The 57671-nt window shown below is 72.4% G+C and carries 50 protein-coding genes (2 of these 50 cut by a window edge); 28 read left to right on the top strand and 22 right to left on the bottom strand.

The genetic code is table 11. The features are described 5' to 3' along the window. The 4 genes from EBO15_RS05105 to EBO15_RS05090 form a co-directional block, all read left to right on the top strand. On the top strand, window positions 1-173 hold the end of the coding sequence (locus EBO15_RS05105) for a phosphocholine cytidylyltransferase family protein (RefSeq protein WP_122193125.1). 559 nt of this gene lie to the left of the window's left edge; 173 of the gene's 732 nt are visible here — the last part of the coding sequence; the start codon falls outside the window, past its left edge; it ends in the stop codon at window positions 171-173. 183 nt (window positions 174-356) lie between these two features. Continuing rightward, on the top strand, window positions 357-1430 hold the full coding sequence (locus EBO15_RS05100) for an iron-containing alcohol dehydrogenase family protein (protein ID WP_122193124.1): 1074 nt from the start codon (window positions 357-359) through the stop codon (window positions 1428-1430). Window position 1431: 1 nt separating this feature from the next. Next, window positions 1432-2325: a CDP-alcohol phosphatidyltransferase family protein gene (locus EBO15_RS05095; protein WP_378236827.1), complete on the top strand. Its 894-nt coding sequence runs from the start codon at window positions 1432-1434 to the stop codon at window positions 2323-2325. Further along, window positions 2322-3203, top strand: a complete 882-nt coding sequence (locus EBO15_RS05090; protein ID WP_122193122.1) for a glycosyltransferase family 2 protein — start codon at window positions 2322-2324, stop codon at window positions 3201-3203. The genes EBO15_RS05095 and EBO15_RS05090 overlap by 4 nt, the downstream gene beginning before the upstream one ends. Here EBO15_RS05090 and EBO15_RS05085 read toward each other — a convergent pair. After that, on the bottom strand, window positions 3200-4183 hold the full coding sequence (locus tag EBO15_RS05085) for a nucleotidyl cyclase domain-containing protein (protein ID WP_147481384.1): 984 nt from the start codon (window positions 4181-4183) through the stop codon (window positions 3200-3202). The genes EBO15_RS05090 and EBO15_RS05085 overlap by 4 nt on opposite strands. A 230-nt stretch (window positions 4184-4413) precedes the next feature. Between EBO15_RS05085 and EBO15_RS05080 the strand changes: the two genes are divergently transcribed. Next, on the top strand, window positions 4414-4677 hold the full coding sequence (locus EBO15_RS05080) for a ribbon-helix-helix domain-containing protein (RefSeq protein ID WP_199744341.1): 264 nt from the start codon (window positions 4414-4416) through the stop codon (window positions 4675-4677). Window positions 4678-4758: 81 nt separating this feature from the next. Here the strand turns inward: EBO15_RS05080 and EBO15_RS05075 are convergent, their stop codons facing one another. Continuing rightward, window positions 4759-5160, bottom strand: coding sequence for a DUF6292 family protein (locus EBO15_RS05075; protein ID WP_147481383.1), 402 nt, complete (start codon window positions 5158-5160; stop codon window positions 4759-4761). Between the two features lie 200 nt (window positions 5161-5360). Beyond that, on the bottom strand, window positions 5361-6140 hold the full coding sequence (locus EBO15_RS05070) for a GntR family transcriptional regulator (protein WP_158628133.1): 780 nt from the start codon (window positions 6138-6140) through the stop codon (window positions 5361-5363). Window positions 6141-6455: 315 nt separating this feature from the next. Between EBO15_RS05070 and EBO15_RS05065 the strand changes: the two genes are divergently transcribed. Further along, complete coding sequence (locus tag EBO15_RS05065) at window positions 6456-6761, top strand: hypothetical protein (protein ID WP_122193118.1); 306 nt, start codon at window positions 6456-6458, stop codon at window positions 6759-6761. Window positions 6762-7164: 403 nt separating this feature from the next. On the opposite strand, the gene EBO15_RS05060 is transcribed toward EBO15_RS05065, so the two are convergent. The 5 genes from EBO15_RS05060 to EBO15_RS05040 all read right to left on the bottom strand — a co-directional run bounded on the left by EBO15_RS05060 (window position 7165) and on the right by EBO15_RS05040 (window position 11991). Then, on the bottom strand, window positions 7165-9678 hold the full coding sequence (locus EBO15_RS05060; RefSeq protein WP_122193117.1) for a HelD family protein: 2514 nt from the start codon (window positions 9676-9678) through the stop codon (window positions 7165-7167). Between the two features lie 84 nt (window positions 9679-9762). After that, entirely contained in the window at window positions 9763-10053 is a 291-nt protein-coding gene (locus tag EBO15_RS05055) for a hypothetical protein (protein WP_122193116.1), read from the bottom strand. Window positions 10054-10089: 36 nt separating this feature from the next. Beyond that, entirely contained in the window at window positions 10090-10806 is a 717-nt protein-coding gene (locus tag EBO15_RS05050; protein WP_233615963.1) for an acetoacetate decarboxylase family protein, read from the bottom strand. A gap of 60 nt (window positions 10807-10866) precedes the next feature. Next, entirely contained in the window at window positions 10867-11370 is a 504-nt protein-coding gene (locus EBO15_RS05045; protein ID WP_122193176.1) for an SRPBCC family protein, read from the bottom strand. Between the two features lie 33 nt (window positions 11371-11403). After that, a complete protein-coding gene (locus EBO15_RS05040) occupies window positions 11404-11991 on the bottom strand; it encodes an HD domain-containing protein (protein WP_122193115.1) in 588 nt (195 codons plus the stop codon). Between the two features lie 131 nt (window positions 11992-12122). On the opposite strand from EBO15_RS05040, the gene EBO15_RS05035 reads away from it, so the two are divergent. Further along, window positions 12123-13955, top strand: a complete 1833-nt coding sequence (locus EBO15_RS05035) for an outer membrane protein assembly factor BamB family protein (protein WP_122193114.1) — start codon at window positions 12123-12125, stop codon at window positions 13953-13955. Window positions 13956-14029: 74 nt separating this feature from the next. Here EBO15_RS05035 and EBO15_RS05030 read toward each other — a convergent pair whose 3' ends face one another. Then, a complete protein-coding gene (locus EBO15_RS05030; RefSeq protein WP_122193113.1) occupies window positions 14030-14464 on the bottom strand; it encodes a DUF6292 family protein in 435 nt (144 codons plus the stop codon). Between the two features lie 372 nt (window positions 14465-14836). Between EBO15_RS05030 and EBO15_RS05025 the strand changes: the two genes are divergently transcribed. Beyond that, a complete protein-coding gene (locus EBO15_RS05025; RefSeq protein WP_122193112.1) occupies window positions 14837-15646 on the top strand; it encodes a GntR family transcriptional regulator in 810 nt (269 codons plus the stop codon). A gap of 184 nt (window positions 15647-15830) precedes the next feature. Continuing rightward, window positions 15831-16502 carry a GNAT family N-acetyltransferase gene (locus EBO15_RS05020; protein ID WP_122193111.1) on the top strand — a complete coding sequence of 224 codons (672 nt, stop codon included), beginning with the start codon at window positions 15831-15833 and terminating at the stop codon, window positions 16500-16502. Here the strand turns inward: EBO15_RS05020 and EBO15_RS05015 are convergent. The 3 genes from EBO15_RS05015 to EBO15_RS05005 form a co-directional block, all read right to left on the bottom strand. Next, on the bottom strand, window positions 16459-17637 hold the full coding sequence (locus EBO15_RS05015) for a glycosyltransferase family 4 protein (RefSeq protein ID WP_122193110.1): 1179 nt from the start codon (window positions 17635-17637) through the stop codon (window positions 16459-16461). The two genes, EBO15_RS05020 and EBO15_RS05015, sit on opposite strands and share 44 nt — an antisense overlap. A gap of 98 nt (window positions 17638-17735) precedes the next feature. Next, window positions 17736-18998, bottom strand: coding sequence for a nucleotide sugar dehydrogenase (locus EBO15_RS05010; RefSeq protein ID WP_122193109.1), 1263 nt, complete (start codon window positions 18996-18998; stop codon window positions 17736-17738). Between the two features lie 27 nt (window positions 18999-19025). Then, entirely contained in the window at window positions 19026-20450 is a 1425-nt protein-coding gene (locus EBO15_RS05005; RefSeq protein ID WP_233615962.1) for a glycosyltransferase family 4 protein, read from the bottom strand. 133 nt (window positions 20451-20583) lie between these two features. Here EBO15_RS05005 and wecB point away from each other — a divergent pair, with 133 nt between their 5' ends. From wecB to EBO15_RS04975, 6 genes are all read left to right on the top strand, one after another. After that, window positions 20584-21651, top strand: coding sequence for a non-hydrolyzing UDP-N-acetylglucosamine 2-epimerase (gene wecB, locus EBO15_RS05000; RefSeq protein WP_122193174.1), 1068 nt, complete (start codon window positions 20584-20586; stop codon window positions 21649-21651). Then, complete coding sequence (locus EBO15_RS04995; protein WP_147481382.1) at window positions 21644-22336, top strand: hypothetical protein; 693 nt, start codon at window positions 21644-21646, stop codon at window positions 22334-22336. Before wecB ends, EBO15_RS04995 begins: the two co-directional genes overlap by 8 nt. A gap of 68 nt (window positions 22337-22404) precedes the next feature. Continuing rightward, entirely contained in the window at window positions 22405-24531 is a 2127-nt protein-coding gene (locus EBO15_RS04990; RefSeq protein WP_233615976.1) for a glycosyltransferase, read from the top strand. A 50-nt stretch (window positions 24532-24581) separates the two neighbouring features. Next, window positions 24582-26075 (top strand): hypothetical protein, encoded by a 1494-nt coding sequence (locus EBO15_RS04985; protein ID WP_122193107.1) that lies wholly within the window; start codon window positions 24582-24584, stop codon window positions 26073-26075. 54 nt (window positions 26076-26129) lie between these two features. Continuing rightward, a complete protein-coding gene (locus EBO15_RS04980; RefSeq protein ID WP_122193106.1) occupies window positions 26130-26657 on the top strand; it encodes a hypothetical protein in 528 nt (175 codons plus the stop codon). An 11-nt stretch (window positions 26658-26668) separates the two neighbouring features. Beyond that, the gene (locus tag EBO15_RS04975; protein WP_122193105.1) at window positions 26669-27817 is read left to right on the top strand and encodes a glycosyltransferase family 4 protein; all 1149 of its coding nucleotides are present in this window, start codon (window positions 26669-26671) and stop codon (window positions 27815-27817) included. Between the two features lie 28 nt (window positions 27818-27845). Here EBO15_RS04975 and EBO15_RS04970 read toward each other — a convergent pair whose 3' ends face one another. Further along, window positions 27846-28238 carry a VOC family protein gene (locus EBO15_RS04970; protein WP_122193104.1) on the bottom strand — a complete coding sequence of 131 codons (393 nt, stop codon included), beginning with the start codon at window positions 28236-28238 and terminating at the stop codon, window positions 27846-27848. Between the two features lie 232 nt (window positions 28239-28470). Here EBO15_RS04970 and EBO15_RS04965 point away from each other — a divergent pair, with 232 nt between their 5' ends. Further along, a complete protein-coding gene (locus tag EBO15_RS04965) occupies window positions 28471-29625 on the top strand; it encodes a hypothetical protein (RefSeq protein WP_147481381.1) in 1155 nt (384 codons plus the stop codon). A gap of 118 nt (window positions 29626-29743) precedes the next feature. Continuing rightward, complete coding sequence (locus EBO15_RS04960) at window positions 29744-31504, top strand: hypothetical protein (RefSeq protein ID WP_122193102.1); 1761 nt, start codon at window positions 29744-29746, stop codon at window positions 31502-31504. 48 nt (window positions 31505-31552) lie between these two features. Here EBO15_RS04960 and EBO15_RS04955 read toward each other — a convergent pair whose 3' ends face one another. From EBO15_RS04955 to EBO15_RS04935, 5 genes are all read right to left on the bottom strand, one after another. Continuing rightward, window positions 31553-32485: a CDP-alcohol phosphatidyltransferase family protein gene (locus tag EBO15_RS04955; RefSeq protein ID WP_325051868.1), complete on the bottom strand. Its 933-nt coding sequence runs from the start codon at window positions 32483-32485 to the stop codon at window positions 31553-31555. Window positions 32486-32835: 350 nt separating this feature from the next. Continuing rightward, window positions 32836-36336, bottom strand: coding sequence for a CDP-glycerol glycerophosphotransferase family protein (locus tag EBO15_RS04950; protein WP_122193100.1), 3501 nt, complete (start codon window positions 36334-36336; stop codon window positions 32836-32838). Between the two features lie 61 nt (window positions 36337-36397). Further along, window positions 36398-37438 carry an acyltransferase family protein gene (locus tag EBO15_RS04945; RefSeq protein ID WP_233615960.1) on the bottom strand — a complete coding sequence of 347 codons (1041 nt, stop codon included), beginning with the start codon at window positions 37436-37438 and terminating at the stop codon, window positions 36398-36400. 202 nt (window positions 37439-37640) lie between these two features. Next, window positions 37641-39086, bottom strand: coding sequence for an LCP family protein (locus EBO15_RS04940; protein WP_122193098.1), 1446 nt, complete (start codon window positions 39084-39086; stop codon window positions 37641-37643). Between the two features lie 60 nt (window positions 39087-39146). After that, window positions 39147-39959, bottom strand: a complete 813-nt coding sequence (locus EBO15_RS04935) for a TIGR03089 family protein (protein WP_122193097.1) — start codon at window positions 39957-39959, stop codon at window positions 39147-39149. Between the two features lie 165 nt (window positions 39960-40124). Between EBO15_RS04935 and EBO15_RS04930 the strand changes: the two genes are divergently transcribed. The 3 genes from EBO15_RS04930 to EBO15_RS04920 all read left to right on the top strand — a co-directional run bounded on the left by EBO15_RS04930 (window position 40125) and on the right by EBO15_RS04920 (window position 44632). Beyond that, window positions 40125-42209: a hypothetical protein gene (locus EBO15_RS04930; RefSeq protein WP_122193096.1), complete on the top strand. Its 2085-nt coding sequence runs from the start codon at window positions 40125-40127 to the stop codon at window positions 42207-42209. A gap of 325 nt (window positions 42210-42534) precedes the next feature. Continuing rightward, complete coding sequence (locus EBO15_RS04925; RefSeq protein WP_199744337.1) at window positions 42535-43473, top strand: glycosyltransferase family 2 protein; 939 nt, start codon at window positions 42535-42537, stop codon at window positions 43471-43473. Window positions 43474-43477: 4 nt separating this feature from the next. Further along, entirely contained in the window at window positions 43478-44632 is a 1155-nt protein-coding gene (locus EBO15_RS04920) for a glycosyltransferase family 4 protein (protein WP_122193095.1), read from the top strand. Here EBO15_RS04920 and trxA read toward each other — a convergent pair. Both trxA and EBO15_RS04910 read right to left on the bottom strand, forming a co-directional pair. Further along, window positions 44604-44930, bottom strand: a complete 327-nt coding sequence (trxA, locus tag EBO15_RS04915) for a thioredoxin (RefSeq protein WP_122193094.1) — start codon at window positions 44928-44930, stop codon at window positions 44604-44606. The genes EBO15_RS04920 and trxA overlap by 29 nt on opposite strands. After that, window positions 44927-45925 carry a lysylphosphatidylglycerol synthase transmembrane domain-containing protein gene (locus EBO15_RS04910; RefSeq protein WP_233615958.1) on the bottom strand — a complete coding sequence of 333 codons (999 nt, stop codon included), beginning with the start codon at window positions 45923-45925 and terminating at the stop codon, window positions 44927-44929. Before EBO15_RS04910 ends, trxA begins: the two co-directional genes overlap by 4 nt. A 166-nt stretch (window positions 45926-46091) precedes the next feature. Here EBO15_RS04910 and EBO15_RS04905 point away from each other — a divergent pair, with 166 nt between their 5' ends. From EBO15_RS04905 to EBO15_RS04870, 8 genes are all read left to right on the top strand, one after another. Beyond that, window positions 46092-46799: a class I SAM-dependent methyltransferase gene (locus EBO15_RS04905; protein WP_122193172.1), complete on the top strand. Its 708-nt coding sequence runs from the start codon at window positions 46092-46094 to the stop codon at window positions 46797-46799. A 162-nt stretch (window positions 46800-46961) separates the two neighbouring features. Further along, window positions 46962-48170, top strand: coding sequence for a glycosyltransferase family 4 protein (locus tag EBO15_RS04900; RefSeq protein ID WP_233615957.1), 1209 nt, complete (start codon window positions 46962-46964; stop codon window positions 48168-48170). 116 nt (window positions 48171-48286) lie between these two features. After that, window positions 48287-49354 carry a mannose-1-phosphate guanylyltransferase gene (manB, locus tag EBO15_RS46725; protein WP_122193092.1) on the top strand — a complete coding sequence of 356 codons (1068 nt, stop codon included), beginning with the start codon at window positions 48287-48289 and terminating at the stop codon, window positions 49352-49354. 72 nt (window positions 49355-49426) lie between these two features. Then, window positions 49427-50569, top strand: coding sequence for a serine hydrolase domain-containing protein (locus tag EBO15_RS04890; RefSeq protein ID WP_122193091.1), 1143 nt, complete (start codon window positions 49427-49429; stop codon window positions 50567-50569). A 177-nt stretch (window positions 50570-50746) separates the two neighbouring features. Next, complete coding sequence (locus EBO15_RS04885) at window positions 50747-51619, top strand: DNA-3-methyladenine glycosylase family protein (RefSeq protein WP_233615956.1); 873 nt, start codon at window positions 50747-50749, stop codon at window positions 51617-51619. A 343-nt stretch (window positions 51620-51962) separates the two neighbouring features. Then, window positions 51963-52172, top strand: coding sequence for a helix-turn-helix domain-containing protein (locus tag EBO15_RS45765; RefSeq protein ID WP_233615954.1), 210 nt, complete (start codon window positions 51963-51965; stop codon window positions 52170-52172). 3 nt (window positions 52173-52175) lie between these two features. Further along, on the top strand, window positions 52176-52631 hold the full coding sequence (locus EBO15_RS45760; protein WP_325051869.1) for a LysR substrate-binding domain-containing protein: 456 nt from the start codon (window positions 52176-52178) through the stop codon (window positions 52629-52631). A gap of 120 nt (window positions 52632-52751) precedes the next feature. Further along, window positions 52752-55364 carry a bifunctional FO biosynthesis protein CofGH gene (locus EBO15_RS04870; protein ID WP_122193088.1) on the top strand — a complete coding sequence of 871 codons (2613 nt, stop codon included), beginning with the start codon at window positions 52752-52754 and terminating at the stop codon, window positions 55362-55364. A 95-nt stretch (window positions 55365-55459) separates the two neighbouring features. Here the strand turns inward: EBO15_RS04870 and EBO15_RS04865 are convergent, their stop codons facing one another. Beyond that, window positions 55460-56746 (bottom strand): coenzyme F420-0:L-glutamate ligase, encoded by a 1287-nt coding sequence (locus tag EBO15_RS04865; protein WP_122193087.1) that lies wholly within the window; start codon window positions 56744-56746, stop codon window positions 55460-55462. Continuing rightward, window positions 56743-57671 carry the 3' portion of a 2-phospho-L-lactate transferase gene (gene cofD, locus EBO15_RS04860; RefSeq protein ID WP_122193086.1) on the bottom strand. Its footprint extends 13 nt past the window's final position, so only the last 929 of its 942 coding nucleotides appear in the window; its start codon lies beyond the right edge, outside the window; the stop codon is at window positions 56743-56745. Before cofD ends, EBO15_RS04865 begins: the two co-directional genes overlap by 4 nt.

Here is a 57671-nt window from a genome sequence, read left to right as displayed (position 1 = left end):
CGCTCCAGGCCACCTGGGAGCGCGACCCCGACCTCTACTACGAGGACGGCTACCAGGAGCTCGTGAACCGCGGCGGGAAGATCGGCGTCGCGCCGATCGGCGAGGTCGCGTGGGTCGAGGTCGACAACCACGACGACCTGGCCAAGGCGCGCGAGATCGCGAAGACCTACTAGGCGTCCCGTCGCCGCCGCACGACCCGCGTCCGGGGTGCGGCGGCGACGGCGTATCGCGCGGCGGACGCGCACCTCGCGCCCGGCGGCGGTGGCCGCGACCGCACCGCACCCGCACCGAGGCCCGCCCCCGGACACCCGCCCCGACCCGGGCTCTTCGTCCCCCCGCCCGAGGAAGAAGGCTTCATGCCACTGCTGACGCGGATGCTGAACGCGCCGCTGTCCATCGACGTCCGGCGCGGCGCGGTCGCGAGCCTCGGCGACCTGCTCGCCGACGGCCGGATCGTCACCTCGGGGCGCGTCGCGATCGCGGTCGGCCCCGGCCAGGGGCAGAAGATCGCCGACCACGTGCGCACGTCCCTGGACGCCTGCGAGGTCTTCCAGGTGGACGGCGGGACGGTCGACGCGGCGGTCGACCTCGGCGGGAAGCTGCGCGCCGGGCAGTACGAGGCGGTCGTCGGGATCGGCGGCGGCAAGACCATCGACGCGACCAAGTACGCCGCGACGCTGTCGGGCATCCCGATGGTGTCGGTCGCGACGAACCTGTCCCACGACGGGATCTGCTCGCCCGTGGCGTCCCTGGAGCACGACAACGGCAAGGGCTCGTTCGGCGTCGTCATGCCGCTCGCGATGATCGTCGACCTGGACTACGTCCGGTCCGCGCCGGACCGGCTCGTCCGGGCCGGGATCGGCGACGTGGTGTCGAACTTCTCCGCCGTGGACGACTGGCTGCTGGCCGCCGAGGCGGTCGGCGAGCGCGTCGACCGGATGGCGCTCACCGTCGCCCGCACCGCCGCCGAGGCGCTGCTGCACCAGCCCAAGTCGGTCGAGTCGGACGAGTTCCTGACCGTCCTCGCCGAGGGCCTGGTGCTGTCCGGGATGGCGATGGCGTTCGCGGGCGACTCGCGGCCCGCGTCCGGCGGCGACCACGAGATCATGCACGCGATCGACCAGCTGTACCCCGGCACCGCCAACCACGGGGAGCTCGCGGGCCTCGGCGCGGCGTTCTGCTACCACCTGCGCGCGACCCATCTCGGGGTCGGCGCGGAGCGGCTCACGGAGATCCTGACCTGCCTGGACCGGCACGGACTGCCGCGCGTCCCGGGCGACGTCGGGCTGTCGGCGGAGCAGTTCGCCACGGCCGTGAAGTTCGCGCCGGAGACCCGCCCCGGCCGCTATACGATCTTGGAACACCTCGACCTCGACGCCGCCGCGACCCGCGCGGCGGTCGACGACTATGTCCGGGCCTACGGAGGCTGACGTGACCGTTCCGACCGAGGGGGGACGCCCCCCCACACCCCCCGGTCCGTCCGAGCCGGAGGCCGCGTACGCGCCGCCTCTGGACGACCGCCCGTCGCGCAAGACGGCGAAGGTCCGGGACGTCCGGCGGTACGGGCAGCCGCCCGGCCTGAAGGACCGGCGCAACGAGGAGCACTGGGCCGGCCGCTACTACATGCGGTCCCTGTCGCCCTACGTCTCCTGGGTGGCGCTGCGGCTCGGGTTCAGCCCGAACCAGCTCACCTACATGATGATGGCGTGCGGCGTCCTCGCCGGCGCGGTCGTGTCGATCCCGGCGACCGGGACGGCCGCGATCGGGCCCGCGCTCGGCGGCGCGGTCCTCATCCAGGTCTACCTGCTGCTCGACTGCATCGACGGCGAGGTCGCCCGGTACCTGCGGCGCACCTCGGTCGCGGGCGTCTTCCTCGACCGGATCGGGCACTACCTGTCCGAGGTCGCGCTCCTGACCGGCCTCGGCTTCGCCGCCCAGGGCGGCTGGCGCAACGGCGGCTACGTCGAGCTGGGCCTGCTGGCCGCGCTCGGCGCCGCGCTGATCAAGGCCGAGACCGACAACGTCGTCGTCGCGCGGGCCAAGTCGGGCCTCGCGGCCGACCCGACCGGCGGCGACCGGGCGCTCCGGCCCCGCTCCACCAAGATCGCGCTGGCCCGTCAGGCCGCGTCCCTGCTGGGCTTCCACCGGATCATCGGCGCGGTCGAGCTGTCCCTGTTCATCCTGGCCGCCGCCGTGCTGGACGCCGTGCTCAAGACCGACACCCCGGCCGCCATGCGGGTGCTGTGCGTCGCGGTCGCCGCGGTCGCCGTCGTGCAGACCCTGCTGCACCTGGTCAGCATCCTGGCCTCGCGGAGGCTCAAGTGAAACTCAGCGTCGTCGTCCTGACCATGGGCAACCGTCCGGTCGAGCTCGCCCGCGCCGTGCAGAGCGCGCTCGACCAGGAGCACGTGGACGTCGAGGTCGTCCTCGTCGGCAACGGCGTCGACCCGGTCGGCGAGCGCGCCCACGAGGCGCCGTTCAGCGACCCGCGCGTCAAGACGCTCAGCCTGCCCCGCAACCTCGGCATCCCCGGCGGCCGCAACCGCGGCGTCGAGGTGTCCAGCGGTGACCTGATCCTGTTCCTGGACGACGACGGCTGGTACCGCTCGCCCCGTCTAGGCGTCCACCTGCGCGACCGGTTCGCCGCCGACCCGACCCTCGGGATCGTCTCGTTCCGCGTCCGGGACCCCGAGGGCGGACGCGGCGAGCGCCGGCACGTGCCCCGGCTCCGCGCGGGCGACCCGGAGCGCTCGTCCGCGGTCACGACGTTCCTCGGCGGCGCCTGCGCCGTCCGCCGCGCCGCGTTCGACGCGGGCGGCGGCCTGCCCGAGGACTTCTTCTACGCCCACGAGGAGACCGACCTCGCCTGGCAGGTCCTCAACGCGGGCTACCACATCGTGTACGACGCGTCCGCGGTGATGTTCCACCCGGCCGTCCTGCCGACGCGGCACGAGATGTTCTACCGGTACAACGCCCGGAACCGCGTCTGGCTCGCGCGCCGCAACCTGCCCTGGCTGCTGGCGCTGACCTACCTCGGCGTCTGGGTCGGCATGACCGTCCTGCGCGAGCGAAAGCCGAGCGCGCTGAAGCCCTGGTTCCAGGGCTTCGCCGAGGGCTGGCGCAAGCCCGCGGGGCCGCGCCGCCCGATCTCGTGGAAGACCGCCTGGCGGATGACCCGGACGGGCCGTCCGCCGATCATCTAACCCGCCGCCCGCCCGGCCCGGATCAGCCTCCGGGCCCGGTGCGGCAGGACGGCCCGGTGGTCGAGGCCGCCGGCCCCGTCCAGGTCGGCGCCGTACAGGGCCGTCCAGCCGACGAGCCGGTGCTCCTTGACGTGGACGTCGATCCGCTCGAACGCGTCCGTCTCGGGCAGCGCCGCGTGCACGCGCGCGGAGAGGATCAGGGCGAGCAGTCGTCCGGGCTCGGTCAGCCGGTCCTTGAGGAGCGGGGCGTCCAGGAGGCGCGAGGCCGCGATGACGGTGTCGCCGAAGGCGCCCCGCTCGTCCACGGCGGCGCGTCCCGCGTCGAGCGAGACCCGCAGCCGCAGGTCCAGGCCGGGCCCGGCGGACCGGTCGTGCTGGCGGAGCCCGTCCAGCATCGCCGGGACGGCCCTGGCGACCAGCCGCTCGGCCGGCACGCCGTCCGGCAGGAGCAGCAGCGCGCCGTCGCCCCGGTCCTCGCGGTACCAGACCGACGGGCCCGCGCCGACCTCGTCGAGCGCGTCCTCGACGAGCGTGTAGGTGACGTCCCGGAGCGTCCGGCGGTCGCGCTCGCTGCGCCGCGCCGCGCCGAACCCGGCGATGTCGACGAACATGATCGTGCACTCCCGCGCCCCCCGCCAGAGCGCGGGCGCGTCCGCGACCCGCTCCCCGTCCCGGACGACCGCCAGCGGCGGCCGCGCCGGGACACGGTCGTCCACCGGGACGGACGCCACCGTCGCGGACGTCTCCTCCACGACGAACATGGCCGGCCCGGCCTTCTCATGAGAGCCGCGGCCCTCGCCGCCGGACCGGTCGTCCCGCCCTCGGTCGTCCTGACGGAGCAGCAGCCGGAGCATGGCCAGTTGCTGCGCCGTCATGAGCACCATGGTCACGGCGACCAGAATTATGGCCATGACCAGCACGATCGTCCCGGGCATCAGCCGCCCCCGATCTCGCTCCGTGACCCGCACTGTGCGGGCCATGCTCATGACAGTGGACTGAGATGTGAGTGATGTACATACGTTACACACACATCGCATGCATGGCGTGGAAGTAAGAAGAGTAGAACGGTGACAAACCGGGTAAGTCCCTCCTCACCCGCGTTGACCGGCGTACGCCCGAGGCGCATACTGGCCGCACACGGCGGCGGCCACCGGGTCCCCGACGGGCCGCGAGCGGGGCGAGGAGCCGTCCCGGTGGAGGAGATCCGCTGATGAACAAGTCCGAAGCCCCCTCGGCGGACCAGGGCCCCCACTCCGAGGGCCCCGGCGCGCGCGAACGGGTCACCGTCAACCTCACGGCCAAGGGCGCCGCCGCCCTCACCGACCTCATGCGCCTCACCGACGACACCAAGACCGACGTGATCAACCGCGCCCTCGGCGTCTACGCCTACCTGGAGAACGTCATCCAGCAGGGCGGCAAGGTCTACGTCCGCGAAGAGGACACCTCCGACCTCGAATGCGTCCGCTTCCTCTAACCCTCACGACGCCGCAGCCCGCCGAACCTCCCACGCGCGCCTCAACTGCGAGGGAGTGGCCGGCCCCGGTGTCGGAGGTGCTCAGGAGTACCTGGCGCGCACTTCGGCGTCGAGGCCCTCCGGGTCGTCCTCGTGCGAACGGTACCGGCGGTACGGCTCGGACGTGCCCGCCGCCATGCGCGCGGCCACCTCGGACGGCTCGATCAGCACGCCGCCGCCGAGGTGGCGCACGTCCTCGAGCCGGGTCCGCTCACCCGGCTCGCCGCTCACGAAGTCGCCCACGCGCCATCCGGACTCCTCGTCCCAGACGAGCGCCTTGGCGCCCATGACGATCGTCGCGTCACGGGGCCCGCACGGGTCGAGCCAGGCCTGGGTCGGCTCGGCGCCGGCCGCCTCCAGCGCGCGGACGGACTCGGCCAGGTACGGCCGGAAGACGTCGAGCTTGACGTCCTCGTGCGGCTTCACCACGACATTCTCTGCCACGGCTCTCTCCATCTGGTTCAGGCGGGCTCTGATGGTCCGGCCATAAGTTGCGAGGGAGTGTTCGTGATCCGGTGGGGCTTCGGTCGCTCCTGGTGCGGCGGACAGCGGTGCCCTGAAGGTCACTGTGTCATCAGTTCGTCGCGATTGCAGCGCTCCTGCTCTGGTTTCTGGGGAGAAGTGCCCCAGAAGTGTCGAAAACGTCAGGTGGGAGGCTCGGACTCGATCATGAACTCGTTGCGGTCGGTGGGGTAGACCGTGAGGGTGTACCGGCACGGATTTCCCTCGGTATCGGTCACCACGCGGCGGTGTACGAAGACCGGAACGGTTCCTTCGGGAGGCATGTCGAAGAAGCGGATCTCGACCTCGTTCGGGGTGCGCACCCAGATCCGGTCGCGATAGCTCGCCTGCCGGATTCCGAGGGTCTCCTCCAGGTAGGCGACCGTCCCCTCGGCGATGTCCTCGGGGCGCTGCAGGCGCGTGGCGCCGCGGTCGAGCAGGGCGATCGGGTAGAAGGACGTCTGGAGTGACCAGGGCACGTCGCTGCCGTTGTTGGTGATGAAGCGCTGCTGGTGCCGCACGACCAGCATGTCCCCGATCTCGATGTCCAGCTCGCGGGCCTGCGGCTCGTCGGCCTGCTTGATCTCCACCGTCGGCACGGAGGTCTTGGCCTGGCGTTGCTGCTTGGCGACCTCGTCGACCCACGCTCTGCCCTCGCCGCCGCTGAAGCCGGTGTCCTCGGACGGGGTGAGCGTGATCGGGAACTTCACCGGCGGCTCGACCACGAAGGTGCCGAGGCCCGGCCGGGACTCCACCAGGCGGAGGGCCTTCAGGCGGGCGACGGCGTCCCGAACGGTGTTGCGGGCGGCGTCGTACTCCTCGGCGAGCTGCTTCTCGGTCTTGAGCCGCTCGCCGGGCTTGAGCTCTCCGTCGCGGATCCTCCGCCGCAGGTCAGCGGCGATCTCCTCATATCGGGCAGGCATTCGATGCCTCCAAACATCCCAACGACTGGATGAGGTCCACAACCAGTGCATCACCTCATTCGGAATGAAGCATGATCGTATGTTTGGCATCACCTGCGGAGGGCAATCCTATAGTTGTAAGTGGTTGGGATGACTGGACGAGCCACACGAATGGGTGAGCTTGACGGTCGGTAGACCCGGCCAACAGGACGCACTGAGTGCTCGGATAGTACCTACCAGTTCCGGGCCTTACCGGATCGCGGAGATCCCCTCCCCGGGTCGACGCGGTCACGCGCAACAGAGAGGGACGATACCCAGGATCAAGGAGGTCCCGAGGTGATCGACGTCGTGATGGTCTATCTGCTGGTGGCGCTGGCTTTGGTCGGGCTGATCGCCAGCCTGGTCTATCTCATGCGGTTCTCCGTCATGAGTCGGCGGGCGCAGTTCTGGCGTCCGGACATGGACGGCTCCGGCCGGTCCAGCTACAGGTCGCCCTTCGTGTGGGCGCGCCGTTCGGCCGACGAGCGCACTCCGGGCGCGCGTCCCCCGGGCACGCGGATCCCGGAGGCGCGCGTCCCCGGCGCGCATGTACCGGAGGAGGCGGCCACCGACCCCGCCCTGGTCGGGGCCGACGTCGGCTGACCGGGCGGGACGCACAGAAAGAAGCCACCTGTGAGGCCCGATGTGAACCACACCGACCTCAGCTCGCAGGAGCCCTCCGGACGAGCTGACCCTGTGATCGTCAAGGAGCCCGGTCCGCCGGGCTCGCCCCGCGGCGGAACCGATCTCGCGGCGCCGCCCGGAGACGACCGCTCCCAGGGCGGACGCCCCGGCCGCTGAACGGTCACCCGCCCCTCCGAGCTCGGCGCCGACGGCGTCGCCGAAATCCACCCCAGATGAACCGGTCGACGAGGGCCCCAGCGCTCGCTGACCGCACGTGAAGGCCGGACGGCCCACCTCCTCACCGTCCCGGCCGGAGCGGTTTCGCCTTTTCGTGGTCCGGACCGGTCGCGGTCCGGACGTTGTGCGTTCGGGGCGAAACCCCTCAGACGCCCAGGAGCAGGTCTCGCCAGCCGGGGTCGGCGGTGAGGACCGTGAGGCGCTGGGTGGCCCGGGAGACCGCGACGTACAGGACGCGCAGGCCGCGCGGGGACTGGGACGCGACCGTCTCCGGGGCGACGATCACGGCGGCGTCGAACTCCAGGCCCTTGGCCTCCAGGACGTCCAGGACCTGGACGCGTTCGGGCAGCGCGTCCGTCAGGGCGTCGCGGTCGGCGGCGGACCAGGCGTCGCCGGACGGCATCGGGACGATCAGGCCGATCGTGCCGTCCACCTGGGCGAGCAGTTCCTCGGCGGCCTCGCGGGCGGACGTGAGGTGGTCCTCCGCCCGGACGACCCGGACGACCGGGTCGAGGCCCGACGCGCGGACGGCGCGGGCCGGGCGGGCCTCGGGCAGGGCGCGCGCGAGGACGCGGGCCGACACCGCGGCGATCTCGATGGAGTTGCGGTAGTTCGTGGTGAGTTCGTACTCGTGCCGGACGGTCCGGGCCGAGCGCGGGGCGGGACGGCCCCGGCCCCCGCGTCCGCGGCGGTTGCGGGACGGCTGCTCGCCGCCGAGGGCGGCGTCCATGGCGGCGCGGGCGGCGGGGAGGTCCTCCCAGGCGCTCTGGGCCGGGTCCTCGACGACGGTCCAGCTGGCCTGGCGGCCGCGGCGGCCGAGCATGCGCCACTGCATGGGGGAGAGGTCCTGCGCCTCGTCGACGACGATGTGCGCGTACTCGGGGCGCTCCTCGACGACGCCGTCGTCGACGCGGCGGGCGCGCTCCAGGCGCTCGATCGAGGTGGTCAGCTCGTCCATGCCGGGCTCCCAGTCGTCGTCGGGGACGGCCTCGCCGGTCAGGACGTTCACGCCGTCCACGACGAAGGGGTCGCCGTCGGCGGGGGCGCGGCGGCGCGGCGGACGCGGCGGGGTGCCGAGCTGGGCGTCGAGCTCGTCCAGCAGCGCGACGTCCTGGTAGGTGACGACGCCGGACGCCCAGGACGCCGCGAGGGCGTCGAGCGCCGAGCGGTCCAGGTCGCGGCCGGCGGCGCGGCGCAGCCGGGACGGGTCGGACAGCGCGGACAGGACGTCCAGCGGGGTGCGGATCGGCCACCACGCCTGGAGGAAGTCGGTGAACGCGCGCTGCTCGCGGATCCGGGTGCCGAACTCCTCGCGGCTGCCGCGGCGCGCCGCGGGACGGCCGCCCGTGTCGAGCTCGCCGAGGCCGTCGGCGGCGAGGATCGAGTTCCAGAGGGCGAGTTCGCCCTGGCCGGAGTCCTCCTCGAGGGCCTGCGCGCCGCCGACGCGGCCGAACGCCTCCCACAGGGCGTCCAGCAGGACGTCGGCGGCGCGGCCGCGCGCGGAGTTGACCGAGCCGCGGGCACGGCGGTGGACCTCGGCGCGGGCCTTGTCGAGGCGTCCGCGGTCGAGGCGGAGGACGACGCCGTGGTAGACGACGCGCAGGTCGTCCGGCGCCTCGGGGGCGTGGTCGGTGACGGCGCGGCGCAGGACGTGGACCATCGCGTCCGCGCCCTTGAGCCGGGCCAGGTCCGGGGTGTCGTGCGCGGTCGCGGTCACGCCCGGCACCAGGTCGCCCAGCGAGCGCAGCGTCGCCGAGCCCTCGCCCAGGGACGGCAGGACGCGCTCGATGTAGGACGTGAAACGCGCGTTCGGCCCGACGACCAGCACACCGCGCGAACCGAACCGGCGGCGGTGGCGGAAGAGCAGGTACGCGACGCGGTGCAGGGCGACGGCCGTCTTGCCCGTGCCGGGGGCCCCGCGCACGAGGACGGTGCCGTCGGCGGGGGCGCGGATGACCTCGTCCTGCTCGCGCTGGATGGTGGCGACGATGTCGCGCATCGTCCCTTCGCGCGTGCGCGCGAGGGAGGCCAGGAACGCGCCGTCGCCGACCACGGACAGGCCGTCGGAGGCGTCCGGGTCGAGCAGGTCGTCCTCGATGTCGACGACCTTGTGCCCACGCGAGTGCAGGACGCGGCGGCGGATCACGCCGCGCGGCTCCTCGGGGGTCGCGCGGTAGAAGTCCTCGGCGGCGGGCGCGCGCCAGTCGATCACCAGGGAGTCGTGCTCGCGCGTCCGGACGCCGATGCGGCCCACGTAGCGGACCTCGCGGCCGTCCACGATCCGCCCGGACGGCTGGGTCTCGGCCTGCCCGGACGGGCGCGCCTCGTCGGCGTACTCGCGCGGGGTCAGGTCGAGGCGGCCGAACACCAGGCCGTCGTCGGCGATGTCGAGGGCGTGCGCGCGCTGCGCCGCCTGGTGGACCATCGCGTCGCGGTCGACCAGGGAGCCCTTGGTGCCGGCCAGGGACTGCCGGAAGCCCTCGCGGAGCATGGCCCGCGCGTCCTCGCGCATCTCGCCGAGCCGCACGTACGCCTGGTCCACGAAACGCTGCTCGGCGGCGAGTTCGCGGTCCTTCAGCGGGGGCGTCCCCTGCGTCCCGGCGTCGGCGCCGTCGCCCGTCTCGCTGCCGGGCGGACGGTCGGTGACCTCGGACGACATCGGTGCTGCTCCTCGCTGCGTCGGGCGGCGTCCCGGGCCCGTCCCGGAAACGCGAAAGAGACAGCTTACGCGCTCCGGGTCCACTCAGCGTGACGCGGTGATCCGTCCCACAGGGCGCGCGGTGGGGCCGGGGAGCCAGCGCCGCGCGCGGGCCACGGCCCTGGTCAGCGGGTCGGGGAAGACGTACAGGTCGCGGGCGGGACGGCGGGCGAGGGAGCGGTCCACGGCGTCCAGGACGCGACCCGGCGGGACGCCCCGCATACGGCCGGTAGCGGACGGACCGGCGGCCGCGGCGGCCCGGAATCCGGGCGTATCGACCTGGCGGGGGCAGACGCAGCGGATCACGACGCCGCCGGTGACCAGGACGGTCGTCATGGCCGGGTCTCTGACGTCATGGCCGTACCTCCGCCGTCATGGGCGTATCTCCACCGCCTCCTGGAAGGTCATCCGCAGCCGGTCCACGGTGGCGGCGGACAGCGCGCGGGCGTGTTCGAGGCCGAGCGCGCGCAGTTCGTGCGCCACCGGATGATCGCCCAGCCTGAGGGACGCGCCCCCGCCGAGCCGCATCCGGACGCCGCTGGGGGCGACCGTCCAGGGCGTCCGGCGGGTCACGCCGTTCATACAGGTGTAGGCGTCCACACTTGGGGCGCCCCTCCCGGACGGGACCGGAAGGCCGGGCCGGACGTGCATCTCTATGGCGGTCCTCCCGTCCACGCGCACGAGGCAGCGCTTGGTGCGGGTGGCGAGATCCATGCGGATGTCGGCCATCTCCTTGGGGAAGCCCCAGATCGTCCGTCCCGCCTCCAGCGTGAACGCCTGGTTCACCGGCAGCCAGTGGACGAACGCGCCGACCCGGTCCGTCCCTCTGACCAGGAACGTGACCGCGAACTCGTGGTACGGGCCGAGATCGCCGTCGGTGTACCGGACGAACGCCAGCGAGCAGACCGCCCGTCCCGCGAGGGGCCGCGCGACCTCCAGGCCGGAGTAGGCGATCACGGCCTGCGCGGCGGCGGCCGGGACGGGGAACATCGCGGACGCGACGGCGGCGTCCCGGATCCGGACCGGGAGGGTGACGCGGTCGCCCTGGATCAGGTGCGCGGACGGGGCGGGCGCGGCTTCGGGGGGCACGCCACAAGTAGAACAGGTTCCTGTTTTGCCCTCAAGGCGGCCGCTCCGCGCCCGGTGCGGTCAGGACTCCAGGGAGGCGCGGACGCGGTCCAGGGTCGCGCGCATGCCGCGCCGGTTCAGCTCCGCGCGGTCCTCGGCGCGGACGCCGGTGAAGACCCGCCCGAGCAGGGACGCGATCCCGGCCGTGCGGGAGTCGCGGCGCAGGTCCTGCCAGTACTCGGCGAGGCGGGACGCGCCGGCGTCCTCGCCCGTGCCCTCGCCGATGCCCTCGACGCGGTAGCCCCACAGCGCCACCGGCATGCCGAACGTCGTCACCCGGAACGCCAGTGCCCGGCCAGGGATCGCGGCCGTGACCTCGCAGGTCGTGAACCAGATCCGCCAGCCGAGCCGGTTGAACCCGACGAACCGGGTGCCCTCCCCGACCTCGCCGCCGTCCCGGACCCACACCCGGAACAGTTCGGGACTCCATTCGGGCATCCGGCGCAGATCGGCCACCGCCGCGTACACCTCGTCCGGGGACGCCGCGACGCGCACCGACTCCTCGACCGTCCACTCCCGTTCCATGCAGGCCATTACAGCAGGGGCGGGGCGGGCGCCTCAGAGCAGGTGGGCGTAGGCCCGGCGCCACTCCTCGAACCACGCGGCGAACCACGGCGAGCGCGCGGCCAGCGGCAGGATGTAGGTGACCGTCTCGGCGTAGTAGCGGCGCTGGAAGTCCGGCGGCATGTTCTCCAGCGTCTGCACGTTGCTCGCCCGGTCGGCCAGCTTCACCAGGACGGCCCGATCCGGCGCGTCACCCAGTCTGCGCAGGTAGGCGGCCTTCGCGGCGCGCTTCTCCTTGCGTCCGAGACCGCCGGCCGGGGGCTTGGTCACCCAGTCGACCAGTTCGGCGACCTCGTCCCCGAACTCGGCCTCGACGTCGGCGACCGTGGCGGGGGTGTCCTCGACGGCGTCGTGGAGCAGGACCGCCGCGAGGGTGGCAGGATCGGAGACGTCGGCCCCCCGCACGAGGACCTCGAGCGCCTCCAGCAGGTGCTCGGCGTAGGGTGCCCCGGTGGGCCGGGTCTGGTCGCCGTGCCAGCGGAGCGCGGCCTCCGCGGCGCGCGTGAGAACGGGCAGCGCCGGGTGGCCGGCCAGGTCCGCCCGGGCGGCGTCCCAGGTCCGCCAGCTGGTGAAGGTCCGCAAGCGTCGGGTCCTTTCCCGCCGGGCGCGGCAGGACCGCGCGGTGAGGATCGCGCGGCGACGCCGCGCGGCCGTGGAGGGCGCGGTGGGTCCGCGCGTGAGTCGTGACGTCCAACCTAGGGGAGTGACCGGCGGTGGCACGCATCCGGCGGCGCGGGATCCGCGTCCCTCGGCGCGCCGTCGCCGCCGTCGCGGCGGTCGCGCTGGCCCTCGGCGGAGCGGTCGGCGTCCGGTTCCTGCTGACGGACGGCTGGGTCCGGCACACCGTCACCGCCGACCCCGTCGACGCGCAGCCCGCCCTCGGCCCGCCGCCCGGCCCGCTCACCACCAGCTGGACCCGGACGGTTCCGCTGCGCCGCGCCGCCGTCGCCGGGCACGACACCGTCGCCCACGAGGTCGCGGACGGCCAGGTCGTCACGGCCGCCGGCGCCGGCCTGTCGGTCCGCGACGCCCGCACCGGCGCGCGCCGCTGGGAGTACCGCCGCTCCGGCTGGAGCCTGCTCGGCTGGACCGCCACCGGCGGCCGCCTCGTCGCGTTCTTCCAGCGGGACGGCCGGCCGGGCGAGCACGAGTTCGTCGGCTTCGACGCCCTGTCCGGCGGGCTGCTCTGGCGCGGCTCGGACGGACGTCCCGCGGCCGTCGCGCGCGCCACACTGCACTGGCCGTCCGGCTCGGACATCGTCCTCACCGCCTCGACCGACCGGCGCGAACTCTACGGACGCTCCACGGTGAACGGCGTCCAGCGCTGGCGGGTGCGCCTGCCCGAGGGCTGCCGCCTGTACGAGGACGCGCCCACGCCGTCCGGCGCCTCGGACGACCTGGCCGCGCTCGCGCTCGACTGCGTGGGCCGCAGCCACCTGTACGCCGTCGAGCCCGCCACCGGCCACTTCCTCTGGGACCGCGTGCTCGGCTCGGACGACGCGCCCGAGATCGCCGTCCGCGGACGCGCCGTCCTCGCCGCCGACGGCGTGGCCCTGCGCGTCTTCGACGGATCGGGCGACCAGATCGCCCTCTGGAACGACCCGGACGCCTGCGGCGCGGGCATGTGCCCGAGCGCCCTGTCCGGCGACCTGCTCGTCGTCGTCCGCTCCGCCGACCCGGACGACACCGCGCGCATGAGCGCGGTCGACCTGAAACGGGGCCGCGTCGCCTGGGACCACCAGGCGCCCGCCTACGCCGCCCTCACCGAGGCCGGCGGACGCCTCTACGGCCTGCGTCCCCGCCTCACCGACGGCCTGCTCCCCGCCGGCGTCGACGTCATCACCCCGGCGAACGGCGCCGCCGTCACCGCGCCCGTCCCGTTCGCCGTCGACCCGGACCTCGTCGGTGTCCACCCGTGGATGGCGGCGGCGGGCGGCCTGCTCTACGTCTCGGTGCCCGAGGCCGCGCCCCGGCCGTCCGGCGCGGCCCACCTGATAGCCCTGCGGGGCGGCCCGTCCGGTCGCGGACCGGCCGAGCTGGACGGCGTCCCCGTGACGTCCTGGCCGGACGCCTGCACCCTGCTGAAGCCCGCCGACCTGGCCGCGGCCCGCCTCCGGCCCCGTCCGGGCGCCCCGGTCCGCGCCCGGATCGCCGGCGTCCGCCTGCCGAAGCCGGTCGCCTGCCGGTACGACCTCCAGGACTCCCTCGCCCCGCAGCCCCCGCCGTCCACCCCGCCGTCCACCCCGCCGCCCGGCGTCGCCGGCCTCATGCGTCCCGCCCCGGACGGCGCGACCGTCTCCGTCCGCTGGGTCGCCCCCACCCCGTCCGCCGCCGAGGACCTCCTGACGTCCCTCCAGTCCACCCAGGCCCAGGCCCGCCGCCGCACCGACCTCGCCGCCGACGACGCCTACGAACTCGGCCCGTCCGCCGGCACCATCGCCCTCCGCGTCAAGCGCTACATCGTCGTCGTGGACGCCACCCGCCCCCCGGGCGCCGCCGCCCACCTGGCCCGCTCCACAGCCCAAAACCTCCGCACCCTCCCGTAGGGGAGGGCATACGAATACCGCCTCCCACGGCGGGGCCGGGGAGGCGGTGAGCTTGAGGGGAGCCGGTGTTCGCGTCAGGCGGCAACGGCGGAGGGGGAGCGCGAGGCGAGGCGAGCGGCGAAGCCGTCGGTGAGGTCAGCGTGGGAGCGGAAAGCGCGGCGTTCTTCGGAGACACCGCTCAGGAATCGGTCGAGAACCGCGTCGCCGTCCAGGAGGACGTCACCGCCGAGATAGGAGATGTCGGCCAAGGAGGTGCGCTCGCCTTGGCGGCCGCTCACGAAGAGCCCTACACGCCAGCCGGTCTCCTCATCCCAGACGAGGGCACGGTCGGCGGACGCCGAGCGGGTCACGATGGTGGCGTCGCGGGGGCCTGCGGGGTCGAGCCAGCACTTCTCGACACGGACGCCCGCGCGGCCGAGGGTCTCCACGACATGGGTCACATATCCGTGGATCTGGTCTACCCAGGGGTCCGGGTGGTGCGCGAGAACGGGGGATCGCCGTTCGGACATATGCGTGTCTCCTCTCCGTCATTCGGATTTTGACCCGAATTGGACGCTTTGTCCATGCCTGCACGCTCTTGCGGCAGAGGGAGAGGTGTTAGTGGCTTTTTGTCCCGATATGGGCGGTAGTGATCAACTCCTTGGCGAGGACGCTGATGGGAACGCTCGTCGTGTGAGGCGAGAGACCTTGTCTCTGTGGCTGATCAGGATGGTTGGTTCGACCGCTTCCCACCTGAGATGTAGCTCTTGAGAGTGTTCCGCTCAGCGGTTCAAGGCCTTAGGTGAATTATTCATTCGTTCCTATCTTTCTGCAAGCCCTATGAGTAGGATGGCCGTAGCACGCACGCATGGTGGGAACGCGAAGATCGAAGGAGTGGGCAAATGGCCGGGGCCAGGTACCGGGACATCGCCGATGACCTGGCGCGCCGCATCGAGGAGGGCGAGTTCGCCGCGGGCGAGCGGCTGCCCACCGAAGAGCAGCTGATGGTCGACTACGACAACGCCTCGCGCAACACCATCCGTGAGGCGGTGAAGCTCCTCAAGACCCGCGGGCTGGTCGAGACCACGCAGGGGCGTGGCACCTTCGTCCTGGAAGGCACCGTTCCGTTCGCGGTCACGGTGGCGGGCATTCTGGAGCTGCCCAGCGGTGGTCCCGGTGGCGAGGGCGCGGCTTACCGGTTCGACGCACAGCTCCAGGGCCGCGAGTTCGAGAACAAGGACCCGAAGGTCGAGATCCAGCGGTCCAACCCCGAGGTGGCCAGGGCGCTCGCTCTCAAGGAGGGGACCCGGGTCGTGCTGCGGCACCAGGAGCGGTTCATCGAGGGCCGGCCCTGGTCGCTCCAGACCACCTACTACCCGATGGACTACGTGAGCCAGGGCGCCGACCGGCTCCTGGACGACGAGGACATCGAGCAGGGCGTGGTCGCCTACCTCAACGAGGTCCTCAGCGTCGAGCAGGTCGCTTACCGCGACCGCATCACCGCGCGAACCCCGGACACCAACGAGACCAACTTCTTCACGCTCCGGGACGCCGGCAGTGTCGTGATCGTCCATGACCGGATCGGTTACGACCGGGAAAAGAAGCCCATCCGCTTCACCCGAACCGTGTACCCGGCCGACCGTAACCAGCTCGATCTCGTCATCGGAGCGGTTCCGCCGTCGCCGTGGGCCTTCAGTAAGGAAGTCGGCTAAGAGAGGGGCGGCGTTCTGAACGTTTCCGTCCTTCCAAACGCGGGGCACCGGCCGGACGCGCTGTAGACGAACGCGCCCTGGAGGCCGGGAGAAGGGGCGAGGCCGTCCTTCTTCGCGTCCCGTGGTAGTCGGTCCATCTCATCGCGCCGGCGTGCGGGGATGCCGGCGGACCCTTCACGGAGCCATGAACAGCGCAGCCCTCACTCTTCGCCCTGCCCGCGACGAGGACGTCCCGGACATCATCCGCCTGATCGACGACGCGGCGCTGTGGCTGCGGGGTCAGGGAACGAGCCAATGGGCCCGGCCCTGGCCGAACGAGGCGGAGCGAAGGCGACGGATCGAACGGGGAATCGAGCTCTCCAAGGAGACGGACGAGGACGGGCCCAAGGCGGTCACCTGGCTCGTCATCGATGACGAGGGCCGGCCGGTCGCGACCACCTACATCACCCGTGTTCCCGACCGGCTGCTCTGGACCGACGAGGAGCTGAAGGTCAAGACCGTCTACCTGCACCGTCTCGTCATCGATCGCGACCATGCGGGCGCGCAGCTCGGTGAGCGGCTGATCCAGTGGGTCGGGGAATGGGGCCGGGTCAACTGGGGAGCCGAGGTCATCCGCATCGACGTCTGGGCCGACAACGTGCGGCTGCACGAGTACTACCTCAAGCGCGACTTCGCCTACATGGACGAGGTGCTGTTGCAGGCCGACGGCACCGAGCGCCCCGACCCGCGGCTTCCCATGCACGTGTACCCGTCGGGCGTCGTGCTCCACCGCCCGCTGAAGGCGGTCGAGCACTGGCCGTGGGTTCTCGGGCTCAGGCCGGACGTCGGCTTGGTTCTGGGGATACCTGGGGGGTAGCTCCTTCCAGTGGGGAGGGGGTTTGGGTGCCTGGTTCCGTGGCGGGGGTGGTGCCGGTGGCCCAGGTCTCCAGTTGGCGGACGAAGGGGACGGCCTGGGTGGGCCAGTGGAAGCGGGCGCGGGCGGTGGAGTGGCCGCGCTCGGCCATGGCCGTGCGGTGGGCGGTGTCGGTGCGGAGGCGGCGGATCGCGGCGGCGGCGGCCCGGGGGTCGCCGAAGGGGACGACCTCGCCGCAGCCGGACGGCTCGACGATGGCGACCGCGGGCGGGTTCGGGGTGGTGATGACCGGGATGCCGCGGGCCATGTACTCGACGACCTTGGTCGGCATGGAGTGCCGGTAGTTGGGCTCGTCGTGCAGGAGGGCGAGGCCGGCCATCGCGCCCTCGGCGATGCGCAGCGCGCGGTCGTTCGGGACGAAGCCGTACCAGCGCAGGACGCCCTCGAGCTGGGCCTCGCGGAGCGCCGGGCGGATGTCGGGGTCGGCGGAGCCGATCAGCTCGACCTGGACGCCCTCGGGGGCGACCAGCCGGGCCGTCTCGATCATGTCGAGGGCGCCGCGGGCGGCGGACAGGTGGCCGATGTAGACGACGCGGCGGTCGCCCGGGGCGGCCGGGGGACGCTCGTCGACGTAGGTCGTGTTCGGGACGACCGGGTGCTGCCGGCGGAAGCGGTCCCGGTAGCCGTCCTCGGCGAGCAGCAGGTGGTGGCGGCGCTCGGCGCGGAGTTCGAGGCGGCGGACGAGCGGCCGCAGCAGCGGGGCGAGCGGGCCCGGGAGCCAGCCCTTGGCGGCCAGGGCCGCGGCGGTGTCCTCGTGGACGTCCCAGACGACCGTCGCGCGGCGGACCGCGCGGGGCAGGCCGACCAGTAGCTCCGGGTCGTGCAGGAGGACCAGGTCGGCGTAGGCGGCGTGCTCCTCCAGCGCGCGGTGCGCGGCGCGCAGGGCGCGCAGCCGGCGGCGGCCGGTGGCGCGCGGCACGTCGACCGGCGACACCTCCCGCCACGGCGTCGAGTTGGTCGCCCGGAATGGGGCGATATAGGTGACCTCGTGCCCGGCATCCAGAAGGGCGCGGATCTGCCGGTGCAGAATCCGCGCGTCCTCCGGATGGTGCACGACCGTGCAGACGCAGATCCGCATTCCACTCACTCCGGATGGGAGACGGTTTTCCTCCGGGGATTCTGCGCTTGCCATGGAAATTGCCGATGAATTCCGGGCGGCGGGCAGGTGGAGTTCGCTCATAGAAGCTCGGCGCCCGCTCCGGCGAAGGCGCGGGTGCGGCCCCGGGTGTCGAACAGCAGCCGGGCGTTCCGGGTCAGGAGCCCGGGGTCGTAGGCGGCGTGGTCGGCGAGGACGATCGTCAGGTCGGCGTCCGCGAGCGCGGCGGCCAGGTCGTCCCCGGCGGACCGGACGTCGGCGCCGTCCACCTGCCAGGACGTGACGTAGGGGTCGTGGAAGGCGAGGTCGGCGCCGAGCCGGGCCAGGCGGCGGGCGACCGGCCGGGCCGGGGATTCGCGCTGGTCGGCGATGTCGGCCTTGTAGGTGACGCCGAGGAGCAGGACGCGGGCGTCCTTCAGTGCGCGGCCCTCGCGGTTGAGCAGCTGCTGCGCGCGCTCGGCGACGTACCGGGGCATCCGGTCGTTGATCTCCTGCGCCAGCTCGACGAACCGGAACGGGTAGCCCAGCGACCTGACCTTGTACGACAGGTAGTTCGGGTCGATCGGGATGCAGTGCCCGCCGACGCCGGGGCCGGGACGGAACGCCTGGAAGCCGAACGGCTTGGTGGCCGCGCAGTCGATCGCGTCCCAGAGGTCGATGCCGAGCTCGTGGCAGAACACCGCCATCTCGTTCACCAGCGCGATGTTCACGTGCCGGTAGGTGTTCTCCAGGAGCTTGGCCATCTCGGCCTCGCGGGTCCCCTTGGCCTGGACGACCCGCTCGACGAACTTGCCGTAGAACGCGGCGGCGGCGGTCGCGCAGGCCGGGGTCAGCCCCCCGACGATCTTCGGGGTGTTGCGGACGCCGTAGACCGGGTTGCCCGGGTCGATCCGCTCCGGGGAGAACGCCAGGTGGAAGTCCACCCCCGCGACCAGCCCGGACTCCTCCAGGATCGGCCGGACGACCTCGTCGGTCGTGCCCGGGTAGGTGGTGGACTCCAGCACCACCAGCGTCTCCCCGGACAGGTGCGCCGCGATCGTCGCCGCCGCGCCGCGCACGGCGGTGAGGTCCGGCCCGCCCTCGTCGGAGAGCGGGGTCGGGACGCAGATCACCACCGCGCCCGCGCCGTCCAGCACCTCGTCCGACAGGGACGGCGTGAACCCGGCCGCGAGCATCTCCGCGACCTCGGCGTCGGACACGTCGTCCACATGTGATGTTCCGGCTGAAAGGCCCGAGATGACACGTTCATCCCGGTCGTATCCGCCGACCCGGAGGCCGGCCCGGCACGCCTCGCGCACCAGCGGAAGCCCGACGTAGCCGAGCCCGATGACCACCAGATCCACGCCGGTGGCTCCCTTCGCTTCAGGAGTTCAGGGGCGGTGGGCGGCCCGGTAGCGCGCGGTCACCGCGCGCCATGTGCGTTCGTCGCGCACCCATTCTCGGGCGGCCTGCCCCAATTTCTTTCTCAGTTCCGGACTGTAAATGAGCTCCCCCAGGGAATTGGCCCACGCCTCCGCGTCTTCCGGAAGAGTTAACGTGCCGGTCACGCCCGGTTCCACGATTTCGCGCAGGGCGCTGACATCACTTGCTATTACTGGGATTCCCCCCGCCATCGCCTCCAGAGGTTTCAGGGGCGTGACCAATTGGCAGACCCGGTCCGCCCGGCGGGGGACCGCGAACACATCGAGGAGCGCGTGGAAACGACGGACGTCCGACGGCGGGACCCGGCCGGGGAACACGGCGCGCACGCCGCGTTCGGCGGCGCGGCGTTCCAGCGCCGCGCGCTCCGGGCCGTCCCCGACGAGCAGGAGCGTGACGTCGTCGCCTCCGTCGCGCAGCAGCGCGGCGGCGTCGATGAGCGTGTCGATGCCCTCGTAGCCGTAGAACGACGAGGTCAGGCCCACGACCGGGACGCCGTCCGGCAGGCCGAGCGCGGCGCGCAGGTCGGCGGCGTCCGGCAGCGGTTCGAGGAAGCCCTCGTCCACGGCGTTCGGCACGACGGTGATCTTGGCCGGGTCGACGCCGCGTCCGGCGATCTCGGCGCGCATCGTCTCGCCCAGCGTGACCACGGCGTCCGCCTCGTGCATGCGGCGCGTCTCCAGCTCGCGGGTCAGCCGGTAGAAGTCGTCGGACGGCCGGTGCGACGGGGACCGCGACAGCCACGAGTCCTCCAGGAAGCCGCGCACCTCGTAGGTGACGGGCAGCCCGTACCGCTTCCCGAGTTCCAGCGCGACGGCCGCGTTCCGGTGGTCGCTGACCGCGTGCAGGACGTCCGGGCGCACCTCCTTGACGAGGCGTCCGGCCAGGTCGGCGGCCTTCTCCACGGCCCCCAGAGGACCGGACGGCGGGCCCCAGGGCAGCAGCCGGTGGTAGGGGACGCCGTCGACGTCCACGCGCGCCCGCGCGTCGCCGACGCCCTGCGCGAGCGGGTGCCCGAGCCGGGTCACCACGTGCGTGTCCCAGCCGAGCGCCTCGCGCTGGGCGACCGCGATCCGGTGCGTCCGGACGGTGTAGCCCGCGTTGGTGACCGGCAGCGAGTTGGTGACGAGCATCAGGACGGCCCGCACGTCCCCGGTGGCCGCCGGCCGTGCCGGATAGGGCGGAGCGGCCAGGAGTTCGCGCAGGTCAGCGGCCTCGCGCTGGGGTGCGCGGGGCTTCGGCTTGGCCAGGCTCGTCCGGCCCAGGCCCGGAGCGGCGCGGGCCGCCAGGCGGACGGCGAGACGGCTGGCCCGGGACGGCTCGTCCCGCAGCTGCCGGACGGCGAGCGCCGACATGTACACGGAGCGTTTCAACACGGCGGGCGAGCGTAGGCGCGTCCGATGAACGGAAGGGAAAGCGCAGGTGGGCGAACAGGTGAGGGAAACGGTGGGTGAACTCCCGGGGGAGCCGTCGGGCGGGGCCGTGGACGCCGCGGACGCGGGGGAGCTGGTGCACGTCCTCGGGGCGCGGCCGAACTTCGTGAAGGCGGCGCCGGTCATCGCCGCGCTCGCGGCACGCGGTGCCCGGCAGGCGGTCGTGCACACCGGCCAGCACTACGACCGGCGGATGTCGGAGGTGTTCTTCGACGAGCTGGGCCTGCCCGAGCCGGACGTCAACCTCGGCGTCGGGTCGGGCTCGCATGCCGCGCAGACGGCGGCGCTGATGGTCGGGCTGGAGGAGGAGTTCATCCGGCGTTCACCGGCCCTGGTCATCGTGTACGGCGACGTGAACTCGACGATCGCCGCCGCTCTCGTCGCGGCCAAGCTCGGCGTCCCGGTCGCCCATGTGGAGGCCGGGCTGCGCAGCTTCGACATGACCATGCCCGAGGAGGTCAACCGGCGGCTCACCGACCAGCTGTCCGACCTGTGCCTGGTCACGAGCCCGGAGGCGGTCGGGCACCTGGCCGCCGAGGGGATCCCGGTGGGCCGGGCGCACCTGGTCGGCAACCCGATGATCGACACGCTGCTCGGCAACCTGGAGCGGTTCGACACCGCCCGGGTGCGCCGCGAGCACGCGCTGCCGGAGCGGTACGTCCTCGCGACGATGCACCGGCCCGCGAACGTGGACGACCCGGCGAAGGCGACCGCACTGGTCAAGCGGCTGCACGGCGTCGCGGACCTGGCCGACCTGGTCATCCCCGTGCACCCGCGCGGGCGCGTGAACCTCATGGCCGCCGGGCTGGACGACCACCCGCGCGTCCGCGTCCTGGACCCGCTCGGCTACGTCGACTTCGTCGCGGCCGTGCGCGGCGCGGCGGCCGTCGTCACCGACTCGGGCGGCATCCAGGAGGAGACGACCGTCCTCGGGGTGCCGTGCCTGACCGTCCGGCCGAACACCGAGCGGCCGATCACCCTCACCCACGGCACCAACCGGCTGGTGTCGCTGGAGGAGCTCGTCCCGGCGGCGCGCAAGGTCCTGGAGGGCGAACGGCCGCCCGCGGACCGGGTGCCTCCGCTGTGGGACGGGCACGCCGGACCCCGCATCGCCGACGTCATCCTGGAGTTCCTCCGTGCCTGAACGACCCGTGCCCGAACGAGCCGCGCCCGGCCGATCCGCGCGCGACCGGTCCACGCGGGACCGGTCCGCCCGGCTGCGCGCCGCCCTGCGCGAGAGCGACGCCCGCGTCGAGGAGCTGGAGCGGCGGCTGGCCGCGCTGGAGACCTCGACGACCGTCCAGTTCGGGCGGCTCGTCGCCGGGGCCGCGCGCAACCCGCGCCGCCGCGCCGCGCGCCTGCCCCGCGAGCTGTACAAATTGTGGAAGAAGCGCGACCGGCCGATGGAGTCGGCGACGCTGCGGGAGAGCGCGTCCCGGCGGCTCGACCGGTTCGACCGGCCGGAGGACCGGCTGCTCGTGCAGCGCCCGTCGGACCGTCCGGTCGTCGCGGGGATCCTCGGCCGGGACGCGGCGGCGGAGCTCGCGCACCGCTACGAGGTCGTGGCGATCCACCCGCACGACGTCCGGACGGTCCTGGAGACCGCCGACGTGGACGCCCTCGTCGTCGACGCGTGCGCGGGCGAGCCGGGCGGGGCGTGGGCGTATCTCGGCGTCCCCGGCATGTTCGACCGCGATCGGGACCTGGACGAGGCCCGTGGCATCGCGCGCGTACGAGACATCCCCGTCGTTCTCTGGGGAGACAACCCGCCGCCGACCCTGGCCGTTCTGGACTGGGATCCCGTGGCCACGCTGAAGGAGCTTCGTTGACCCGCGCCCTCGTCTACGGAGACGTGGACCTGAATCTGATCGACGGCTCGGCCATCTGGGCTCAGGGCATGGTGCAGACGCTCGCGCGCGCGGGCTGCGACGTCACGCTCGTCCTGAAGGCGCCCGTCCGGACGGGACGGCTCGTCGACCCTCTGCGCGCGCTCCCGCGCGTGACCGTCCTCTCCCCGCATGAGGAGGGGCTGACGGGCGAGGGCCCGATGCGTCCCGCGGAGGCCGCGGCCGTCATCGGGCGGATCGACGCGCAGCGGCCGTTCGACCTGGCCGTCGTGCGCGGGCGCGCGCTGGCGGGACAACTGGCCGCCGGTCCGCTCAAGGGCCGCCTCTGGACGTACCTGACCGACGTCCCGCAGTCGGCGGCCGAGTTCGACGGCAAGTCGAAGGGGGACCTGCGGCGCATCGCGGACGCGTCGCGCATGCTCCTCTGCCAGACCGAGGAGTTGCGCGGCTTCCTGGAGGCGGCGGTTCCGGCGACGGCGGGGAAGAGCGTGCTGTTCCCACCCGTGGTCGTCCTGCCGGACGGTCTGGAGCCGCGTGCGGCGGGCGCGCCCTCTGGGAAGCTGCGTCTCGTCTACACGGGCAAGTTCGCCCCCCGCTGGAACACGCTCGAGATGACCCGCCTGCCCGCCCTCCTGCGCGCGCGGGGCGTGGACGCCGAGCTGCACATGGTCGGCGACAAGATCCATCAGGAAGCGGGATTCGCCGCTCCGATGAAGACCGCCCTGGAGAACGGGGACGGCGTCGTATGGCATGGCGGCCACCCGCGCGCCGAGGCCATGCGCCTCACGGCGAGCGGCGATGTGGCCCTGTCGTGGCGCGACCTGACGATGGACACCAGCCTGGAGCTCTCCACCAAGGTGCTGGAGAGCGGTTCCCTGGGCGTCCCGGTCGTGCTGAACCGCAACCCCATGCACGAGCGTCTGTTCGGCGAGGATTACCCGCTTTTCGCCTCGTCCGAGAGCGATGTCGTCGACGCGCTCACGCTCATTGGCAAGAACCCCGAGCTTTACGAGCAGGCCGCGGAACGCTGCCGCGCCGCTGCCGCCGACTACAGCCTGGACGCCGCCGTCCGCCGTATGCGCGGCTATCTGGAGGCGACGTTCCCCGAGCCTCGCCGCGAAGGGAAGCTGAAGGTCGTCGTCGCCGGGCACGACCTCAAGTTCTTCACCAAGCTGCTGGACCACCTGCGCGACCGTCCGGACATGGAGGTCCGCCTCGACAAGTGGCCCGCGCTGAAGACGCACGACCCGGAACGCAGCCTCGAACTCGTCCAGTGGGCGGACGTCGTGATCTGCGAGTGGTGCGGGCCGAACGCCCTCTGGTACGCCCGCAACAAGCAGCCGGGGCAGAAACTGCTCGTCCGCCTACACCGGTTCGAGCTCTACTCGGGCTGGCCCATGAAGCTCGACATCGACGCCGTCGACAAGGTCGTCTGCGTCAGCCCCCACTACGCCGACCTCACGTTGCAGATGACCGGGTGGCCCGCGCACAAGGTCCAGGTCATCCCCAACTGGGTGGACGACGAGCAGTTCGACCGCGTCAAGCTCCCCGGGGCCAAGCACCACCTCGGCATCATCGGGATCGCGCCGTCCCGCAAGCGTTTCGACCTCGCGTTGGACGTCCTGGAGGAACTCCGCAGGGAGGACCCCCGCTACACGCTCTTCGTGAAGTCCAAACTCCCCTGGGAGTACTGGTGGATCTGGGAGCGTCCCGAGGAGCGCGAGCACTACGAGGAGGTGTTCCGGCGCGTCCGGCGCTCCAGGGCCCTCGCGGGCGGTGTCGTCTTCGACGCCTACGGACGCGACGTCCCCGCGTGGCTGCGCCGGATCGGGTTCGTCCTGTCCACCAGTGACGACGAGAGCTTCCACCTCGCGCCCGCCGAGGGCATGGCGTCCGGCGCGATCCCGGCCCTGCTGCCGTGGCCGGGTGCGGACACCGTCTACGACACCCGCTGGATCCACCGCACGCCCCGGGACATGGCCGAGGCCATCGCCGCGACCGTCTCCGGAGGCCGCTGGGAGGACGAACGCGAGTTCGCCCGCGCCCAGGTCCGCACGTCCTACGGGCTCCGGGTCGTCGAGGACGCCTGGGTGGATCTTGTTTTCGGGATTCATTCAGCAAACATGGAACTATCACCTGGAGGCGCTCGTATCTCCGGGGGGAAGGCTGATCACTAGGCGCGGTGGCACGGTCGAGCCGCCGCCGCACGACGGAGACGGAGCGAGGCGTGGTGACCACGGCCGGTGCGGGGTGGCGCACGCGCGTGCGCGCCGCGCGGCCGCACGCCCGCGCCCTCCTCGGCCCGCACCTGGCGTTCACGGCCGCCCTCGCGGCGGCCGTGCTGCTGCGCGCCGTCGCGGTGCTCGGCTACCCGACCGTGTTCTGGTTCGGTGACTCCGGCACCTACCTGAAGAGCGCCCTGCACTTCACCCCGTCGCCGCTGCGGCCGTCCGCCTACTCCCTGATGCTGTGGTTCCTGCACCCGTTCCACGACTTCCGGCTGATCGTGGTCGTCCAGCATCTGCTGGGGCTCGGCACGGCCGTCCTGGTGTACGCGGTCGCCTGGCGCTGGACGCGGGGCCGGTGGCGGGACAGACCATGGCTTCCCGGGCTGGTCGGCACGGTCGCCGCCGCGCCCGTCCTGTTCGACGCGTACCAGATCCAGCTCGAGCACATGCTCATGTCGGACGTCCTGTTCGAGTTCCTCGCCGTGGCCGCCGTCGCGACGCTCCTGTGGCGGCGGCGCCTGACCTGGCGCCTCGGCCTGCTGGCGGGCGCCCTGCTCGCCGGGGCCGCCCTGACCCGCACCGTCGGGCTCCCGCTCCTGCTCGTCGCCGTCCTCTGCGGGGCGGCCCGCCTGGCCGCCGCGCCCGGCGGGGAGTCCGAGCCGGGTGGCGGGTGGGCGGCGCGGTGGCGGCCGCTGGCCGCGATGGTGGCGATCTTCGCCGTCGGCCTCGGCGGGTACGCGGGCTGGTACAAGTCCGTCCACGGACGGTTCGAGCTGTCCGCCACCGACGGCTTCTTCCTCTACGGCCGGACGGCCGCGTTCGCCGACTGCGCCAAGATCAAGCCGCCGCCCGATCTGGCCGGTCTGTGCCACGACTGGAAGCACGACACCCCCGGCGTCGCCCCCGGCTACGCCGCCCTGTGGGGCGCGAGATCACCGTTCCGCGCCATGCCCGGCGGCGTCGCCGACCAGCAGGGCAACCTCCGCGCCGCCCGCTTCGCCCAGCGGGCGATCCTGGCCCAGCCCCGCGACTACCTGCGCCGGGCGTTCCGCGACACCGGGCGGTCCTTCTCCTGGAGCCGCTCCGACTACCCGACGCCCTGGACGGTCGCCGAGTACCGCTTCCCCGTCAAGCCCTGGCAGCCGAAGTCCGCGGTCAAGCCCGCCCTCGCCTACGGCCACGCCACCGCCGTGCCGAAGATCGTCGCGCCCTTCGCCGGCTGGATGCGCTCCTACCAGCGGGTCGTGTACCTGCCCGGCGCGCTCCTGGGCGTCCTGCTGCTCGTCGGGATGGCGGGCGTCGCCCGGCACGCGCGCGACTGGGGAGGGCCCGCGCTGCTGCCCTGGCTGACCGCCTTCACCCTGCTCGTCGTGCCCCCGTTCACGGCCGATTTCGACTACCGCTACCTGCTTCCGGTGGTCCCGTTCGCGGCCCTCGCGGCGGCCCTCGGCTGGTTCACCGAAGCGGTTTCGAGCACTTCCAGCGATCTGTGATACTTCGAGTCCATACCGGCGACCGAAAGGGTGAGGATGGTTGCGGAGACCAGCGTGGGGGCCGGCTCCCACGCCGAGATCGGCCAGGTCTGGCCGCGGGACGGCCACATCCGCATCCTCGGAACGATCGTTTCCGGCGGTTCGCCGGACGGGGCACCCGTGGACGAGCCGTGGATGCTCCGGCTCACCTCCCGCGAGCGCCGCAAGGCCCCCGTCCCCTCGGTGACCGAGCGGATCGTCAACCGGCTCAAGCGCAGCATGACCCGCACCGCCGAGCGCACCCCCTCCCGGCTGTACTTCCCGGTCGCCACCGACGGCCCGCACTTCGAGGCGGTCGTGCCCGTCCGCGACCTGGCCGTCCGCGACGCCCTGCCCCGCGAGCACTGGGACCTGCACCTGGTCTCGGCGCGCGGCGGCCGCAGGCTCGCGCTCCGGGTCGGCCGGCACCATGACGACATGCCCGGCAAGAAGAAGATCGTCTTCTTCCCCGAGCAGACCGAGGCCGGCGTCGCCGTCCTGCCGTACTACACCGACGGCGACCACCTGTCGGTCCGCAGCGCGCGGCGCGCCACCGGCGAGTGAAGAGGCCACTCATGAAGCTGACCTACGTGCTGTTCAACGCGTTCGGGATCGGCGGCACCGTCCGCACCGTCATCAACCAGGCGAACGGCATGGTGGCGCGGGGCCACGACGTCGAGATCATCTCCCTGATGCGGTACTGGGAGGCCCCGCCGTTCCCGGTGGACGAGCGCGTCCGGATCACCCCCATGGTCGACAGCACGTCCGGGGCCCACGTCGACTGGGACGGGTTCGACGGCGAGGAGGACACCTCCTGGCATCAATCCTTCCCCGCCGGGGTGTCGGCGGAGGAGGAGCACCGCCGCCGGCTCAACGCCCTGATCCGCCACCTGCCCACCATCGAGGACCGGATCGTCGTCACGACCAAGCCGTCCATCGACCTGTTCGTGGAGCGGTACACCGATCCCTCGCTGGTCCGGATCGTCCAGGAGCACACCAACTTCGACTACCACAACGCGGAGTGGCGCAAGGCCTACCACGGCGTCCTGACCCAGATGGACGCCCTGGTCACGCTCACCGAGAGCGACCGGGTCGCCTACTCGGCGGAGTTCCCGAACCTCAGGGTCGAGCGCATCCCGAACGCCCTGCACTCCCTCGACGTCCCGCACAGCGACCTCTCCCGCCCCCAGGTCGTCAGCGCCGGGCGGCTCGACGGCAACAAGGGCTTCGACAAGCTGATCAGGGCGTTCGGCAAGGTCGTCGAGACGCACCCGGACTGGACGCTCCGGATCCACGGCGACGGCCCGGAGGAGGAGCGGCTGCGCCGCCTGGTCCGCACCGAGCACCTGTACAACCACGTCTTCCTGATGGGCGCCACGACCAGCCTCGACGAGGAGCTCGCCAAGGGCTCGGTCTTCGCGATGAGCTCGAAGACCGAGGGCTTCGGCATGGTCCTGCTGGAGGCCATGAACTGCGCCGTTCCGGTCGTCAGCTTCGCCTGCCCGGTCGGTCCCCGTGAGCTCGTCAGCGACGGCGTCGACGGCTTCCTCGTCCCCGAGGGCGACGTCGAGGCCCTCGCCGCGGGCATCGTCCGCCTCATCGAGGACGAGTCGCTCCGCCGCGACTTCTCCGAGGCCGCCCTCAAGAAGGCCTCGGACTACGGCCCCGACCCGATCGCCGACTCCTGGGAGCGGCTCTTCAGGTCCGTGAGCGGCACCGAGTAGACCTCCGCCCAGACCCGGCCCCGCCCTGCTACCGGTTCGGCGGGGTGGGGTGGCGTGGTTCGTACAGGCCCAGCTGCGCGCCGCTGGGCAGGCGCAGGCGGGTGAGCAGTCCCCAGCCCGCGTCGGTGATGGCCTCGGGGAACTCGACGCCCTTCTCGGTGAGGTCGTCGACGGTCGCGGTCACGTCGTCGCACATGAGGTAGAGCTCGTGGGCGGACGGTCCGTCCGAAGGGTGGGTGGCGTGCTCCGTGGGGTGGGCGCCGGGCTCCGTGGGGTGGGCGGCGAGCTCGGCGGGCGGCAGGCGGAAGATGAGCCAGCCGCCGCCGACGTCCACGTGCGGGAAGCCGAGGACGTCGCGGAGGAAGGCGCGGTCGGCGTCGGCGTCCTCGCTGTAGACGACGACATGCGCTCCATTGATCATGGCCGTGACGATACGGGGACGGCCGTCCGCATCGGTCCATCTGCGTCCCATGCGATCGCCATGCGTCCCCCGCCCCCGGGCGGACCTGCGAGAACGTGAGGGGCGCCGTGCCTCGGCGCCGTGAGCGGCCCCGGCCGGCGGCAGGCCGGTCCCCGGGACGGGGTGTTCACCGGGGCGGCGCGGGGTAGCGCTGCTGGGGGAGGACGTCCGGGCTGGGAAGGGGCATGTCGACGTGGATCGTCGTGCGGTTCTCGGGCTCGTGACGGTGGTGGGCATCGGCGGGATCGTGGCGTGCGGGAGCATGGGCAGGGCCCACGGGGCGTCCGCGCTCGACTTCGATGAGGGCGGATACCGCGTCGAAAGCGCGACGGTGAAGGTCGGACGCACTCGGAAGACGGTCAAGTACCGGCTGTATTCAGGGGTGCCTTATGCGGCGGATCCGGTCGACCCGGCCCGCGAGAAACTGAGCGTCCGCGTTCCGGTCGAGGTGGACGGAATGGCCATCGACCCCGGCCGGGCGCCGATCATCATGAACACCGCGAGTGGCGATGTGGAGCCGGTCGCCGAGAACAGGATCGCGCTGGCCTCGGGCCTCGTCGTGGTGACCTCGCGGGTGCGGGACACCGCCTGGAACGGGATCGTGGACCTCAAGGCCGCCGTCCGGTACGTCCATCACAACAAGGGGAGACTACCCGGGGACGTCGGCCGGATCGTCGCGTCCGGGAGCGGGAAGGCGGGCGGGCTGGCGGCGCTGGCCGGGGCGTCCGCCGGGCGCGGACAGTACGACGACGACCTGAGGAGAATCGGCGCCGCCAGGTCGTCCGACCGGATTTACGCCGTCGCCGCGAATATGCCTGTCACCGAGATCGGAAAGGCCGATCTCGCCTACGACCGGAATCTTCTCCTCGCGAAATACCTGGAGCCGGCCGGGGCGCGCTACCTGAAGAGGTTGCCGGAAGACGACCGGTCCCTCTACCTCAAGCGGAATTCCTGGATCGACTGGATGCACGGCCGGATCTCGTTCGCCTACGACGACCTGCTCGACCTGCTCGACCAGGTCGGGAACCGGAGGGCGAAGGGCCTGGCGGCGTCCGCGAAGCCGGCGCCCGTGCTGCGGAGCGCGATGGACTTCGTCCGGCAGCGGAACCCGCAGCGGGCCCGCCACTGGTGGCTGCGGACGGGAACGGACGGCACCGACGTCCCCCTCACCGTCATCGGAAGCCTCACCACCGGCCTGCGGAGCCTCGGCGACGACGTGGACGTGGACTGGGACGCCACCGTGAACCGAGGCGACACCGTGAACCGCGACGACTCGGCCGACATGGGCACGGCCGTCGCGTCCCAGGCCGTCGCGTGGATCGACGGGACCGTCGCGCGCCGTTCCTGATGATCTCCGGACGGACGGCACTATCCTCGACGTGGCGGCCGATTCCCCCCGTCGGTTCCCCCCCTTCGGCGTGGGGCCGCCCTACCCCGCTGATCCCGCCTAGCCAATCGGAGCAGGTTTGTCCGACGGGACCCCCCCTGATGTCCTCCCACCGTCCCGGCTGAGAAGGGCCGGGCTCGATCGCGTCCTGCCGGGCCGGTCCCGGCCGTGGGCGGTCCCGCCCCCGCTCCGGGCGGTCGGCCGGTTCCTCGCGGCCCACACGGTCTTCCTGGCCGTGGTGGGCGGGGCGATCGCGCTGCGCGTCGTCGCGATGCTCGGCTTCCCGTCCGTGCTGTGGTTCGGCGATTCCCGGACGTACGTGACCGGCGCCCTCGACATGCGGCCGTCGACGCTGCGGCCGTCCGGGTACTCGCTGATCCTGGCGGCGATCCGGCCGTTCCACGGGTTCACCGGCGTGCTGGTCGTGCAGCACGCGATGGGCGTCCTCGCGGGCGTGATGGTCTACGCGCTGCTGCAGCGGGCGCTGCGCCGCGGCTGGCCCCGGCTGTGGATCTGGGTCCCGGGCGTGATCGCGTCCGTGCTGACCCTGCCGGTGCTCTACGACGCCTACGAGATCCAGCTCGAGCACATGCTCATGGCGGACGTGCCGTTCACGTTCATGCTCATCGCCGGGATCACCCTCGCCATGTGGTGGCGGAAGACGCCGCTGTGGGCCGGCGCGGTCGCGGGCCTGGTCATCGGTGCCGCCGCGGACGTCCGCTCGGTCGGGCTGCCGATGCTGATCGTCCTGGCGTTCTGCCTGGCCGTGCGCCGGGCGGGCTGGCGGACGGTCACGGCGACCGTCGTCGCGGGCGTCGCCCCGCTGGTCGGCTACATGATCTGGTTCCACTCCTACAACGGGCAGTGGGCGTTCACCTCGACCGACAAGGTCTGGCTCTACGGGCGTGTCGCGGACTTCGCCGACTGCACCAAGATCAAGCCCAAGCCGGAGCTGCAGCTCTTCTGCCAGGACAAGGTGATCCGCGATCCCGAGGTCGCGGCGGCGTTCCAGGCCATGTGGACGTCCGACTCGCCGTTCGACCAGATGCCCTGGGAGATGGACGACCCCCGGACGAACAAGCTCGCGGGCGAGTTCGCCATGCAGGCCATCGAGAAGCAGCCCGGCGACTACGCCTACGTCGTCTGGCGCGACACCTGGCGCGCGTTCGACTGGAAGCGCGTCGACTACCCGAACCCCGGCACCGTCGAGGAGTACCGGTTCCCGGAGGGCGGCGCGCTCCGGACCTGGAACGCCATGGCCGCCTACGACTACGGCGGCCGGACGGCCGAGTCCCGCGTCGTGGAGCCCTACGGCGACTTCATGCGCGACTACCAGAGCCACTACTTCATGCCGGGCACGTTCCTCGGGATCCTGCTGGGCGCCGGTCTGGTCGGCGTCGTGCTCCGGATCCGCCGGTTCGGCGGGCCGGTCCTGCTGCCGTTCGGGGTCGGCCTCGCGCTGCTGGTCGTCCCGGCCGCGACCGCCGACTTCGACTACCGCTACGTCCTGCCGACGGCGCCGTTCGCCGTTCTGGCGGCCGGCCTCGCGCTCACCCGCGAGCCGCGCCGCGAGACCGCCCCCGCCCCGGCCGTCCCGTCCGGCGAACCCGGCTCCGAGACCCCGGAACCGAAGCAGCCGGACAAGCCGGAGGAGCCGGAGGAGCCGGAGAAGCCCGAAGCCGATCGGAAGCCCCGGCCCGAGACGGACGAGCAGGCCGAGGAGGAACCCTCCGAGGGCGAAGGACCTGAAGCGGACGAGGGCGCCGACGAGGAGACGGAGCAGGCTCCGGAGCAGGCCCCCGAGAAGGCTCAGGAAAAGGCGGACGCCCCCGGCCGGTGATCGGCCGGGGGCGTCCGGAGAACGGAACCGTTCGGGGAACCGAACGGATCAGGCGAGCGGGAGGCGCTCCAGCTCCTCCTGCGGGAGCTGGGCGCGCGCCTCGGCGACGCGCCGCTCGAGCTTGCCGAGCGTCTTGGTGTAGGTCCGGCTGGAGAGCCAGAACTTGTAGATGATCACCAGCTCGAAGGTCATCATGCCGATGCCGGACAGAATGGTCACCGGGATGATCGCGCCGGGGATCACCGCGGCGACCAGCGGGGCGACGATGAACACGCCCATCTGGAACTCGATGCCGGAGATCAGGTGCGGACGGATCCGGCCGCGCAGCAGGGCGTCCCGGATCCGGGTGTACCAGGGGAACTTCTTGTTGAACTCGGCCTGGAGCGCGATGTTCGGGTTGTCGCCGACGACCCGGTCCTCCATGTCGGCCTCGGGGTCGTTGCCGAGCGCCCGCTCGGCGGACGACAGCTCGGCGTCCATGACGGACGGGACCTCGCCGCGCGCGGCGCGGGCGGCCGCCTCCAGCGTGCTGGCCTGGGAGCCCAGGTCGCGCAGCTTCGTGCGCATCTGGGAGCGGACCTTGTAGATCTCCAGGGCGTCCATGTAGCGGAGCATGTCCAGGAACACCACGGCGACCGCGGTCCACACGTAGGCGACGTTGCCGGTGCGCGCGTACGCCCCGCCCATCAGGGCGATCGCGCAGGCCAGCACGCGGACGCGGTCGAAGATGTAGTCCAGCCAGGCGCCGAAGATCGAGCCGGTGCCCTTCAGGCGCGCGATCTTGCCGTCCATGCAGTCGAGCGTGAACGACAGGTGGTAGAGCAGCGCGCCGATCAGCAGCATCGGCCAGGTGCCCACGGCGAACAGGCCGCCCGCGCCCAGCCCGAGGATCAGCGCGCCGACGGTGAGCTGGTTGGGAGTGATGTTGGTCTTGTTGGCAGTGAACTTGACCAGTCGCGAGGCGAGCGGATCGACCAGCAAGACCGTCCACCATGCGTCACGCGCTTTGTACGTCCGTTGCCGAACGTCATCGAGCGTGAAGTTCGCCATGGAGAGCTGTCCTTTCGAGAAAATGGATCGAGGCCGGTCCCCGTGCCTCGGAAAAGCGTCGCACCCCGCGCCACCAGATGCTACCGGCCCACCACCCGGGAGACTCCGCTAAGACGCCCAGTCGTCACCGGGAAGTGATCATTCGGGCGTCCGGGGCGAACACCCCGAAGTCCGGTCGACACGACACACGGCACACGACGCACAGCACACGGCGCACGGCCCACGACGGCCCATGACCGGCCGCCCGGCGATCGGGTGATCGCCGGGCCACCGGTCAATGATCACTCAGGACGCAGGGACAGCAGGTGGTCCACCACGCGGGTGGAGGCGTGCCCGTCGTCCATGGCGCAGTACTTCTGCCGGAACGCCGTGTAGGCGGCACTGTACCGGCGGCTGGTCGCGTCGATGTCGCGCAGCGCCTCGATCACCTCACCGGGTTCGCGCAGCAGCGGGCCGGGCGCCTCGGCGGTCAGGTCGAAGTAGGTGCCGCGCAGCTCGTCCTGGTAGAAGTCCAGGTCGGGGACGTAGAACAGGATCGGCCTGCCGGTCGCGGCGAAGTCGAACATGACCGACGAGTAGTCGGTGATCACGACGTCCGCGATCAGGTAGAGCTCGGAGATGTCGGGGTAGCGGGTGACGTCCACCACACCCTCGCCGATCCCGACCGTCCGGTCCGCGACCATGTGGTGCTGCCGGACGAGCACCGACCACGAGTCGCCTAGCGAGGCGGCGATCTGGTCGGCGGGCAGCACGAGCTCGGCCGTCCGGCCGCCGGTCAGCCAGATGTCCTCGCGCCAGGTCGGCACGTACAGCGCCACCGGACGGTCGTAGGGGATCCCCAGCCGGTCGCGGACCTGCCGCTCGCGCGCGTCGCGGTCGTGCGCGAAGAGCATGTCGTTGCGCGGGTACCCGACCTCCAGCACCTCGCCCTGGTACCGGAAGGCGTCCCGCAGCATGCCGGTGACGTGCGGGCTCGGGGAGATCAGCCGGTCCCAGAGCGGCACGTCCTCCTCGTACCGGCTGAGCTTGGTGGTGTTGCTGGCGATCCTGCCGTTGCGCACCAGGTCGTAGGCGATGTGCTTGTACGGGGTGCCGTGCCAGGTCTGGAGGTACACCTGGCCGGGGCGCTTGGCGTAGCCGGTCGGCTTGAGGCAGTTGTCGATCACGAACCGGGCCGACGCGACGAGCTCGTGGTAGTCCCGCGAGCCGCGCATCACCGTGCGGGCGTCGCCGACCGGGATCGTGAACTGGCCGTCGTTGCTGCCCCAGACGAACTCGAAGGGCAGGTCGCGGCGGACCATCTCCTCGTAGATCGCCTGCGGGTTGTCGGAGTACTGCTTGCCGAAGTAGCTCTCGAACACGACCACGTCGCGGATCGGCGCGGTGTTCCCCGCCCCGTACAGGGCGCGCTGCATGCGGCGCTGCGCGTAGGGGCCGCGCTCGTCGTCGGTGAGGGCGCGCCGCACGAACAGGTGGAGCAGGTCGCCCCGGTGGGCCTTGAGCGCCAGCTCGTGCATCCCGACGAAGTGGGGCTCGGGCAGGGAGCCGCGCGCGGCCCGGTCGATGCCGACCGTGAGGTCGCCGCGCTCGCCGGGCGCGTAGAGGTCCCAGCGTCCGCTGGACAGGGGGAGGCCGTCGCTGCGGCCGTTGAGCAGCGCGGTGAAGCGCTGGCCCTCCCAGGCCAGCGGCACCTCGTGCGCCAGGGTGGACCGGCGCATGCGCATGATCAACCGGTCGGGACGGGTGTTCTCGTCGCCGCTGGAGCCGGTGAGCTCGATCGTGGTGCCGTCCAGCCAGCGGACGCCGGTCACGACCAGGCGCGGCGCGCGTTCGACCAGGGTGAGGTTGCCGTACTTGGTGGCGATGACGTCGTACTCGCGTCCGCCGACGCCGACGCGCAGGTCCACCAGGTCGGCCTCGACGCCGAGGCGCACCTTGGTGCCCTTGGTGCGCAGGGACACGTCCCAGTCGATGCTGTCGTTGCCGGTCTCGGCGACGTCGCCCGCCTCGGTCTGCGAGGCGAGCTGGGCGATGTCGATCTCGGCGGTGAACTTCACGTGGCCGCCCTCGCCCGTCCCGGTCTTGCGGACGGGCTGCTTGACCTTGACCATGCCCTGGCGGAGCGCGACCTCCAGGTGGCCGTTGGTGACGACCGCCTGGTCCTCGCGGCGGACCCAGCCGGTGAGCAGCAGCCGCTGCCCCTCCGCGGTGATGGAGGTGGCCTTCGCCCGGACGGACTGGACGCCGATGAGCAGCTCGTTGGCCTGGCTGTACTTGGGCTTGATCAGCTTGCCCGGCGAGGTCTCGTGCTGCGGCGGCCACAGGCCCGCGCCCTTGGGGCCGGTGAGGCGGCCGTGGCGGCTGACGCCGTTGGTGGTGACGGTGACGTAGACGTGCCAGGTGCCCTCGCCGGAGCCGAGCTGCTCTGGGGTCACCTCGAAGGCGAAGCCGGAGCCGGACAGGTCGGCGGTGGCCTGCTTGCTCTCGGCGGTGACGTCCGGGCGGCGCACGCGCTCGACGTCCGGACGCAGGGTCTTGGACATGAGCAGCAGGCGCCGGCGGCGGAGCTCGATCTCGATGGTCGAGTCGGACGCCTCCGGGACGTGCATCCGGTCGATGTAGGCGTGGCCCTCGATGCGCAGCCGCCCGTCCCGCCAGAGGATGTCGTCGATCCCGGTCTTGAGGTCCAGCTCGTCGCGGAGCTCGTAGAGGTCGACCGGGAAGCGGGGGTCGCCGAGGTAGGGGTAGTCGCCGAACCACTTGCCGGGGTGCTCGGGGAGCTGGATGGCGCTGGCGCGGTCGGGGTGGCTCTTGCCGAAGGAGACGATCTCCACGAGCTCGGGCATCAGCCGCTGCCGGACGGCGTGGAACTTCAGCCGGTCGATGGCGGGCAGCTCCTCGGAGACCCGCGGGTCCATCCGGTCGAGGACGCCGTTGACCAGGTCGGGGAAGGTCTCGCGGTACTGCTCGTCGCCCTGGTCGACGACGTTGACGAAGATCCGGATGTCGTCGGCGAGGGCGAAGTGGTCGTAGCGGTCCTTCAGGTCCGCCGCGTTCTTCTCCAGGAAGGTCGAGGCGGAGGTGACCGAGCGCATCCGGTCGGAGAGGTTGCCGGGCTCGGTGCGGCGCTGGGTGATCGAGCGGGCGCCCGACTCCCGGACGCGCCAGTGGTACACGGGCTCGTGCAGCACGTCGACCTTGGACGCCAGGACGTGCGCCGGGATGGTGACCGGGATGTCCTCGTAGAGGCCGGCGGGGAAGGCGAAGGCGTGCTTGTCCCAGAAGGCGCGCCGGAAGACCTTGTTCCAGGCCGTCCGGTCGTTCAGCAGCTCGGGGAACTCGCGGACGTGGGTGGCCTTCCGGTCGACCTGGAAGATCTTCCGGTGCATGGGCGACTGGGTCAGCCCGTTCACGCCGAACCGGCGGACGCCGCCGCAGGCCAGGTCGGATCCGGTCTCCTCCAGGGACGCCACCATCAGCTCGTAGGCGTACCGGGGGATGATGTCGTCGCTGTCGGCGAACGCCAGGTACCTGCCGGCCGAGTGCGGCACGCCCGCGTTCCGGGCCGGGCCGAGGCCCTGGTTCTGCTGCTGGACGAGCCGGAACCGGCCGTCCTTCTCGGCGAAGTTCTTGGCGATCGTGGCGCTGGAGTCGGTCGACCCGTCGTCCACCATGATCACTTCGAGGTCGCTCAGCGTCTGCCGGGCCAGCGATTCAAGGCAGGGCTCCAGGTACGCCTCGACGTTGTAGAACGGCACGACGACGCTCAACAGCGGTGACACGACACTCCAACGGATGGTCTAGAGGTGGTCGAATCCGGATCAGGATTCGGCTTGGTGCAGGCTATCCGACGGGTGTTCTGCGGAAAGCCCAGTCGAGTCTCGGCTCCATCGCCCACCGGAAGCAGGTCACGACGGGCTTGGAGCAGAGGAGGGTCCCCACGGCGCAGGCGCCCGCCAGAACGACGAGGACCCCGGGGACGGTGTGCAGGAACGACATGTCCCACCAGCCCATGTACCCGATGAACCGGGTCAGCAAGCCGTGGAGCAGGTAGGCGTAGAGGGTGGTCGCGCCGAGCTTGGTGAACCAGGTCTGTCGCCGCGGCACCAGGGTGAGGAAGGCGCCGATCAGGACGAACGCGCAGGCCATCATCCCGAGCCGCATCGCCGAGCCGGTGATGTTGTCGACCGCGAAGTCGCTGTGCGGGTCCTTCCAGTACAGCCAGTTGAGGTCCATGCGGGTCCGGGCGAACCAGGCGACGCCGACCGCGCCGATCAGGAGCGCCGCGCCGACGGGCCGCAGGATCGGCTTCTTCAGGTACTCGAAGTGCTGCGGCTTCAGGCAGAGGCCGAGCACGTAGAACGGCAGCAGGCCGATCACCCGGTGCAGGTCGAGCGTGCTGCCGAGGTCGCTCATGTAGGACAGCAGCGAGAACCCGACGGCGACGGCGACCGGCCAGCGGATCTGCTGCCAGACCGGGGTGGACAGCCGCCAGAGGAACAGCGCGCACAGGAACCAGGTGAGGAAGTACGGGTCGAGCAGGCTGATCTCGAGCTTGTTCCGCCCGACCGCCCAGTCGAAGACCGTGTAGGCGAACTGGAAGACCACGTAGGGCACGCCCACGGCCGTGATCAGCTTGCGGGTGCGGCCCGCCGAGAACGTCCAGTTCCGGGAGAAGTAGCCGGTGATCACGATGAACAGCGGCATGTGGAACATGTAGATCGCCAGGTACAGCGTCCTGGCCAGCGGGACGTTGCCCAGCTGCGCCAGGCAGTGGCCCATGACGACGAGCAGGATCGCCATGAACTTGGCGTTGTCGAAGAACGGGTCGCGCTGCTTGCGCGGCCTGTTGCCCGGAGTGAGTGGAGCGTTCCCGTCCGTCACCGGCGGCGGGGTCGGCGCCTCTCCCGGGGGACTCACCCGGATCGGTGGGTGTGCGATGCGCGGGGGTGCGGGAGGGGTGCCGGTGTACGTCATGGGTCCTTGCCGGTGTGGGGACTTCGGCGGACGCGGAGGCCGGGGCCCGGCCTGGGAGGGCCGGGGGCCGGTCGGGGGGACGCCCCCCGGCCTCCGCGGGGTGCTCGGGCTAGTTGCCGTCGCAGATGTTGTCGTCGGCCTTGATCTCGCCCTGCTGCTTGGGGATGGCGCCGCCGGACTTTCCGGTCTTGAGGTTCGTCCAGTCGGTGCCGATGATCAGGTCGACCGTGCCGGCCCGGCCCGGCGCGGCGGCCGAGGGGGCCGGGGCGTCGGGGACCAGCGCGGCCAGCGTCTTGGCCTGCTGGTCGGCGCCGGGACCGAACTGGACCTTGGTGGTGGTCGTGGCGTGGTTGCCCGCGACCTCGACCTGGAAGCCCTGCGAGCGGAGCGCGGCTCCGACCCGTCCGGCCTGGCCGGCGATGCCGCTGGCGTTGAAGACGCGCACCTTGACCTGGCTCGCCGGGATCTTCGGCGCGGCGGCGCCGCCGCCCGCGGGCTTCTTCTTCTCGTCCGGCACCGAGCGGTCGTTGCGCAGCGCGGAGAAGAAGGCGTCGGCGGCGGCCTGGTTCAGCACGACCCGGTTGCGGTCGGCCGGGTCCGCGCCCCACGGGACGGTGATGAAGCGGAGCTTGCCGGACGTCATGCCCTGCATGCCCGTGCCGATCTTCAGCATCGTGGTCGCGGTGAGCTCGCTGTCGGTCCGCAGCGACTTGGTGCCCGCGTTGATCAGCTTCAGCAGCTTGTCCGGGTTGCTGAGGACGCCCGCGCTCATCGCCTTGTTGGCGAGCGCGCCCATGAACTTCTGCTGGCGCTTGATGCGGCTGAGGTCGGAGCCGTCGCCGAGGCCGTGCCGGACGCGCACGTAGGACAGCGCCTCGTCACCCTTGATCACGTGCTTGCCCCGGGTCAGGTGCAGCTTGGACTTGGGGTCGTTGACGTCCTTGGGCAGGCAGATCGGGACGCCGCCGACGGCGTCGGTGATCGACTTGAACCCGACGAAGTTGACCTCCATGAAGTGGTCGATCCGCAGGTTCGTGAGGCTCTCGATGGTCTTGACCGTGCAGGACGGCCCGGCGAGCGTGAACGCCGAGTTGATCATCGCCTTGGGCTGGGCGGGGGTGGTGCCGCTGCCGTCGGGCTTCTTGCAGGACGGGATCGGCACCATGAGGTCGCGGGGGAAGCTGACGCCGAACGCCCCGCCGCCGCCCGGCGACAGGTGCAGCAGGATGATCGTGTCGGACCGCGGCGGGTCGTTCTTCATGCTGCGGCCGTAGGCGGCGTTCGCGCCCGCCCGGCTGTCGGACCCGAGCATCAGAATGTTCATCGCGCTGTTCAGCTTCTTCGGCCGGTTGGGGCCGACGAGGGCGTTGGTGTCCTCGTGCGCGATGTTGCCGAACATCTTCCGGTAGACGCCGTACATCGTGAGGGAGCCGGCGACCATCACGGCCGAGAGGCCGATGCACACCCAGCCGAGGATGCGCCAGCCACGTCGGCGCGTCGGCTCCGGTGAGTCGGCGTCGTCGACGTACTCCATGTACATGGGGTTGTCGTTCATCGGCTCCGTGATGGGGGTCGGGCCCGCCCTTGGGGGTCGCGGAATCAGTCAGAGATTAGGTCAGCCGAGCCGTCGAACGGGTCCGGATCCGGCATTCGCTGCGGCGGTTCCGGCCGGTTCTCCGGCCACTGCGGTCACATGCTCCAGGGTCAAACGCCGATCTAGCGACGCTTTGTCAAAGTTTCGTTGGATTATGACGGAAGATCCTGAGGCTAGCGGTGCGAGCACAGTGATCAGAACCCCCTGGCGGGTGGCGAGAGGCACGTGAACCAACAGGCGGTCACGCGCGTCCAAGGCCCACTCCGTGGCGGACTTCCGTGCCTCGGTGACCAGATCCGCCCCGGTGTATGTGGTCTTTGTCACAGTCAGCAGCGGGTCGTCGGCAAAGGACCGTTCGGGCCGGAACCGGTCGCCGTGCGCCCGAACCTCCACCGCGTAGTCGGTCACGCCGGGCGGGACGTCCGCCATCGGCCCGCCCAGCGCGTGCAGGGAGAGGCCGACGACCTCGTCCGCCCCGGAGTCGTCGATCCCGGGCAGATCCTCCTCGGCCACCGCCAGGAGATACGGCCCCTCGACCTCCTCCGGCCCGTCCAGATGGACGTGCAGTCCGGCGGACCACGACGCCATCAGCCACACCAGCGTCTGCCAGTGCCCCGGCAGCGCCAGGACGACCTTGTCGCCCGCCTGGGCCCCGAGCCCGTCCACCAGGAAGTTGGCGGTCTTGGCCACCCAGTTGTCGAAGACGCGGGCCGACAGCTCGATCCGCTCGTTCCGCGCGTCGTCGTAGAAAGTGACAAAGGGCCGGGACGGATCCGAATCCACACGGGCCCGCAACAGGCCGGCGGGATCGGTCGCGATCTTGGGAGCCGTCATGGACGGAGCGTACGCCCCGGCCGCCGATCCCGCTGACCTCGGGCGCGCCCGGCGCCGACCCCGGCGGCCCCGGTGCTGACCTCGGGCGCACCCGGTGTCGCGCGGCCTCGCGGGCGGGGGGATGCCGATACGCTCCGCTTCGATGGACGTCCGGGGGAACCACCGATGAGCGCGGGGCGGCTGCTCGCCCGCATCACCGTCGCACCCGCCCTTCTGCTGGTGGCGTGGCTGACGGTGTCCGCGCCGTTGCTGCTGGGCGGCGTCCTCGACCTGGGACCCACGTTCGCCCTGTTCGTGCCGGTCGCGGCCGTCGTGCTGTGGCTCGGCCTGAGGGACGCCCCGCGCGCCGCGGACGAGCCGCGCCCCGGGCCGATCGGGCCGGTGCCGCGCTGGTCGGCCGTCGGCGTCCTGCTGGTGGCGGCCGTCTTCCTGGTCGTCCAGGTCGCGATGTGCTCCGAGCAGATCATCGTGCGCCGCGACCCGGCGTCCTACGTGCAGTTCGCGCTCTGGCTGAACGACCACGGCTCGCTGCCGATCGCCCAGGACCGCGCCGCGTTCGGCGGCGGCGACCCGGCGCTCGGCTTCGGCTCGCTCGCCTTCTACCAGGTCGGGAACGACATCGAGCCGCAGTTCATGGCCGGGCTGCCGCTGGTCCTGACCTTCGGCGGCTGGCTCGGCGGCGTCCGCGCGATGCTGCTGATGGCGCCGCTGCTCGGCGCGGCGGCCGTCCTGGCGTTCGGCGGCCTGGTCGCCCGGCTCGTCGGGCCCCGCTGGGCCCCCGCCGGGGCGCTGCTGCTCGCCCTGACGCTCCCGATGATCTGGGTGTCCCGGTCCACCTACAGCGAGCTGCCCGCGATGGTCCTGCTGTTCGGCGGGCTCGCGATGCTCTACGACGTGCGCGCCCAGGCCGTGGACGAGCCGCGCCGCACCGGCCGGTACTGGCGGCTCATGCCGTCCTCGGCGCGGGCCAAGGCGTTCCTCGCCGGCGGCATGCTCGGGCTGATCGTCCTCGTCCGGATCGACGGGCTCCGCGACGTCCTGCCCGTCGTGGTGTTCGCCGGGCTGCTGGTCGCGCGCCGCCGCCGCACCGGCGTGCCGCTCGCGCTCGGCCTCACCGCCGGGGTCGCGCTGGGCCTCACCGAGGGATTCCTGCTGTCCCGCCCCTACCTGGTCTACCTGCGCGCCTCGCTGGTGCCGTTGCTCGCGCTGACCGTCGTGCTGGTCGCGCTCACCGCCGTCATGGTCGTCCTGCTGCGGTGGGAGCGCACCGGGCCGCGGCTGCGCGCCCTGGCCGCCCTGGCCGCCCGCGGCCGGATCCCGGACCTGGCCGCCTGGCTCACCCTCGCCGTCGTCGCCCTCCTGGTCGCGCGGCCCTGGCTGCAGACCGTCCGGCGCGTCCCGGCGAACGCCGACGACACGCAGAACGCCCACTTCATCGAGGAGGTCCAGCGGATCAACCGGCTGCCGCTGGACGGCACCCGCCAGTACTCCGAGCTGTCCATGCACTGGGTGATCTGGTACATCGGGGTGCCCGCGCTGCTCGCCGCCACGTTCGGCGCGGCGCTGCTGGTCAGGCGGCTGCTGCGGCGCCGCACCCCGGAGTGGCTGCTCCCGTACGGGGTGATCGTCTGGACGACCGTCCTGGTGCTCTACCGGCCCGGGATCACCCCCGACCACCCGTGGGCGTCCCGGCGGCTCATCGCGGTCGTCATCCCCGGGCTGCTGCTGCTCGCGGTGTGGGCGGCGGCGTGGCTCGTCCGGCGCGTCCGGCGCACCGGGTACGGACGGCGCCCGACCGCCGTGGTCGCGGTCTCCTCGTGCGCGGTCCTCGGCATCCCGATCGGGCTGTCGTCGGCGCCGTTCATGGCCGCCCGGACGCACCAGCACGAGGTCGCCGCCGTCCGCGACCTGTGCGCCCGGATCGGGCCGGGCCGGTCGGTCGTCATCCTCGACCAGAGCTACGCCGACCAGTTCCTCCAGGTCATCCGCAGCATGTGCGGCGAGCCGTCCGCGCGGCTGTCCCCGGAGGCCACGCCCGCGGACGTCTGGCGGGTCACCGGCAAGATCTACGACGCGGGGCGCGTGCCCGTCCTCATGGGCGCCACCGCGGGCGAGGTGGCCCCCTACGGGCAGCCGGTCCACGCGATGACGCTGCGCACCCGGCAGGACGAGCGGACCCTGGTCAAGCCCCCCAAGGGGACCTGGACGCTGAACCTCGACGTGTGGATCACCGAGCCCCCGCGGCCGTGACCGGCTATCCTCGCCCTGCGTGAGTACCCAGCCCGCCGCCTCGACCACCACGCACGCCCCGGAGCAGGCTCCGGAAGCGGCCCCGGCGACCGACGCGGCCCCCGAGACCACCACCGAGGCCGGGCCCGCGGCCGAACCCGCGCACGACGCCCTCTCCGACGTCGCTCCCGATGTCACACCGGGCGTCGCGCCGGATCTTGCGCCGGACGTCGAGCCGGATCTTGCGCCGGACGTCGAGGACGGCGCCTTGCAGGACACCGTGACGGCGCCCGTGACCGGGCCCGCGGCCGGAACAGGCACCGGGACTGAGACAGGCACGCGGACGCTGTTCGAGGCCGGGCCCGAGGCCGCCTTCCGGGCCGCTCCCGAGGACGACCGGCCCGTCCACGTGACGATCGTCCTGCCCTGCTACAACGAGCAGGACCACGTGCTCGACGAGGTCGAGCGGATCACCAAGGCCATGGACAACAGCGGCATGGCCTACGAACTGCTCGCCGTGGACGACTGCTCCACCGACGACACGCTGGCCCGGCTGCGCGAGGCCGCGCCGCGGTTCCCGAGCATGAAGGTCGTCGCGTTCCGGCACAACAGCGGGTCCGGGACCGTCCGGCGGCTCGGCACCCAGCAGGCGCGCGGCGACATCGTCGTGTGGACCGACGCCGACATGACCTACCCGAACGAGCGGATCCCCGAGCTGGTCGCCATGCTCGACCAGGACGCCTCGATCGACCAGGTCGTGGGCGCGCGGACGTCCGAGGAGGGCACCCACAAGCTGCTGCGCGTCCCGGCCAAGTGGTTCATCCGCAAGGTCGCCGAGCGGCTCACCAACACCCGGATCCCGGACCTGAACTCCGGGCTGCGCGCGTTCCGCCGCCAGGTGTCGCTGCCCTACCTGCGGCTGCTGCCGCCCGGGTTCTCCTGCGTCACGACGATCACCATCGCGTTCCTGTCGAACCAGCACCACGTCGCGTACGTGCCGATCGACTACGCCAAGCGCGCGGGCACCTCGAAGTTCCACTTCGTCAAGGACGCCTACCGGTACATCCTCCAGGTGCTGCGCATGGTGATGTACTTCAACCCGCTCAAGGTGCTGATGCCCCTGGCGCTGTGGCTGATCGTCGTCGGCCTCGCCAAGGGCGTGTTCGATATGGTCTGGCACTTCGGGTACTTCGCCAGCAACACCATCCTGATCTTCGTCACCGGGCTGATCATCGGGTCGATGGCCCTGCTCGCGGACCTGATCGTGCGGTCACGGGGGGACTAGCCGAATGCGGATCGCGGTCGTCGGGCCGGCCTTCCCCTACAAGGGCGGCGGCGCGCATCACACCACCGAGCTGGCGCACCGGCTCGCCGCCGCCGGCCACGAGGTGGTCGTCGAGTCCTGGCGGGCCCAGTACCCCGGGTTCCTGTACCCGGGGCAGCAGACGATCACCGAGCCGGAGGGCGAGCCGTTCCCGGACACGCTCCGGCGGCTCGACTGGCGGCGTCCGGACGGCTGGTGGCGCGCCGGCCGGTCGCTGCGCGGCTGCGACCTGGTCGTGCTGGCCGTCCTGAGCCCGATCCAGGTGCCCGCCTACCTGGGCATCCTCGCGGGGATCGGACGGCGGACGCCGGTGGTCGCGCTGTGCCACAACGTCCTGCCGCACGAGCGGAGGCAGTACGACCGTCCGCTGATGAAGGCGCTGCTGACCCGGGTGTCCGGAGTGCTGGTGCACTCGGAGCAGCAGGCGAAGCTGGCACGGACGCTGACGGCGCGTCCGGTGCGGGTGGCGGAGATGCCCGCGCACCTGCCGACCCCGTCGGGTGAGGTCGAGCGCGGGGACGGCGTCCGCGGGCGGCTGCTGTTCTTCGGGATCGTCCGCCCGTACAAGGGGCTGGACGTGCTGCTGCGGGCGCTCGCCGAGGGCCCGCCGGACGTGTCGCTCACCGTCGCGGGCGAGTTCTGGGGCGGTCTGGAGGAGACCGGGGAGCTGGTCGCGGCGCTGGGGCTGAAGGGCCGGGTCGAGCTGCGGCCCGGGTACGTCCCGGCGTCGGAGGTGCCGGGGCTGTTCGCGGCGGCGGACGCGCTCGTCCTGCCGTACCGGGCGGCGACGGCCTCGCAGAACGTGTGGATGGCGTTCGAGCACGGCGTCCCGGTGGTCGCGACCCGGGTCGGCGGGTTCCCCGACCAGGTCCGCGACGGGGAGGACGGCCTGCTCGCCGACCCCGACGACGTCGCCTCGCTCGCCGCCGCGCTCACGCGGTTCTACGAGCCGGGGGAGCCGGAACGGCTGCGGGCCGCGGTCGAGGCTCCCGACCACGGCCCGCTGTGGGACGTCTATCTCGCCGCGCTCACCGGCGCGGCCGGTTCCGGCGCCGCCACGGACGCCGCCACGGACGCCGCCGACGGCGCGGCTACGCCAGGTGCGGCTCCAGGACCTTGAGCAGCGCGCGCTTCGGCTTGGCGCCCACGATCTGCTCGGCCACCTCGCCGCCCTTGAACAGCAGCAGGGTCGGCAGGCCGAGCACGCCGAACCTGTTCGGGGTCTGCGGGTTCTGGTCGTAGTCCATCTTCGCGATGACGATCTTGCCGTCCTGCTCGGCCGCGATGGCGTCCAGCACCGGAGCGATCATCTTGCAGGGGCCGCACCAGTCCGCCCAGAAGTCCACCAGGACCGGGGTCTCGCTCTTGAGGACGAGCTCGTCGAACGTCGCGTCGGTGACCGTGATGGGGGCGCTCATGCTTGCTCCTTGGTGGGCCGGGGACCCGTCGTCTGCGTACTCGGGGAAAGCTCGGTGCGGGGCGGTTCATTCCCGTCCGGCAGATCTTTTCGCGCGTGGCGGCGGAGCGCGAACGCCGTTCCCGCGCCGATGAGGTCGGCGGCGGTCAGCAGCACGCGGGACGCGAGCGCGACGACGATCGGCGCGCCGGCGGGCAGCACCGGCGACAGGACCAGCACCATCACGGCCTCGCGCGCTCCGAGCCCGCCGGGGGCGAGGAAGACCAGGAGCCCGGCGACGAAGGCGAGCGCGTAGGCGCCGGTCGCGAGGAACGGCAGCCCCGCCCCGGACCCGCCCGCCGCCGCGGACAGCAGCCACAGGTGGCCGCCGAACAGCAGCCAGCCCGCGACCGTCCACAGGACGGCGCGGAGCGTGGACGCCACGCTCACCGGGTGCTCCAGCGGCGGCCTGCGGACGATCCTGAGGGCCAGGTTCAGGCCCCAGGTGACGATCTTCGGGTGCAGGCCCGCGAGCAGGACCGGGGCCAGCAGGAACAGCCACCAGTAGCGGTCCCGCGCCTCGGGGGACGTCAGCGGCAGCGTGATCGCCGCGACCGCCAGCCCGGACGCCGTGGACGTGGCGATCGCCAGCACCGTCGCGGAGAAGCTCCGCGTCCTCGGCACCTTGTACTCGTGCGCCATCTCGACCTGTGAGACGAGCACCCAGACCATGCCGGGGACGTACTTGCCGAGCCCGGAGACGAAGGCGATCCGGTAGGCGGCGACGATGGGCAGCCTCGACCCGAGGCCGATCAGGAACTCCCGCCAGCCGAGCATCCACGCGACCAGTCCGCCGAAGCCGAGCGCGAACGCCCCGAGCAGCGTGTACCAGGACATCTGCTCGAACGCGCGGACGGTGTCGTCCCACTGGGAGGCCAGCGACCACACGCAGAACACGAGCGCGAGCAGCAGCAACACGACGCGCAGCACGCGCATGGCGAGGGCCTTGGGAATCACGTCCCCAGCGTAGGGGACCCTCGCGACCACCCGCGGAAGCCCGACCGGCCCGGCCCTCCGGACGCGTGGAAACGCGTCGGGGAGGACGCGCGGACGCGCCGTGTATGCCGGGTATGTGGCGTACGGGGGACCCTACGGGCCGGGCTTCGTCTATAGGCTGGGGCCGATGAAGATCTCGGATGTGGTGGCCTTCGTGGGGCACCAGGTGCACGTGTGCCGGTACCGCGAGGCGGGGACGCTCCTCGGCTGGATGGGCGACGACCTGCGCGGCCGGAAGGTGCTCGACGTCGCGGGCGGCGACGGGTACTGGGCCGGGCAGACCCGCAGGCGCGGGGCGTACGCGGTCTCGATCGACCTGGCGCGCGGGAAGATGGAGTACGGCAAGTCGCTGGCGAACCCGCCCGCGCTGATCGAGTGCGACGCGCTGAAGCTGCCGTTCCACGACGGCTCGTTCGACGCGATCCTGTCGGTCTGCGCGATCGAGCACTTCGACGACGGCGGCACCTCGCTGGACGAGATGTCCCGGGTGCTGAAGCCCGGCGGGCAGATCTTCATGTCCGCCGACGTGCTCAGCCGCGCGGACGCCTGGCCGAAGCTGCGCGACGCGCACAAGGCCAAGTACCACGTCCAGCACACCTACACGCACGAGTCGCTGGCCGCGCTGATGGACGAGCGGGGGCTCGACCTCGTCCGGCACTCCTACCAGTTCCGGACGGCGGCGGCCGAGCGGCTCTACCTGTCGCTGTCGACGTACGGCGGCAAGGTCGGCTTCAACGCGGCGGCGCCGCTCGCGCCGCTGGTGGCCGCGACGGACGCCAAGGCCCCGAACGAGCGCGGCAGCATCGTGCTCGTCCAGGCCCGCAAGCGCGGCTGACCGGCACGTCTCGATCAACATCACGATGCTCGCGCGGGGGCGCGGGCGTCGCCGGGAACGACCGGTCCCATCGGCGTGCAAACGCGGATGAAACCCTCCGGGCGGGTCCGATCGGCGTAGGCTCGAATCGTCAAGAGTGATCTACGTCACGGGGGTGGGATCATGGTGATGGACGAGGTGTCCCGCGAGAACGTCCCACGCGGGAACGTTCCGCGCGAGGACCGGCCGCCACGGATCCTCGTGGACGCCACCGCCGTCCCCGCCGACCGCGGCGCGCTGGGCCGCTACGCCGAGGGGCTGCTGCGCGCGCTGCACGGGCTCGGGGCCGACCTGGCGATCGCGTGCCAGCGGGTGGAACGGGAGCGGTACGCGGCGCTCGCGCCGGGGGCGCGCGTCGTGTCCGGCCCGGCGGCGCTGGCGCATCGCGCGGCCCGGCTCGCCTGGGAGCAGAACGGCCTGCCGCGCGTCGCGCGCGAGGTCGGCGCGGACGTCCTGCACCTGCCGACCTACACGATCCCGGTGCACGCGGGCCTGCCGACGGTCGTGACGATCCACGACGTGACGCAGTTCGCCGAGCCCGAACGGCACGATCCGCTCCGCGCGTCCTACATCAGGTCGGCGACCCGGACGGCGGCGCGGCTCGCGACCCGGATGATCGTGCCGTCCCGGGCCGTCCGGGACGACCTGGTCCGGCTGCTGCACGCCGAGCCCGGACACATCGACGTGGCCTACCACGGCGTCGACCACGAGGTCTTCCGGCGGCCGTCGCCCGAGGAGGTCAAGAAGGTCTCGGACCGGCTCGGCCTGCACGGCCACCCGTACGTGGCGTACCTGGGCGCGCTGGAGCCCCGCAAGAACGTGCCTAACCTGATCCGCGGCTGGGTGCGCGCGTGCGCGGGCCGCGCGGACCCGCCCGCGCTGGTCCTGGCGGGCTCCGGCGGCTGGGACGACGAGCTCGACGCGGCGCTCGCGGTCGTCCCGACGCACCTGCGGGTCGTCCGGTCGGGGTATCTGCCCTGGTCACTGCTGCCGGGGTTCCTCGGGGGCGCGCTGGTCGTGGCGCTGCCGAGCCGCGGCGAGGGCTTCGGGCTCCCGGTCCTGGAGACGATGGCCTGCGGCGGGACGGTCCTGACCACGCGGCGCGGACCGCTGCCGGAGGTCGGCGGCGAGGCGGTCGCCTACACCGAGCCCGATCCGCCCGCGATCGCCTCGGCGCTGTCGTCCCTGCTGGACGCGCCGGACCGGCGGCTCGAGCTCGCCGAGGCCGCTTCGGCCCGCGCCGAGGGCTTCACCTGGGAGGGATCGGCCCGCGATCATCTGGACTCCTACGCGCGCGCCGTCGCGCAGTACGCGGCGTCGCACCCGTCCTGAGCCTGCACCCGTCCTGAGCTGTGCTTATGCCGGGCCCTTCACGGTGTGGAACGAGTCGTCGCGGAACGCGTTAGGCTCGCCCGACGATTGGTTTCGGACAGCGTTGAAGGAGCCCAGTGGAAGCGATCCTGCTGGTCGGGGGACAGGGAACCCGGCTGCGCCCGTTGACGATCTCGACGCCGAAGCCGCTGCTGCCCACGGCCGGGGTCGCGTTCCTGGCGCACCAGCTCGCGCGCGCACACGAGGCGGGTGTCACCCGGATCATCTTCGCTACGTCCTACCGGGCCGAGATGTTCGAGGCGGCGTTCGGGCGCAAGGCGCAGGGCGTCGAGCTGGCGTACGTCAGCGAGAGGCAGCCGCTCGGCACGGGCGGGGCGATCCGGAACGCGGCGGCGTCCCTGACCTCCGCCCCGGACGACCCGGTGCTGATCCTGAACGGCGACATCCTGTCCGGGCACGACGTCCGGGCGCAGGTGGAGCTGCACGACCGGACGGACGCGGCCGCGACCCTGCACCTGACGACCGTGGACGACCCGTCCCGGTTCGGCGTCGTCCCGACCGACGGGAGCGGCCGGGTGACGGCGTTCCTGGAGAAGGCGGCGCGTCCGGTCACCAACCAGATCAACGCGGGCTGCTACGTGTTCCGGCGGTCGGAGATCGACGCGATCCCGGAGGGCGAGGTGGTGTCGGTCGAGCGCGAGACGTTCCCGACGATGATCGCGTCCGGGGCGGTCGTGACGGGCTACGTCGAGTCCGCGTACTGGCTGGACGTGGGCACCCCCGAGGCGTTCGTGCGCGGCTCCTGCGACCTGGTCCTCGGCCGGATCGCCTCGCCCGCGATGCCCGGCGAGCCGGGCGACCGGCTGATCCTGCCGGGCGCGGTGGTGTCGGGCGGCGCGGTCGTCCGGGAGGGCACGACGGTCGGCCGCGGCGCGGAGATCGAGGCGGGCGCGACCGTGCTCGGCAGCGTCCTGCAGGACGGCGCGTTCGTCGCCGAGGGCGCGACCGTCCGCGACTCGGTCCTCGGCCGCGGCGCGCGGGTCGGGCCGGGCGCCGTCCTGGACGGCGTGATCCTGGGCGACGGCGCGAGCGTCGGGCCGGGCAACGAGCTGCGCGACGGGCTGCGGCTGTGGCCGGGCATCTCGCTGCCCCCGACGGCCGTCCGCTTCTCCAGCGACGCCTGATCCCGAATTCCCGGTGGCAGGATCATCCGCGAGGATGATCCTGCGTGATCAAGATCATCGGAATCTGGAGGGATGCGGAACATCCCTCTGGCCGGCGCCGCGGCGGCGCTGACCGTTCTCGCCGCACAGGGGCGCGCCACCGCGCGTCCCGGTGCCCCCTGCCAGGTGCCCCCACTCGACCCCGTCGCGCTGGAGGCCGCCGTCGCCGGGCCTCCGGATTCCGAGGTGACCGGCGCGATCCTCAAGGTGACCGGCCCGGCGGGGAACTGGCAGGGCGTCTCCGGGGCCGGTGACCTCGCGGCGAACGCCCCGCCGGCGCTCGCCGGACGGTTCCGGATCGGGGCTGTGACCAGGCTTTTCACCGCTGCGGTGGTCCTCCGGCTGGCCGCCCGGGGACTGGTCGTGCTGGACGAGCCGGTCCAGCGGTACCTGCCCGGTGTGCTGCCGGGGGCGTATCCGGAGATCACCGTCCGGCGGCTCCTCGACCACACCAGCGGGCTGCCGGACCCTGGTGCGCCGGGCGACGGCGACGCCGCGTGGTTCGTGGCGCACCGGCTCGACTCCTGGACGATGCGGGAGCTGGTCGCGAACGCCGTGCGCGGCCCGATGGCCGCCGGTCCCGGGACCGTCCAGCGGGAGAACCCGCTCGGCTACTGGCTCGCCGGGATGCTGATCGAGCAGGTCACGGGGCACGCGTACACGATCGAGGCGACGCGGCGGATCCTGCGTCCGCTGCGGCTGGCGGCCACGGTCGCGCCGGGCCGCCACGATCCCGACCTGCCCGTCCCGCACGCCACCGCTCATCTCGCCGTGCGCGAGGACGGGCGGACCGTCCTGCACGACGTGACCCGGCAGAGCCCGTGGCGCGCCGCCGACGGCGGGCTGATCTCCAACGCGCCCGACCTGACCCGGTTCGTGATGGCCCTGTTCCGCGGACGCGTCGTCCCGCCCCCGCACCTGGACGAGATGTTCCGCGTCCCGGACGTCCCGGACGTCCCGATGGGCGGCGGCCCCCGCTTCGGTCTCGGGCTGATGCGGATCACCGGCGCGAACGGCGTGGTGGCGTGGGGCCACACGGGCTCGCTCCCCGGGTACGCGACGGGGCTCCTGGCGACCCGTGATCTGAGCCGCGTCGTCGTGTACGCGCTGAACTCCCCGTCCGCCGACTCCGCCGAGCATGCCACCGGGATCATCGCCGCTACCTTCGGCGGCTGAAGAAACGGCTGGTCAGGGCCTTGACTGGCCGCTTCTGTCAGGGGCGTCGCATAGCGTGGAACGTGCTCGTCAGGGGAGGTTGGCATTCTGACGCGGGAGTGGCGGCCACCGTGGGCCGTCGACATCGGCCTGGTCCTCGGGCCGCACCGGCGCGGCACCGGTGATCCGGCGTTCGCCATGGACGCGGGCGGAGGGTACTGGCGCGCCGTCCGGACGCCCGACGGCCCCGGCACGGTCCGGCTGCGCCGGAGTTCCGACGTGGTCGAGGCCGCCGCGTGGGGTCCGGGCGCGGGGTGGCTGCTCGACACCGTGCCGGAGATGCTGGGCGCGGCCGACGACCCGTCCGGCTTCGAGCCGCGGCACGACGTGCTGCGCGACGCGGTCCGCCGCTGGCCCGGCCTGCGGATCTGCCGCACGAACCGGGTGTTCGAGGCGCTCGTCCCGGCCGTCCTGGAGCAGAAGGTGCTGAGCACGGAGGCGTGGCGGGCCTGGCGCTACCTGCTGCGCCGGTTCGGTGAGCCCGCGCCGATGCCGCGGGGCGGGGTCACCGACCGGGGCCGCGCGCTGGACCTGCGCGTCCCGCCTCCACCGGAGGTGTGGGCGCGGATCCCGTCCTGGGAGTGGCACCGGTCCGGCATCGAGGCCGTCCGGGCGCGGACGATCATCGGGGCGGCGCGGGTCGCGTCCCGCCTGGAACCGCTCCCCGGCAACCCGGGCGGCGGCACGGATGGCGGCACGGATGGAGGGACGTCCGACAACGCCGCCGAGTCCCGGCTCCGCTCACTCCCCGGGATCGGGGTGTGGACGGCGGCCGAGACCCGGCAGCGCGCGGTCGGCGACCCGGACGCGGTCTCGGTGGGCGACTACCACCTGCCCGGCCTGGTGGGCTGGGCGCTCACCGGGAGCAGGACCGACGACGACGGGATGCTCGAACTGCTGGAGCCGTACCGGGGGCACCGGCACAGGGTCACGCGCCTGCTGGGACTGAGCGGCGCGCGTCCGCCGAGGCGTGGCCCGAGGCTCCCGGTGCGGGACTATCGGAGCTTCTGACCGGGGTGGCCTGGGCGTTCGAGGTGTCCGAGGTGTCCGAGGTGTTCGGCGCGGTGCGCCGCGGCAGCCAGAAGGTGTCGCGGGCCCAGTCGAGGCCGTCGCGGGTGTCGCGTCCGAAGAGCGGGCCGAGGACGGCGAGGGCGGCGAGGGCGAGGATGACGTACATGAGAAGTCCTTTCGCATCCGAGGTGCTCGTGAGCCCTGGCCTGGGCTCGGACTTCCCGCGCGGGCGCGGAGCGGGGGGACGCCTTGCCGTCCCCCCGACCGCACTCACAGTTTGACCCCGTCCACTATTCAGGTCCAGCGACAGTTTCTTCAGCGTTCGTGTAAGAATCCCTTCACCATGTTGGATCTGGGCAGGTTGCGGGTGCTTCGCGAACTCCAGCGGCGCGGCACGGCGGGCGCGGTCGCGGAGGCGCTCGGGTACAGCCCGTCCGCGGTCTCGCAGCAGCTGGCGCAGCTCCAGCGCGAGGTCGGGGTGCGGCTGGTGGAGAAGGCCGGGCGGCGGCTGCGGCTGACCCCGGCGGGCGAGGCGCTGGCCGCCCGCGCGTAGAGCCTGCTGGACGAGGCGCGCGGGGCGGAGGAGGCGGCGCTCGCCGCGTCCGGGGGGCCGGTGCCGCTCGCGGCGCTGTCGGGAGAGCGGTGGGTTACCAGCCACCTCGGCACCAACTGCGCCGACCTGCTCGAGCGCGCGTGCGTGGACCTGGTCGGCTTCCATCCGGACGTCCGTTACCGCACCAACGACATCATGGTGATGTTCGCGATGGTCGCCCACGGCGGCGCGGTCAGCGTCATGCCCGACCTGGCGTTCGCGGAGCAGCAGCCCGGCATCGTCACCCGGCCGCTCGACGGCGAGCCGCTGCGCCGACGTATGGTGCTGTGGACGCGTGCGGGCGCCGACGGCCGGCCGTCCGTCCGGGCCCTGCTGGACGCGCTGCGCGTGTCGGCGGGCGACCTGGCCGGACGCCGTCCCGGCCTGGCCCGCGGGCCCCGCGTCCCGGCCGGTTCCTGAGGGCCCGGCGCGCGCGGGCCCGAGTCCTCGTCGGCCCCCGGAGGGACCGGCGACATTCCAAGATCCAAAACGTGGCCCCCGAACGCTCCGAGAATATGACGCTTGGCATAGAGTGCGCTCATGGACGTTGATCCCACGCGTGCCTCCGCCCCATCAGAAGCCGCCCTCCGCAGGGCGCTCGCGCGGGCGCGCGACGGCAAGACGCTCGACCCGACCGAGGCCACGATCCTGCTGCACGCCCGGGGCGCGCAGCTCGACGACCTGCTGGACCACGCCGGCCGCACCCGCGACGCGGGCCTCGCGGCCGCCGGACGCCCCGGCGTGATCACCTACAGCCGCAAGGTCTTCATCCCACTCACCCGCCTCTGCCGCGACCGCTGCGGCTACTGCACGTTCGCGACCGTCCCGCACCGGCTGGACGCTCCCTACCTCGGCCCGGACGAGGTGCTGGAGATCGCCCGGCAGGGCGCGGCGCTGGGCTGCAAAGAGGCGCTGTTCACCCTCGGCGACCGTCCCGAGGACCGTTGGAAACCGGCCCGCGAGTGGCTGGACGCCCACGGCTACGACGACACGCTCTCGTACGTGCGCGCGATGGCCGTCCGCGTCCTGGAGGAGACCGGCCTCCTGCCGCACCTCAATCCCGGGGTGATGACCTGGCGGGACTTCCAGCGGCTCAAGCCGGTCGCGCCGTCCATGGGGATGATGCTGGAGACGACCGCGACGCGCCTGTTCAGCGAGCGCGGCGGACCGCACTTCGGCTCGCCCGACAAGGACCCCGCCGTCCGGCTGCGCGTGCTGGAGGACGCGGGGCGCAGCAACGTCCCGTTCACCACCGGCATCCTGATCGGCATCGGCGAGACGTTCGAGGAGCGCGCCGACGCGATCTTCGCGATCCGGCGGACGATGCGGGAGTACGGCGCGGTGCAGGAGGTCATCGTCCAGAACTTCCGCGCCAAACCGGACACCAAGATGCGCGACACCCCGGACGCCGAACTCGAGGAGCTCGCCGCGACGGTCGCGGTCGCACGGCTCGTCCTCGGCCCGAAGGCGCGCATCCAGGCCCCGCCGAACCTCGTGGACGAGCAGTACCGGCTGCTGCTGCGCGCCGGGATCGACGACTGGGGCGGCGTCTCGCCGCTCACCCCGGACCACGTGAACCCGGAACGGCCCTGGCCGCACGTCGACGAGCTCGCCGCGCGCACCGCCGACGCGGGCTTCACCCTGCGCGAACGCCTGACGATCTACCCCGAGTACGTCCGGCGCGGCGAGCCGTGGCTCGATCCCCGGCTGGCCGGGCACGTCGCCGCGCTCGCCGACCCGGAGACCGGCCTCGCCCGCGAGGACGCCGTTCCCGAGGGCCGCCCGTGGCAGGAGCCGGACGGCGGATTCACCTCGTCCGGACGCACCGACCTGCACGTCTCCATCGACACCGAGGGGCGCGCGTCCGACCGGCGCGAGGACTTCGACTCCGTCTACGGCGACTGGGACGCGGCGCGCGAGCGCATCGCGTCCGCTCCGCAGCGCTTCGACACCGACATCAAGGCGGCGCTGGCCGCCGCCGAACGCGACCCCGGCGGCCTCTCCGACGACGAGGCGCTCGCCCTGCTCCACGCGGACGGCCCCGAGCTCGACGCGCTCACCCGCCTCGCCGACGACCTGCGCCGCGAGGCGGTCGGCGACGACGTTACCTACGTCGTCACACGGAACATCAATTTCACTAACGTCTGCTACACAGGCTGCCGGTTCTGCGCGTTCGCGCAGCGCCGCACGGACGCCGACGCCTACACGCTCTCCCTGGAGCAGGTCGGCGACCGCGTGGACGAGGCGTGGGCCGCGGGCGCCACCGAGGTCTGCATGCAGGGCGGCATCCACCCCGACCTGCCCGGAACCGCCTACTTCGACCTCGCGCGCGAGGTGAAGCGGCGCGCACCGGAGATCCACCTGCACTCCTACAGCCCGATGGAGGTCGTCAACGGCGCCGCGCGCACGGACCTGTCGATCCGCGAGTGGCTGACGGCGGCGCGGGAGGCGGGCGTGGACTCGCTGCCCGGGACCGCCGCCGAGATCCTCGACGACGACGTCCGCTGGGTGCTGACCAAGGGCAAGCTGCCCGCCGACCAGTGGGTCGAGGTCGTCACGACCGCGCACGAGCTGGGCATCCGCACGACGTCCACGATGATGTACGGCCACGTCGACACGCCCGCGCACTGGGTCGCGCACCTTCGGCTGCTGCGTTCGATCCAGGAGCGGACGGGCGGCTTCAGCGAGTTCGTCCTGCTGCCGTTCGTGCACCACAACTCGCCGATCTACCTGGCGGGACTCGCCCGTCCGGGGCCGACCGTCCGGGAGAACGTCGCCGTCCACGCGCTCGCGCGCGTCCTGCTGCACGGCGCGATCGCCAACATCCAGACGTCCTGGGTGAAGCTCGGTGACGAGCTGTGCGCGCGCGTGCTGCGAGGCGGGGTCAACGACCTGGGTGGGACGCTCATGGAGGAGACCATCAGCCGCATGGCGGGTTCGGAGAACGGTTCCTTCAAGGCCATCAGCGAACTGGAGGCCATCGCGGCGCGCGCGGGCCGCCCGGCGAGACAGCGCACGACGCTCTACGGCGTCCCGACGGCCGAACGGAGGGAAGCGGCCCGTCGGACCGACGGCATCGGTCATTTCGGGCAGGCGACGGTCCGGGGTGCGAGCGGTCATCAGCCGCGCACACTTCCGATTGTCACTAAATGAGCACTGGGGCGGTGCGGAGGATGACAATCGTCCTCCGCACCGCCCCAGGACTAACCACCTACTACCGCCCGACTAACAGGCCGTCCCGCGAGGTTCTAGCGGACCTCGATGAACGCCTCCGGGGAACGCGGCGGACGCTGCCGCGGCGGGGCCGCCGCGTGGCCGACGCCCACGGCGCCCATCGGGTCCCAGTCGGCCGGGATGCCGAGGGCGTCGCGCACGACGTCCCGGCAGAACATCGTGGACGACACCCAGCACGAGCCGAGGCCCTGCACGGCCAGCTGGACCAGCAGGTTCTGCACGCCCGCGCCCGTCGCGACCACGAACATCTCGCGCTCGGCCGTCGACCGGCGCTCGTCCGGGTAGTCGTGCGAGCCGTCCATCACCAGGCACGGCACGACCAGGTACGGCGCCCGCCGCAGCACGTCGCCGCGCTTGAGCCGCTTGGCGATCGACTCCTCGGACTTGCCGTCCCGGCGCAGGTCGGCCTCCCACGCGTCGCGCATCGCGTCCAGCAGGCGGGTGCGCGACTCGGCCGACTCCAGCAGGACGAACCGCCACGGCGTCGTGTGGTGCGGCGCCGGCGCGGTGATCGCGGCGGCGACCGCGTCACGGACGGCCCGCGGGTCGACGGGCTCGTCCGTGAACTCGCGGATCGTGCGCCGCGCGTACAGGACGTCCCTCGAACCGAACCGGAACATGTCCTCCTCCGGGGACCGCACCAGGGAACGCGCGCCCGGACCGTCGTCGTCCGTCACCAGGTCGCTGAGGCCGCGCACGACCGCGACCGGGACGCCCGAGACCTTTCCCTTGGCCAGCTCTCCTGCCGAGGCCAGCTGGTCGATGACGGCCGTGATGGTGGCCTGGAGGGGGTTTCCGTAGTTGTCGGTGCGTCCGCGGAAGTCGTCCAAGGGGGAGATGCCGGCAGCGCCGATGGCGTTGTCGATCAGGCCCTCCCGCCAAGGGCGGCCCATGGTGTCGGACACGATGACCGCCACGTTCGCACCGGTCAGCTCACGCACGCGCGCACGTATGCGCCGGGCGGACGCGTCCGGGTCGACGGGCAGCAGAAGGACGGTGCCGGGCTCGGTGTTCGACGCGTCCACGCCGGCGGCGGCCATCACGAGCCCCTGCCGCGTCTCGACGATGCGCGTCTCGCCGCGCTCGTGCGTGCGCCGGGCGACGACGCGGACGGTCTCCGCGTCGATCGCCTTCTCGCGGTCGTCCGCGACGAGCACCCGGCCCTCCGCCTTACTGACGATCTTGGACGTGACGACCAGGACGTCGCCGTCCTCGACCAGGTCCGCGGGGATCAGCGCGGCGATGTCGGAGCCCTCGCCGATCTCGGGCATCCCGGGCACGCCGAACACCTGGAAGCTCATCGGGCCAGCTCCAGGGCCAGGTCCAGCGCCGCCTGCGCGATCGCGCGGGTCGCCTCGGGGTCGCTCATCAGCAGCGGCCGCGAGCGGACCTCCATGCCCTCGACCGTGACGTCCTTGTCGGCCTCGTCCACGAGCCAGCCGTCGACCAGGTCCGGTCCGTAGTGCTCGGCGACCGCCCGCGCGGACGTCTCGACGCCGATCGCGGTCAGGCACGCGTCCGCCATGCCGCGCACGGGCGCGCCGCCGATGATGGGCGACACGCCGACGACGGTCTTCGCCGCGACGGCGTCCCGAATGCCCGGGATGGACAGAATCGTCCCGATGCTCACGACCGGGTTGGACGGCGGGAACAGCACCACGTCCGCCGCCTCGATCGCCTTCAGCACGCCCGGCGCGGGCTTCGCCTCGTCCGCGCCGACCGGCGCGATCGACACGGCCGGCAGCGACGCCCGCAGCCGCACCCACCACTCCTGGAAGTGGATCGCGCGGCGGCCCTGCTCCGGATCGTCCACCACGACGTGCGTCTCGACCTGGTCGTCGGTCATCGGGACCAGCCGCACGCCCGGCTTCCAGCGGTCGCACAGCGCCTCGGTCACCGCCGAAAGGCGGTACCCGGCCGCGAGCATCTGCGTCCGGACGATATGTGTCGCGAAGTCACGGTCGCCCAGTCCGAACCAGGACGGGCCGACGCCGTATTCGAGCAGTTCTTCCTTAACGGTGAAACTTTCGTCTCGCCGTCCCCAACCTTGTTCCTCGTTGATTCCGCCGCCGAGGGTGTACATCACGGTGTCCAGGTCCGGGCAGACCCGCAGCCCGAACAGGGAGATGTCGTCCCCGGTGTTGCCGATCACGGTGATGTCGGCCTCGGGGGCGGCCGCACGCAGTCCGCGCAGGAAGCGGGCCCCACCGATACCGCCCGCCAGCG

Origin of the sequence: Actinomadura harenae (assembly GCF_003696215.1) — a bacterium.
Classification (GTDB): Bacteria; Actinomycetota; Actinomycetes; order Streptosporangiales; family Streptosporangiaceae; genus Spirillospora; species Spirillospora harenae.
This window is presented reverse-complemented; position numbering and strand designations above follow the sequence as displayed.

What these genes read in the sequence shown, in the direction of transcription:
- EBO15_RS05100 (WP_122193124.1), top strand. Translation starts at nt 357, where the DNA reads ATGCCACTGCTGACGCGGATGCTGAACGCGCCGCTGTCCATCGACGTC.
- EBO15_RS05085 (WP_147481384.1), bottom strand. Translation starts at nt 4,183, where the DNA reads ATGGCCCGCACAGTGCGGGTCACGGAGCGAGATCGGGGGCGGCTGATG.
- EBO15_RS05080 (WP_199744341.1), top strand. Translation starts at nt 4,414, where the DNA reads ATGAACAAGTCCGAAGCCCCCTCGGCGGACCAGGGCCCCCACTCCGAG.
- EBO15_RS05070 (WP_158628133.1), bottom strand. Translation starts at nt 6,140, where the DNA reads ATGCCTGCCCGATATGAGGAGATCGCCGCTGACCTGCGGCGGAGGATC.
- EBO15_RS05060 (WP_122193117.1), bottom strand. Translation starts at nt 9,678, where the DNA reads ATGTCGTCCGAGGTCACCGACCGTCCGCCCGGCAGCGAGACGGGCGAC.
- EBO15_RS05055 (WP_122193116.1), bottom strand. Translation starts at nt 10,053, where the DNA reads ATGACGACCGTCCTGGTCACCGGCGGCGTCGTGATCCGCTGCGTCTGC.
- EBO15_RS05045 (WP_122193176.1), bottom strand. Translation starts at nt 11,370, where the DNA reads ATGGAACGGGAGTGGACGGTCGAGGAGTCGGTGCGCGTCGCGGCGTCC.
- EBO15_RS05030 (WP_122193113.1), bottom strand. Translation starts at nt 14,464, where the DNA reads ATGTCCGAACGGCGATCCCCCGTTCTCGCGCACCACCCGGACCCCTGG.
- EBO15_RS05025 (WP_122193112.1), top strand. Translation starts at nt 14,837, where the DNA reads ATGGCCGGGGCCAGGTACCGGGACATCGCCGATGACCTGGCGCGCCGC.
- EBO15_RS05020 (WP_122193111.1), top strand. Translation starts at nt 15,831, where the DNA reads ATGAACAGCGCAGCCCTCACTCTTCGCCCTGCCCGCGACGAGGACGTC.
- EBO15_RS05015 (WP_122193110.1), bottom strand. Translation starts at nt 17,637, where the DNA reads ATGCGGATCTGCGTCTGCACGGTCGTGCACCATCCGGAGGACGCGCGG.
- EBO15_RS04990 (WP_233615976.1), top strand. Translation starts at nt 22,405, where the DNA reads ATGGTGCAGACGCTCGCGCGCGCGGGCTGCGACGTCACGCTCGTCCTG.
- EBO15_RS04975 (WP_122193105.1), top strand. Translation starts at nt 26,669, where the DNA reads ATGAAGCTGACCTACGTGCTGTTCAACGCGTTCGGGATCGGCGGCACC.
- EBO15_RS04970 (WP_122193104.1), bottom strand. Translation starts at nt 28,238, where the DNA reads ATGATCAATGGAGCGCATGTCGTCGTCTACAGCGAGGACGCCGACGCC.
- EBO15_RS04940 (WP_122193098.1), bottom strand. Translation starts at nt 39,086, where the DNA reads ATGAACGACAACCCCATGTACATGGAGTACGTCGACGACGCCGACTCA.
- EBO15_RS04935 (WP_122193097.1), bottom strand. Translation starts at nt 39,959, where the DNA reads ATGACGGCTCCCAAGATCGCGACCGATCCCGCCGGCCTGTTGCGGGCC.
- EBO15_RS04930 (WP_122193096.1), top strand. Translation starts at nt 40,125, where the DNA reads ATGAGCGCGGGGCGGCTGCTCGCCCGCATCACCGTCGCACCCGCCCTT.
- EBO15_RS04920 (WP_122193095.1), top strand. Translation starts at nt 43,478, where the DNA reads ATGCGGATCGCGGTCGTCGGGCCGGCCTTCCCCTACAAGGGCGGCGGC.
- trxA (WP_122193094.1), bottom strand. Translation starts at nt 44,930, where the DNA reads ATGAGCGCCCCCATCACGGTCACCGACGCGACGTTCGACGAGCTCGTC.
- EBO15_RS04905 (WP_122193172.1), top strand. Translation starts at nt 46,092, where the DNA reads ATGAAGATCTCGGATGTGGTGGCCTTCGTGGGGCACCAGGTGCACGTG.
- EBO15_RS04900 (WP_233615957.1), top strand. Translation starts at nt 46,962, where the DNA reads ATGGTGATGGACGAGGTGTCCCGCGAGAACGTCCCACGCGGGAACGTT.
- EBO15_RS04890 (WP_122193091.1), top strand. Translation starts at nt 49,427, where the DNA reads ATGCGGAACATCCCTCTGGCCGGCGCCGCGGCGGCGCTGACCGTTCTC.
- EBO15_RS04885 (WP_233615956.1), top strand. Translation starts at nt 50,747, where the DNA reads ATGGACGCGGGCGGAGGGTACTGGCGCGCCGTCCGGACGCCCGACGGC.
- EBO15_RS45765 (WP_233615954.1), top strand. Translation starts at nt 51,963, where the DNA reads ATGTTGGATCTGGGCAGGTTGCGGGTGCTTCGCGAACTCCAGCGGCGC.
- EBO15_RS04870 (WP_122193088.1), top strand. Translation starts at nt 52,752, where the DNA reads ATGGACGTTGATCCCACGCGTGCCTCCGCCCCATCAGAAGCCGCCCTC.
- EBO15_RS04865 (WP_122193087.1), bottom strand. Translation starts at nt 56,746, where the DNA reads ATGAGCTTCCAGGTGTTCGGCGTGCCCGGGATGCCCGAGATCGGCGAG.